The sequence below is a fragment of the Bacillus cereus group sp. BfR-BA-01430 genome (genome assembly GCF_022663115.1).
GTDB lineage: Bacteria > Bacillota > Bacilli > Bacillales > Bacillaceae_G > Bacillus_A > Bacillus_A cereus_BD.
Genome location: NZ_JAKUEW010000009.1, coordinates 1 through 57,671 on the forward strand (window position 1 = coordinate 1; position 57,671 = coordinate 57,671).

Sequence of the window (57,671 nt, forward strand, 5' to 3'; positions counted from 1 at the left end):
GCCTCCTGCGCTTTTAGGTGGTATCTAGCTCCGGCGGCAAGAATGGACGGTGGCTTCGCTTCTTCCGGCGAGGCAAAAAACGCCTCTATGTCAGAAGCTCCATCCCCCTTCCATTCTGAGCAAGCCGCCTGCGCTTTTATTTTTTATAATGCTAAAAACAGGTAGTTGCAAAATGGTGTGAGCCTTGTTATAATTTCATCATATGTGCTTCATCAATATAGTTGTGAATGCAGCTAGAGATGAAAAACTCTGTTTCGAAAATGATTCAGGGCGGAAGGAGATGAAAAGAATGAAAGCAGGAATCCATCCAGATTACAAGAAAGTTGTATTTATGGACACAAACACAGGCTTCAAATTCTTAAGCGGATCTACTAAAGGTTCTAGCGAAACAATCGAGTGGGAAGATGGAAACACTTATCCATTAATTAAAGTTGAGATCAGTTCTGATTCTCACCCATTCTACACTGGACGTCAGAAGTTTGCTACTGCAGACGGACGTGTTGACCGCTTCAATAAGAAATACGGTCTTAAGTAATAAAAACATAAAACAGGCAAGTGTATCTATTCGCTTGTCTGTTTTTTTTGCGAAAATATAACCTTTACCCTACTTTATATAGGAAAAGTAGCTGAAAGGAGAACTCAATGTACTTAATAAATCAAAACGGTTGGATTGAAGTGATTTGCGGAAGTATGTTTTCTGGAAAATCAGAAGAGCTCATCCGCCGTGTACGTCGTACGCAATTTGCGAAGCAGAATGCGATTGTTTTTAAACCTTGTATTGATAATCGTTATAGTGAAGAAGATGTTGTTTCACATAATGGCATGAAGGTGAAAGCAGTTCCTGTATCAGCTTCAAAAGATGTATTTAAATATGTGACAGAAGATATGAACGTTATTGCAATCGACGAGGTGCAATTTTTTGATGAGGACATTGTGGAAGTGGTGCAAATGTTGGCAAATCGAGGCTATCGCGTCATTGTGGCCGGTTTAGACCAGGATTTCCGTGGTCTACCATTTGGACAAGTTCCTCAGCTAATGGCGATTGCTGAACATGTAACAAAATTACAGGCGGTTTGTTCCGTATGTGGTTCTCCAGCTAGTCGTACACAACGCTTAATTAATGGTGAACCAGCTGCGTTTGATGATCCAATTATTTTAGTCGGCGCTTCAGAATCGTATGAGCCGCGTTGCCGTCATTGTCATGCAGTGCCTACAAAGCAAAGATAAATGAAACTCGCTACATAAGGCGGGTTTTTTTCGAAAGTTGGTAGCAAGACCAAGACCAGTTGGTCGTTTCACCCCTTCCGACGAGGCAAAGAGCGCCTCTATGTCAGGGGTTCCAACGTCCTCCTGTTCTAAGCGAGCCGCCTGCGCTTTTAGGAGATATCCAGCTCCGGCGGCAAGACCAGTCGGTCGTTTCACCCCTTCCGACGAGGCAAAGAGCGCCTCTATGTCAGGGGTTCCAACGTCCTCCTGTTCTAAGCGAGCCGCCTGCGCTTTTAGGAGATATCCAGCTCCGGCGGCAAGACCAGTCGGTCGTTTCACCCCTTCCGACGAGGCAAAGAGCGCCTCTATGTCAGGGGTTCCAACGTCCTCCTGTTCTAAGCGAGCCGCCTGCGCTTTTAGGAGATATCTAGCTCCGGCGGCAAGAATGGACGGTGGCTTCGCTTCTTCCGGCGAGGCAAAGAGCGCCTCTATGTCAGAAGCTCCATCCCCCTTCCATTCTGAGCGAGCCGCCTGCGCTTTTAAATATAATTTGCGTTTTTTTTATTTTGTGCCATATACTATTGATATTAGATACTAGGATGTTGAGGTGAATGATGTGTTAGATCGTTTGCAAGCTGTAGAGGATCGTTATGAGAAGTTAAATGAGTTATTAAGTGACCCAGCGGTTATTAATGATTCTAATAAGCTTCGTGAGTATTCAAAGGAACAATCTGATATTCAAGAAACGGTAGAAGTGTATCGTGAGTATAAAGATGTTCGTGAGCAATTGCAAGATGCAAAAGCGATGTTAGAAGATAAATTAGATGCTGAGATGCGTGAAATGGTAAAGGAAGAAGTTTCAGATTTAGAGGTACAGGAGAAGGAATTATCAGAGCGTTTGAAAATTTTACTTGTACCAAAAGATCCGAATGATGATAAGAACGTTATTGTCGAAATTCGCGGTGCAGCTGGTGGTGATGAGGCAGCTTTATTTGCTGGCGATTTATATCGTATGTATAGCCGTTATGCTGAGGTACAAGGATGGAAAACAGATATTATCGAAGCAAGTTATACAGAATTAGGTGGATATAAAGAGATTATCTTTATGATTAACGGTAAAGGTGCATATGCGAAGTTGAAATTCGAAAACGGTGCGCATCGTGTACAACGTGTTCCAGAAACAGAATCTGGTGGACGTATTCATACATCTACAGCAACAGTAGCTGTATTACCAGAAGCGGAAGAAGTAGAAATCGACATTCATGAAAAAGATATTCGTGTGGATACATTTGCTTCTAGTGGTCCTGGTGGACAAAGTGTTAATACAACAATGTCAGCGGTACGCTTAACTCATTTACCAACTGGGGTAGTTGTATCTTGTCAGGATGAGAAGTCACAAATTAAGAACAAAGAAAAAGCAATGAAAGTATTACGTGCGCGTATTTATGATAAATTTAGACAAGAAGCGCAAGCTGAGTATGATCAAAACCGTAAACAAGCTGTTGGTACGGGGGATCGTTCTGAGCGTATTCGTACGTATAACTTCCCGCAAAACCGTGTTACAGACCATCGAATCGGTTTAACGATTCAAAAGCTAGATCAAATTTTACAAGGTAAGTTAGATGATTTCATCAACGCGCTAGTAATGGAAGATCAGGCGAAGAAGATGGAGGCCGCTGAGTAATGCGTGTCTATGAAGCCCTGAAATGGGCTTCTTCTTTTTTACAAGAGAATGGGCGGGATGAAAATGCGGGAGAAATCGTCCTTTGTCATGTATTAAACACAAATCGTACGGGTTTAATGATGAATATGCGTGAGGAAATATGTAATGAACAGGAAAAGCGTTTTAAAGAGTTGATTCATAAACATATTGATGGAATTCCTGTTCAATATTTGATGGGATATGAGATGTTTTATGGTCGATCCTTTTTTGTAAATGAGGAAGTGTTAATACCGCGCCCAGAAACAGAAGAGCTTATCGTTGGTGTGCTGGAGAGAATTCAACGTAATTTTGGTAATCAAGAGCTTCATGTAGCGGACATTGGAACAGGAAGTGGAGCTATTTCCATTACACTTGCATTAGAGAATCAAAATCTTCATGTATATACGGTAGATATTGCGCAAGAATCCATTGAAGTTGCCAAACAAAATGCAACATCACTAGGAGCAAATGTGACATTTTATCACGGAGATTTATTATCACCATTTTATGAAACAGGGCAAAAATTAGACGTTGTTGTTTCGAATCCTCCGTATATACCGGAAGAAGATTGGAAAGGATTATCTTCTGTTGTGAAAGAACATGAGCCGAAGCGAGCGCTTGTTGGTGGAGCGGATGGTCTTGATTTTTATCGCCGTTTTATGGAAGAGTTGCCTCGTGTATTACAGAAAAAAGCCATTGTTGCTTTTGAAGTCGGTGTGGGGCAAGGGGAAGATGTAAAAGGGTTATTAGAAAAGACGTTCCCACACGCTCATGTAGAAGTGGTTTTTGATATGAATGGAAAAGATCGTATGGTCTTTGCGGAAATGGAGTAAGGCATAAGCCTTGCTCCATTTTTGTATAAAAAATTTATATAGATTTTGAATTTAATAGTTTAGAAAGATGAAAGTCTGTCCACACTGTTTCTAGAAGGGACGGTGGAGGAAATGAAAAAACAAGTGATTGCTTATTTTCTTTTACTATTAATTGGTGCACAGTTACTTGTGCAGTTTGAATATATGAAAGCCGATGCGAAAGGGCCGGCGGTGATTCCAAAAGAAGCAGTTCGCCTTCGAATTTTAGCGAATAGTGATTCAGATAAAGATCAAGCGTTAAAGCGGAAAGTACGCGATGAAGTGAAAGCGCAAATTGATGGTTGGGTAGCAGATTTAAAAACATTTGAGGAAGCGCGTCAAGTCATTCAAAGTCATATCCCAGAAATCGAAAAAACAGTTGCTCATACGTTAAAAGAAGAAGGAAGTAAGGAATCATTTCAAGTTACATTTGGAAAGAATATAAAATTTCCTACAAAGGTTTATGGTAATTTTATTTATCCAGCAGGAGAATATGAAGCGGTATTAATTACGATTGGAAAGGGAGAGGGGGCAAACTGGTGGTGCGTATTATTCCCGCCAATGTGCTTTATGGATTTTTCGAGCGGTACAGCTGTAGAGAAAGAGGAGAAAGTTGTAAAGGCTGAATCGCTGGATCAAGAAGAAGAAGTAACACCGCAGCTTGAAAAGGAAGAAGAGCCTACAAAAGAGGAACACAAAGATAAAGCGCAGCGAAAAGGGAATAATCAGCAAGAGAAAGATGTTAAAAAACAAGAGCGCGTACAAGAAGTAGTAAAACAGGAAGTGATGAAAAAAGCACAAAATAATCCGAAAGAAACAAAGGATCAAGAAAAAAGCGACAAATTAGAAACGGTGGAAATTGTGGAAAAAACAAAGGAGCCTACGGATAAAAAACAAGATCAAAAGGTGGAAGTAGTAGAGTCTGAAGAAGAACCTGAAGTGAAATTATTTATTGTTGAAGCTTTTTCATCTTTATTTTCTAAATAAGTACTATTTATAAATCCCTCTTCATATATATAAATGAGGAGGGATTTATGATGAAAAAGATTTCTTTTGCAACGAAAAACGATATTGAAAGATTGCATTCTTTTTTCGGACAAGCTAATAAAAAAGATGATAAAATAAATGAGTTGTACGAACAATTTATGATTTTAGAAGATAAAGGAACGATACAAGCTGTTATTGGATATGAACGGGAAGGGCAAAAGGCGCTCGTTCGCTCATGTTTATTCACACCAGCTGTGGATAATAAGACTTTCTTATATTTTTTTGAAATGTTTTTGCAGTATATGAAAGAAAAAAATATCGAACAACTATATTTACTCACAAATCATCCACAATCTATAACAATCTTTCAGTTTTTTCATTTTAGACCTGTGGAAAAAGAAGATGTTCCTGTAGATATTCAACAGCTAGAACACTTTTGTGAAAATGTAAAAGAGCAGAATGTAATAATACTAAATTGTCAGCTATTAACAAAGTTATCCACTGATTAATTGATTTTATCCACAATTTGTGGATAAACATGGTTTGTCTTTTGGATAACTGTCATAGTAAACTAAAAATACATATGTATTTCATGGGAGAAAAGGACGTGGAAAAAAATGCATACAAATATGTGGATTGTGGATAATTTTGTGGAAATAAAAAAAGATTATCCACAATTACAAGAAGCAGCAAAATTATTACGAGAAAATGAGGCAGTTGCGTTTCCGACAGAAACAGTATATGGACTTGGAGCAAACGCAATGAATGATGAAGCCATTGCAAAAATATTTGAAGCAAAGGGCAGACCTAGCGATAATCCTCTTATTGTTCATATTGGCTCGAAGTTGCAATTAACTGATATTGTTAGGGAGGTTCCACCTGTTGCCGAAATGTTAATGAAGCACTTTTGGCCAGGACCACTGACAATTATTTTACCGAAAAAGGACGGTATTTCAGAGAAGGTTACAGCAGGGTTAGATACAGTTGGTGTTAGGATGCCTGACCATAAAGTAGCACTGGCACTCATTGAAGCAGCAAACGTTCCAGTTGCAGCACCAAGTGCCAATCGTTCTGGACGCCCAAGTCCGACGTTAGCTTCTCACGTGTATGAAGATTTGAACGGAAAAATTGCTGGGATTGTTGATGGTGGAGCAACTGGTGTTGGAGTTGAATCGACAGTCATTGACTGCACGAGTAAGGTGCCAACCATTTTACGTCCAGGCGGGATTACGAAGGAGCAGTTAGAAGAAGTAATTGGCCCGGTTTCTTTCGATCCAGCGCTGAAAGATGAAAAGGAAAAACCGAAAGCGCCAGGGATGAAATATACGCATTATGCTCCGAAGGCACCACTTAGTATTGTGGAAGGATCGCGCGATTTTATTCAACAACTTGTGGATAAAAAGAAACGAGAGGGATATACGGTTGGTGTATTAACAACAGAAGAATATCAGCATGTATATCAGGCGGATGTTGTATTATCTTGTGGATTAAGAAGAGATTTAGCAAGTGTTGCAACAAAATTATATGATGTGCTTAGAACGTTTGATGCAAGCAAAGTAGATTGCATTTTTAGTGAATCGTTTCCAAATGAAGGAATTGGAAATGCCATTATGAATCGTTTAACAAAAGCGGCAGGGCACCATATTATTGTTGAAGAATAGGCGAGTGCATGACTCGCCTTTTTCATATGGATACAAACATAAAAGCAGGCTCTTTGTTTCATACCTACATGTTAAGGCATGAATTGATACATAGATTCTATTTTTCCTCGGATGAGCATATGGTGAAGTAGCAAGTCCGAGGAGGGACGAGAACGATGATTGAACAATTCATACCTTTAATCATTATGGCTTTTGCCTTAGGAATGGATGCATTTTCTGTAAGCCTCGGCATGGGGATGGTCACGCTTAAGGTGCGACAAATTTTTTATATTGGGGTAACAATCGGTATATTTCATATTCTGATGCCCTTTTTAGGGATGGTTCTTGGACGACTGTTATCAGAAAAATTTGGTCAAATTGCTACACTCGCTGGGGCTAGTTTGTTAATTGGATTAGGTTTTTATATTGTTTACTCTTCACTTTTAGAAAATGAAGATACAAGAGCGACTCCCACTGGGATTAGTTTGCTTATATTCGCATTTAGTGTAAGTATCGATAGCTTTTCAGTCGGATTAAGCCTCGGGATTTATGGGGCACAGATGATTTTGACGATATTGCTTTTTGGCTTCATCAGCATGATTTTAGCGTGGGCTGGCTTATTATTAGGAAGACATGCAAAGCATATGCTTGGTACATATGGAGAAGTTTTGGGAGGGCTCATTCTAGTTGGATTTGGATTGTATCTTCTTTTTCCGCTATAATCTTGTTATTATGTAAGAAAATGAGAAAGATTACGTTTAACAGTTTCTATTATTTGATGGGTAAATACCTTTCTATAAGAAATCTCATTTCTATTCATACTCTTCATAATAAGATACTTTCCATATATAGAAAGGATGATACAAATGACAAGAGTAAAACAAATTTTTGGAATCGTGATTAGTTTTTTTGTCTTTTGGTTTAGCATGCTCGGAGTACAAATGTTTGCCGAATTTCTAGATATTGATTCTTTCAAATTCATTGTAGGTAAAACAGAAACAGCTCGTGCGTTCTATTCACCGTATCCATTTTTAATTGTATTTTTGCTTACATTGCTATCTTTATATTTCTTTGTCATAAAGCTTGGGAAACCAAAGAAAGTGAACAATGTTCTTCCTGAGGAAAATAAAGAGCAAATTTGAGTTATTTTTAAAACCCCCGCGAGATATGCGGGGGTTTTTCTTTTAAATGGGGCGCACTAATTCAAATTGTTCGCCTAGTTTCGCATAGTTATGACCAGCAAGTCGGCTTACTGGTTTTAATCCTTCGGCATGGATACGCCCTTTTTCATATAAGTGTTCAGCAACATGAAAACGAACGACACGCCCAATGAGTAGATCGCACGCTGGGGACTCCTCTGTTCCGCCAAGAGGAATCGCGCGCTCTAATACGCACTCCATTCGAATATTTGCTTCTTTTACACCTGGTACAGAAATAACATCACTATCAATAGGAGTTAATTTCGCTCGTTCAATTTCGCTTTGATGGGGAGGGAGGTTTGCGGCAGTTTCATTAATAGCTTCCACATAAGATTCATCGGAAATATGTACAACAAATTCCCCTTTTTCAATTGCATTTCGCGACGTATCTTTTCGCTGCCCTTCTTTTCTTTGTACAGAAACAGAGATGAGCGGAGGATTGGCAGCAACGATATTAAAATAGCTGTAAGGAGCCCCGTTTAAAACACCATCTTGTGTCAAAGAAGTGACGAATGCGACAGGGCGCGGGATAATACTTCCTGTTAATAATTTATAATTCTCTCGTTCTGTTTGTTCATTTGGGTTAATGGAAATCATATTCGTAATCTCCCTTCTTTTTAGAAATGCTTCCTTGTTTGTTTACAAGATACAACTAGAAAACTCCTTCTTTTTTTCAATTTTTGTGGAGAGGATCGGTGAGGTGGCGAGGTGACGAAATTTGTCGACCGGTCGATATCTTGTGTCGAACCGCCGATAAATCAGGAGTTGCGCCGATATCTGATGCCGAATCGCCGATAAATCTGAAGAATCGCTAATATATGATTGCAAAAAGAAGAGCCTATCTCCAAAAGGAGATAGGCTCTTCTTCATGTCTTAAAGTAAAGTGTAAGCGCCAGGGCCGATTAAGGCAACACCTACTGCAACAGCAATTAAGATTAAGTTATATTCGAATCCATTTTCTGTTGCCCAGAAACCATTTTTGCCATGAACTGTAATAATTGCAACTAACATTGTACCAACAATAAATAGTGCACCAACCCAAGTGAAGATACCTGCTGCGAATAAGAAACCACCTAATAGTTCAGTTGCACCTGCCATAAATGCCATAAATACACCAGGTCGTAGGCCGATAGATTCCATCCAGCCGCCTGTTCCTTTTAGGCCGTAGCCACCAAACCAGCCAAATAATTTTTGAGCAGCATGCCCCATAAATGAAATTCCGATAATAAGACGAATAATAAGTAGACCAATGTTCATCATTTATAAAACCTCCTAAAAGTTATTAACTTATGTTATGTAAGTAATAATAAATGAGTTACTTACTTTAGTCAAGTAAGATTTTGAAAAAATGTGAAGAAAATTTTACAAATCATAAATAAAAAATAAATATGTTGTGAGGACCTCTAGACAAGTTTGTGAAAAAAAGAGACAATATAGATAAGAAGTTTGTTGTTATGCCAATAATTTGAATTGACTGGATTTTTTTGAAGCGATACAATGAACTTCTATTCGTAATCATGCACTTTATTTCGAAAGCGTTTTTACGGTATAGTATTTAAGTAAGAAGTTTTACGAGTATTTCAATATTTACTAGAGATTGCCCTATATATTTGCAAGCAACTTTTAAGGAGGACTATCCTATGTTTAAAAAGTTATTCGGTTTTGGTTCAAAAACAAATGAAGAAACAATCGTAGCTCCGTTAACTGGAGAAGTGAAAAATATTGAAGAAGTACCAGATCCAGTATTCTCTGGTCGGATGATGGGGGATGGTATTGCAATCGTTCCAACTGAAGGTGTTGTTGTATCTCCTGTAGATGGTGAAATTGTTCAATTATTCCATACGAAACATGCTGTTGGTATTAAGGCAAAGAATGGTACAGAAATTTTAATTCATGTTGGCTTAGAAACTGTAAAAATGGAAGGTGAAGGTTTCGAAGCTCACGTATCTGAAGGACAAGCTGTAAAGAAAGGCGATAAATTAATTTCCTTCGATTTAGAATTCATTCGCGAAAAAGCAAAAAGTACAATTACACCAGTTGTTATTACAAATACAGACGCAGCTGAATCTATTAAAACAACTGTAGGTGTATCAGCTACAAAAGGTGCAACAGAAGTAATGAAAGTTACAATGAAATAATCATTTTTAATAAGGAGTCTATTTCGTATGAAATGGATTCCTTATTTTCATGTATTTTTTATATGGTAAGAAAGTGAAGGAAATGTCGTACTGTTAAGTGGTAGTTTACATTTCTATGATGTTTTGAATAAGTATGGTATTATATTTAAGGCACTTGAAACTAGGGTTTCACATATATGTGGATAAGGCGCATTTCTCTTAGAAAAGTAAACGAGAAATGCGCCTTCTGTTATACTCACAATTCTTTTGTTCCAGTGTCATGTACGTTATGATAAGTATAGGATATTTGGCAGAAGGAGTGATTTTGGATGAAGCGAGTATTGTTTGTTTGTACTGGAAATACATGTCGTAGTCCAATGGCAGAGGCATTGCTTCGTCATTATGGAAGAGGGAATTTTGAAGTGCAATCTGCTGGTGTTTTTGCAAGTCCTGGAAGCGATGCATCTCTGCATGCTAAGGAGGCATTAGCTAAGAAAGGAATTTCAATCAATCATGCTTCTAAGCAAGTGACAGAAACATTAATTGATTGGGCTGATATCATTTTGACTATGACAGAAAACCATAAACAGCTTTTGTTAGGATACTATCCGAAAGCAAAAGAGAAACTGCATACATTATATGAATTTACAGAAGGTATAAATAAAGATATTTCAGATCCATTTGGTGGATCGCTCTCTATTTATGAAACAACACTAGTAGAGATGGAAAAACTTGTACAAAGTTTACTGGAAAAACATTCAGAGTCTTAATGTTTCGTGTATAATACGATATTGGAGATCAACTTGTTTGTAATAGACAAGTTTGAAATGAGGTAGCCATTTATGAATGGAATGATTCATAAACGTTGCAGTAAAAATCTGGAGGGGTAAAAATGAAAGTAGTAGTAGCATCTGATCACGGCGGTATCAATATCCGCACAGAAATTGTAAATCTATTAGAAGAGTTAAACATTGAGTATATTGATTTAGGATGTGAGTGTGAGGCAGGATCTGTTGATTACCCTGATTTTGCATTTCCAGCAGCAGAAATGGTTGCAAAAGGTGAAGTAGATCGTGGTATTTTAATTTGTGGTACAGGTATTGGTATGTCAATTGCGGCAAATAAAGTTCACGGCATTCGTTGCGCATTAGTTCATGATACATTTAGCGCAAGAGCAACTAGAGAGCATAATGATAGCAACATGTTAGCGATGGGTGAGCGTGTTATTGGCGCTGGCTTAGCACGTGATATCGCAAAAATTTGGCTAACAACTGATTATGAAGGTGGACGCCACGAAAATCGTGTAGGAAAAATTAAAACATACGAAGAAAAATAATATACATTCTAACTTCTATCAAAAGATAATATAATTTGTTGAACCAACCTGTGAAAGGAAGAGGCGTAATGATGGAAATAGTAAAAGTAAAAGAGCAGCTACAAACATTGCTTTCTGATTTTCAAGAACAAGCTTCTTTACAAAGTGGTCAAATTTTTGTAGTAGGCTGTAGTACAAGTGAAGTGCTCGGAGAAAGAATTGGAACTTCAGGGACGATGGAAGTAGCCGAAGCGATTTTTTCTGAACTAATACAATTTCAAAAACAGACAGGTGTCGCATTAGTGTTTCAATGTTGTGAGCATTTAAATCGCGCTTTAGTAGTAGAAAAAGAAGTAGCTTTGAAACATGGTTTTGAAATTGTGACCGTTACGCCTGTTAGATCAGCGGGTGGTGCATTGGCGACATATGCGTATCATAATTTTAAAGATCCTGTAGTGGTAGAATTTATAAAAGCAGACGCAGGTATCGATATTGGTGATACATTCATTGGTATGCATTTAAAACATGTGGCGGTTCCTGTTCGCACAAGCATAAAAGAGGTTGGAAATGCGCATGTAACGATGGCTAAAACGCGCGCGAAACTAATTGGGGGAGCGCGTGCTGTATATAAAGCGACAGAAGAAACAATGATTTGCCGTTAATATATATAGGGAAAGAAAAGACCGGACTTGGTCTTTTTTTTCTTTTATGATATAGAAAGTCATGTTAGAATGTAGTTGAAAATATGAAGGTTTAAAAGAATTACAACTTGAATTTTCGTTTTTTCTGAATAAATAGGAAAAAACCATTAGGAATTGATGTAATTCGTTCAGAAAAGGGGGATTTTGGTGGATCATTTAAAACGTCAAGATGAAAAGGTATTTGCTGCAATTGAAGCGGAATTAGGAAGACAGCGTTCAAAAATTGAGTTAATTGCTTCGGAAAACTTCGTAAGTGAAGCTGTAATGGAAGCACAAGGTTCTGTTTTAACAAATAAGTATGCGGAAGGGTATCCTGGTAAACGTTACTATGGTGGTTGTGAGCATGTAGACGTAGTAGAGGATATTGCACGCGATCGTGTGAAAGAGATCTTTGGTGCTGAACATGTAAATGTTCAACCGCATTCTGGTGCACAAGCGAACATGGCTGTATACTTCACGATTTTAGAGCATGGAGATACAGTTCTTGGTATGAATTTATCTCATGGCGGTCATTTGACACACGGAAGTCCTGTTAACTTTAGTGGAGTACAATATAATTTCGTAGAATATGGTGTGGATGCTGAAACTCATCGTATTAACTACGACGATGTGTTAGCGAAAGCAAAAGAACATAAACCGAAACTTATCGTCGCAGGTGCAAGTGCGTATCCTCGTGTGATCGATTTCAAAAGATTTCGTGAAATTGCCGATGAAGTAGGGGCATATTTAATGGTAGATATGGCTCATATTGCAGGTTTAGTTGCAGCGGGCTTACACCCAAATCCAGTGCCACATGCACATTTTGTTACGACAACAACACATAAAACATTACGCGGTCCACGCGGTGGTATGATTTTATGTGAAGAGAAATTTGCGAAGCAAATTGATAAATCAATCTTCCCTGGTATTCAAGGCGGCCCACTTATGCATGTCATCGCTGCAAAAGCTGTCGCATTTGGGGAAGCACTTCAAGATGATTTTAAAACATATGCGCAAAATATTATTAATAATGCACAGCGTTTAGCAGAAGGACTTCAAAAAGAAGGACTTACACTCGTTTCTGGTGGAACGGATAACCACCTGATTTTAATCGATGTTCGCAACTTAAATATTACAGGAAAAGTGGCAGAACATGTATTAGATGAAGTAGGTATTACAGTAAACAAAAATACAATTCCATTTGAAACAGCAAGTCCGTTTGTAACAAGTGGTGTACGTATCGGTACAGCCGCTGTAACATCTCGTGGCTTTGGCTTAGAAGAAATGGATGAAATCGCGTCAATTATTGCATATACATTAAAAAATCACGAAGACGAAGCTATATTAGACGAAGCTCGTAAACGTGTAGCTGCATTAACAAGTAAGTTTCCAATGTACACTGATTTATAATAGATGAAAGAAAACCACTGTAACATCATGTTGCAGTGGTTTTCTTTGCTTTAGATTGCATATTGCTTGAATATAGAGAAAGAACTTCATGAAAAAAGATGAGACACAACTGCCCCTTAAAGTATGTATACAAAACATGAATAAATTTTGGGAATATAATGAAGGATATGATTTCCATAATTGGTAAAGATATTAGATGAATTCATTATGAAATTAATATTTTTCCAAATTTGCCCTTGAATATTAGTAGCGTTTTCTTTACAATCGTAAATAGTGCAAACGGCGTGGAAACACGCATGAATATCATCTGAAGGAGAGATTCACATGGGAAAACTGTATGTATTTGATCACCCGTTAATTCAACATAAGATTACATATATTCGCGATAAAAATACAGGTACAAAAGAGTTTCGTGAATTAGTGGATGAAGTAGCAAGTTTAATGGCTTTTGAAATTACACGTGATCTTCCACTTGAAGAGATCGAAATCGAAACACCTGTGAGCAAAGCAAAAACAAAAGTGATCGCTGGGAAGAAGCTAGGTTTAATTCCAATTTTACGTGCAGGCTTAGGAATGGTAGACGGAATTCTGAAATTAATTCCAGCAGCAAAAGTGGGACATATTGGTTTATACCGTGACCCAAAAACATTGCAACCGGTAGAATACTATGTGAAACTTCCAACGGATGTAGAAGAACGTGACTTTATCGTACTAGATCCGATGTTAGCAACAGGTGGTTCTGCAGCTGAAGCGATTAACTCTTTGAAAAAGCGCGGTGCGAAACATATTAAATTAATGTGTATCGTAGCTGCACCAGAAGGAGTAAAAGTTGTACAAGAAGAGCATCCTGATGTTGATATTTATGTAGCAGCGTTAGATGAAAAATTAAATGACCACGGTTATGTTGTTCCAGGTTTAGGTGATGCTGGAGACCGCCTATTTGGAACGAAGTAAGACAACAGACGAGAGGGATTCCCTGCTCGTCTTTTTTTATAGATTGGGAGTAGGGGAGGGGGATAAATATACAAAGTATATGCAACATAAATTGCATATGGATAACATATAATATAGAAGTCTAACAACTAAAAGGGGCTATATTATAGAAAGAAAACGTTATATCTGAAAAATAGAATGGTGACAAACTTGTGAACATTTGCTTCTATATATAGAGAGAAATCTACTAGATTTCACATGAATTCCACCAGTATTTAGAAGGGGAACGTTTTCATTTTTGGGAGGAAATAACTAATACTCAAATTTTTTGATTTTTTACGATTTCTCGTTGACAGTGCTAATACCCTATTGTATGCTAACAACGGGGATAGATGGTAGGGCTTTCAGTGACAATTTTGCATCTATTCCGTGACGAAAAAGTAAACTTTTGGTTTTGTTTAAGATTTATGCAAAAAAATGAGTTATTATTAACACATCTTGAATGAGGCTTACATATTGGAGGGATGAATCCTTGCAAAAAAACGATCGTAGCCCTATAAAAGCATATGCTTTAATGTCAGGGATTTTAGCTCAGCTAGTCGGTTCCATTCTTGTTGGGATTTTTGGTGGGCAATGGCTTGACAGTAAGGTTGGAACGTTTCCATTGTTTCTAGTTATCGGCTTACTACTAGGGTTAGGAACAGGAATTTATGCAATGATTCGACTCATTCGACATTACTATTCGGGAGAGCAATGATGATAGATGTACATGGGCTTGTCCAAAGACAAAAGAAATATATGTACTACTTGCTTGCACTTCTAGTGCTAGGATGGGGATTTACCTCTTACAAGGATGTGTTTCTTGGGCTGATTATCGGAACGATTTTCAGTTTTCTTAGTTTGCGCATCATTGCACGTAGAACAGACAAGCTTATGGATCGCGTTACCAATGGAGGAAGCGTGAAATTTAAAGCTACAGCTGTAAGTACATATTCGAGGTTTGCGACGATTGGATTATTAATTTTATTTGCGGCAAAGTATCAGCATTTCATTGCGATGTGGAGCTTAGGTGTAGGATTGCTGACAGGGTATCTTGTCATGATCATAGATTTTCTTTATTTAGAGTATAAGAACAGGGAAGAGAGGTGAATTACTAGTGGAACACGGTAAATTGGTTGATTTTCTAGGTTTAACGTTCGATTTGTCCGCAGTTATCATGGTTACTGTAGCAGCAGTTATTGTTTTCTTAGTCGCTGTGATTGGAACTCGAAGCTTAGCTCTTCGTCCGACAGGAATGCAAAACTTCCTTGAGTGGGTGTTAGACTTTGTGAAAGGCATTATTGGCAGTACGATGGACTGGAAAACAGGTGGGCGCTTCTTAACACTCGGCGTTACACTTATGATGTTTATTTTCGTATCAAACATGCTCGGTTTACCATTCATGTTTTCAACAACTGAGGCTGGTGAACATATTGCATGGTGGAGATCGCCAACGTCTGACCCAGCAGTTACTTTAACATTAGCCGTGATGGTAGTTACCCTCACCCATTACTATGGAATTAAGATGAAGGGTACAAAGGAATATATAAAGGGTTATTTCCAACCTATGAAGTTCTTATTTCCTTTAAAGGTTATTGAGGAGTTTGCTAACACGTTAACGTTGGGCCTTCGTCTATTCGGTAACATTTATGCTGGTGAGATTTTATTAACATTGCTTGCTCAATTAGGTGCAAGTGGTGCTTTTGGAGCATTAGGCGCGGTTGTGCCAATGTTAGCATGGATGGGATTCAGTGTATTCGTTGGATCAATCCAAGCATTTATTTTCACAATGTTAACGATGGTTTACATGGCTCATAAAGTAAGTCATGACCATTAATATATCTTAAGTAAGTATAAAATTTATTTTTTTCTAATAAAAAGGAGGACATTTTAAATGAGTTTAGGTGTAATCGCAGCTGCAATTGCAATTGGTTTATCAGCATTAGGTGCAGGTATTGGTAACGGTCTTATCGTATCACGTACAATCGAAGGTGTTGCTCGTCAACCAGAATTAAAAGGCGCACTTCAAACAATTATGTTCATCGGGGTTGCATTAGTTGAGGCACTTCCAATCATTGGTGTAGTTATTGCATTCATCGTAATGAACAAATAAGGGATACTCCCCTTACATAAATGGCGAAGAGTGTTTTTTGAACTTTCTTCGCCATTGCTTTATGAACGATATGTATGTCTTTTTTTCATATAGTTAATTTAGATATCTTGAAGGGAGTGAATCCTTGTGCCAACTTTATTATTAGGAGCTGCCATTCCGTTTGGAACGATCGCTTATACGTTGGTCGTTTTCCTAATTTTATTAGTGATGCTACGCAAATTTGCTTGGGGTCCTTTAATGGGAATTATGAAGGAACGTGAAGAGCATGTTGCTAGCGAAATCGACGCTGCAGAAAAAAATCATGCAGAGGCGAAAAAGTTAGTAGAAGAACAACGTGAAATGTTAAAACAGTCACGTGTTGAAGCACAAGAGTTAATCGAAAGAGCGAAAAAGCAAGCAGAAGAGCAAAAAGATGGTATTATTACTGCTGCAAAAGAAGAAGCAGAATCAATTAAAACATCTGCTGTACAAGAAATTCAACGCGAAAAAGAGCAAGCAATTGCTACATTACAAGAACAAGTCGCTTCTTTATCTGTTCAAATTGCTTCCAAAGTAATTGAAAAAGAACTAAAAGAAGAAGATCAAGTGAAATTAATTCGCGATTATATTAAAGAAGTAGGAGAAGCGCGATGAGCAATGAGATTGTAGCAAAACGTTATGCTGTCGCTCTTTTTCAAATTGCAAAAGAAAAACACGTATTAGAAACGTTTGAAGAAGAATTAGGCCTTGTACAAAGCGTTTTTATGAAAAACGAAGAACTACATAGCTTTTTAACAAAGCCAAATATTTCAAAGGAACAGAAAAAAATGTTTCTTTCTAACGTATTCTCTTCTGTTTCTGAGTCTATTTTAAATACGTTATATATTTTAGTTGATAATAAACGAATTGAAATTTTACCTGCCATTGCAAATGAATACGTAACTCTTGCAAATGAAGAGCGTAACGTAGCGGATGCAACTGTCTATTCTACTCGTCTTCTATCTGAAGAAGAGAAACTGAACATTGCAGAAGCATTTGCAAAAAGAACTGGAAAAGATGCAATTCGCGTAAAAAATATTGTAGATGAGGATTTACTAGGCGGTATTAAAGTGCGCATTGGAAATCGCATTTACGATGGAAGTTTACAAGGAAAATTAGCACGTATTCAGCGTGAACTAATGAAGAATAGATAGGGGTGAAGCACATGAGCATCAGAGCTGAAGAAATTAGCGCACTGATAAAGCAACAAATTGAAAACTATCAGTCTGAAATCGAAGTTAGCGATGTTGGTACAGTTATCCAAGTTGGTGACGGTATCGCGCGTGCTCATGGTCTTGATAACGTTATGGCTGGTGAACTTGTAGAGTTTGCTAACGGCGTTATGGGACTAGCACAAAACTTAGAGGAAAACAACGTAGGTATTATTATTCTAGGACCTTACACAGAAATCCGTGAAGGTGACGAAGTTCGTCGTACAGGCCGTATTATGCAAGTGCCAGTAGGTGAAGGACTAATCGGTCGTGTTGTAAACCCATTAGGTCAACCGGTAGACGGTTTAGGCCCAATCCATACAACAAAAACTCGTCCAATCGAAAGCCCAGCACCAGGTGTAATGGATCGTAAATCTGTTCATGAGCCACTTCAAACTGGTATTAAGGCAATTGATGCACTTGTACCAATCGGTCGTGGTCAACGTGAGTTAATCATTGGTGACCGTCAAACTGGTAAAACGGCAGTAGCACTGGATACAATCTTAAATCAAAAAGATGAAGACATGATTTGTATCTATGTTGCAATTGGACAAAAAGAATCTACAGTACGTAACGTAGTAGAAACACTGCGTAAGCATGGTGCATTAGATTACACAATTGTTGTAACAGCATCAGCTTCTCAACCAGCTCCATTATTATACTTAGCTCCTTATGCAGGTGTAACAATGGGTGAAGAATTCATGTACAACGGAAAACACGTATTAGTCGTGTATGATGACTTATCAAAACAAGCAGCTGCTTACCGTGAGCTATCATTACTATTACGTCGTCCTCCAGGTCGTGAAGCATATCCAGGGGATGTATTCTACTTACATTCTCGCTTACTAGAGCGTGCAGCAAAATTAAGCGATGCAAAAGGCGGCGGCTCATTAACAGCTCTACCTTTCATCGAAACACAAGCAGGGGACGTATCAGCATACATCCCAACAAACGTAATCTCCATTACAGATGGACAAATCTTCTTACAATCTGATTTATTCTTCTCTGGCGTACGTCCAGCAATCGATGCAGGTACTTCAGTATCTCGTGTTGGTGGATCTGCTCAGATTAAAGCGATGAGTAAAGTATCAGGTACACTTCGTCTTGACCTTGCATCTTACCGTGAGTTAGAAGCGTTCGCTCAGTTCGGTTCTGACCTTGATAAAGCAACACAAGCGAAACTAAACCGCGGTGCTCGCACAGTTGAAGTGTTAAAACAAGGATTACACAAACCGTTGCGAGTAGAGAAACAAGTTACGATTCTTTACGCTTTAACACGTGGATTCCTAGATGATATTCCAGTAGCAGATATCACTCGCTTTGAAGAAGAATTCTATGCTTGGTTAGATTCAAATGCAGCTGATTTATTAGAAGAAATCCGCACAACGAAGAAACTTGCGGATGACGACAAATTTGCAGCAGCAATCAATGGATTTAAAAAAGTATTCGTAGCTAGATTGTAATAAAAAGCGGAGGTGGCTCGTCCAGAAGGGGAGGACGCTGGAACTCCTGACGAAGAGGCGCTTTTTGACTCGCAGGAAGGGGTGAAATGACCGCCCCTTCTAGCCGTCGCAGCTAGATTGAATAAAAAGCAGAAGCGGCTCGTTCAGAACAGGAGGACGTTGGAGCTCCTGACGAAGAGGTATTTTTTGCCTCACAGGAAGGAGCGAAACGACCGACTGTCCAAGCGGCTGAAGCTAAACTATACAAAAGGTAGTTCGTCTTAGAATTACTAACGATTTACAGAGGAAAAGAGTAGGTGCACCTATTCTTTTCCTTCAATCATGAGCAAGCATGCCTTGCAATATGGATTAGAAAGATGAACGAAAAGGAATCTTACTAATCATGCCAACTTCCCGAAAAAAAGGTGGTGAAAACCTGTGGCATCTTTACGCGATATAAAAGCGAAAATTAACTCGACAAAGAAAACGAGTCAAATCACGAAAGCGATGGAGATGGTATCTGCATCGAAATTAAACCGTGCAGAACAAAATGCTAAATCTTTCGTTCCATATATGGAAAAAATTCAAGAAGTGGTAGCGAGTATCGCGCAAGGTAGCAAAGGAATCAATCATCCGATGCTAACAGCGCGTCCTGTAAAGCGTACAGGGTACATCGTTATTACATCTGATCGCGGACTAGCAGGTGGTTATAACAGTAACGTATTACGTGAGGTAAGTAACGTAATTCGTGAGCGTCACAATATGGATCCAAATCAATATTCAATTATTGTAGTTGGACGACTAGGACGTGATTATTTAAAACGTCGTGGCTTTAACATCATTGATGAAGTAGTTGGATTATCTGATCACCCATCATTTACAGATATTAAAGATCTTGCTTCTCGAGCAATTGCGATGTTTGCAGATGGTGCTTATGATGAATTGTATATTTATTACAATCACTATGTAAGTAAAATTTCACAAGAAGTAACGGAAAATAAAGTTTTACCGCTTACAGATGTGAAATCTGATAAAAAGTTAACTCCATATGAGTTTGAACCTTCAGAAGAAGAAATCTTAAAAGTACTATTGCCACAATACGCGGAAAGCTTAGTGTACGGTGCACTGCTAGACGGAAAAGCAAGTGAGCACGCAGCGCGTATGACAGCAATGAAGAGTGCTACAGACAATGCGATGGAAGTTATCGATACACTTACACTTTCATTCAACCGTGCTCGTCAAGCTGCGATTACACAAGAAATCACAGAAATCGTTGGCGGAGCAGCAGCGTTAGAATAGTAATAAAAAGCGGAGGTGGCTCGTCCAGAAGGGGAGGGCATTGGAACTCCTGACGAAGAGGCGCTCTTTGCCTCGCAGGAAGGGGTGAAATGACCACCCCTTCTAGCCACCGCAGCTAGATTGTAAGAAAAGGCGGAAGCGGTTCGTTCAGAATGGGAGGGGGATGGAGATTCAGACGTAGAGGCGTAGTTTGCCTCGCAGGAAGAAGCGAAGCCACCGAGCATTCTAACCGCTGTAGCTAGATTCATAAAAAATTGAAAGCCGACTGATAGAAAGCTGGCTAATATAAAGAAAGCTAGGAGGGAACCCGATGAATAAAGGGCGCGTTACGCAAATCATGGGTCCGGTTGTAGACGTTAAGTTTGACGGCGGAAAGCTACCTGAAATCTACAATGCCCTTAGAATTAAAAAAGATGAAGTTAACTTAACTTTAGAAGTTGCACTTCACTTAGGTGATGACACAGTTCGTACGGTTGCAATGTCTTCCACTGATGGACTTGTTCGTGGCACAGAAGTAGAAGATACAGGTCGACCAATCTCAGTTCCAGTTGGTAATGCAACACTTGGTCGTGTATTTAACGTATTAGGTGAGTCAATTGACTTAGATGGTGAAATTCCAGCGGATGTACGCCGTGACCCAATTCACCGTCAAGCACCTGCATTTGAAGAATTATCTACAAAAGTAGAAATTCTTGAAACTGGTATTAAAGTAGTAGACTTACTTGCTCCATACATTAAAGGTGGTAAAATCGGTCTATTCGGTGGTGCCGGTGTAGGTAAAACAGTATTAATTCAGGAATTAATCAACAACATTGCACAAGAACACGGTGGTATTTCTGTATTCGCTGGTGTAGGTGAGCGTACTCGTGAAGGGAACGATTTATACCATGAAATGAGTGACTCTGGCGTAATCAAGAAAACAGCGATGGTATTCGGTCAAATGAACGAGCCACCTGGTGCACGTCAACGTGTTGCATTAACAGGGTTAACAATGGCGGAACATTTCCGTGATGAGCAAGGACAAGACGTACTATTGTTCATCGATAACATCTTCCGTTTCACGCAAGCGGGTTCTGAAGTATCTGCCCTTCTTGGTCGTATGCCATCTGCGGTAGGTTACCAACCAACACTTGCAACTGAAATGGGTCAATTACAAGAGCGTATTACATCAACAAATAAAGGGTCTATTACGTCTATCCAAGCGGTATATGTACCAGCCGATGACTACACTGACCCAGCACCTGCTACAACGTTCGCTCACTTAGATGCAACAACAAACTTAGAGCGCCGTTTAACGCAAATGGGTATTTATCCAGCGGTAGATCCATTAGCTTCTACATCTCGTGCGCTTTCTCCAGAAATCGTAGGAGAAGAGCATTATGAGATTGCTCGTCAAGTACAGCAAACTCTTCAACGTTATAAAGAGCTTCAAGATATTATCGCTATCTTAGGTATGGATGAGTTATCTGAAGAAGATAAGTTAGTTGTACATCGCGCTCGTCGCATTCAATTCTTCTTATCTCAAAACTTCCACGTAGCGGAACAATTTACAGGTCAACCAGGATCTTATGTACCTGTAAAAGAAACAGTTCGTGGTTTCAAAGAAATTCTAGAAGGTAAACATGATGATCTTCCAGAAGATGCATTCCGCTTAGTAGGTGGAATTGAAGAAGTTGTTGAAAACGCGAAGAAAATGATGGCGTAAGGCCTTAGGAGGGACGAATTATGAAGACATTTCCAGTCAGTATTGTAACTCCTGATGGACCAGTTTATGAAAAAGAAGTAGAAATGGTAAGCGTTAAGGCAGAAAGTGGGGAGATGGGGATTTTACCAGGTCACATTCCCACTGTTGCGCCGCTTAAAATTAGTGCGGTTCGTTTGAAAAATGGCGGTCATACTGATTATGTAGCAGTAAGCGGCGGCTTTATCGAAGTTCGTCCAGATAAAGTAACAGTATTAGCACCATCTGCTGAAGAAGCGAACCATATTGATATTCATCGTGCAAATGAAGCGAAGCGTCGTGCTGAGCAACGTCTGCAAGATAAACAAGCTCATGTTGACTTTAAGCGTGCAGAACTAGCGCTAAAACGTGCAATTAATCGTTTGGACGTTTCTGAGATGAAATAAAAAATCCGTAAAGGTTCTTGCCTTTACGGATTTTTTTATTTGTCTAAATAGAATGAATTCCTGATTTGTAGAAAATATTAAGAAAAATGATATAATGAGAAGGTATTTTTATATAAATATGATATACGGCGTATGAAAGGAGAGGGGAACATGATTAGTGAAATGAAACGAGAAGCTTTGCAATCACTAAAGGGGAAGTGGGGGCTTGGTGTAGGCTCAACGATTTTACAATTTGTTTTAAGTTATATTGTTTCGCTAGTTGCATCATTAATAATTTTTATTCCAGCAGTATTGTTAATCATAGCGACTGGCGACTCATTGTATGCATTTGAAGAGGGAGGAGTAGGAATTGGTGCTGTTCTTGCATTTATTTTTATATATATGCTAATGCTCATTGTGAATTATGGAGCATATGGAATTATGGTATATGGCTATACGAGTTTATATGTCAATATAAGTAAGAGAAATACTGTTACGATAGATTATTTATTTGAAGGGTTTCGTGGTGTAAATAGAATTTGGAAGTCAATAAAAGCGATGCTAGGTGTATTTATATATTCGTTATCTTGGGTTCCTATCGTATTTATAGGAATATTAATGTTTGTTAAGCCACCTGAAAGCGAAGCGTTAGTTATCGTTGTGTTTGGCCTTCTATTCATTTCAATCATAGTATCGATTATTGCTTCTTTTTCGTATGCGATGACGTTTTATATTTTAGTAGAGAATCCGGAATACAGTGTTTTACAAGCGTTAAAAGAAAGTAAATCAATCATGAAAGGGCATAAAATGGATTTATTTCTTTTATGGCTTAGCTTTATTGGCTGGGGAATTTTAGCTATGTTTACATTGGGAATTGGATTCCTTTGGTTATACCCATATTTCACTACAACAACAGCACATTTTTATCAATATATATCAGAAAAAGAATTATACTAAAAGGATATGGAGTGGAGGGTGCAAGGATCATGTGCTCTCGCCTTTTATAGACTATATAATGAGAAGATAGAAGCTTGGAGGGTTTACATGATTAGTGATTTAAAAGGAAGGGCTCTTGATGCCTTAGAAGGGAAATGGGGCTTAGCGGTAGGAATCACGCTGCTTATTATTATTTTAATAACCATCTGTAGAACAGTTATTACAGTCCCATTCTCATTTATATGGGGCTGGGAAGAGGCAAGTAGATCTCTTTCAGTAGATATGGTTGCCATGCTTATTATTGGGCCGTTAACTTTAGGAGCATACTCCCTTGTATTGCGTGCAGTTCGTGAGCAAGACGTAAAAGCAAGTCAACTATTTAGCTGGTTTACAGATGGAAGTAAGTTGATAAAGTCATTTTTAACATATTTATTAATATATGTATATTTGATTTTATGGACGTTATTATTGATTATTCCAGGGATTATTAAGTCCTTCTCCTATTCGATGACGTACTTCATTTTGAACGATCATCCTGAATATACAATGAATCAAGCGATTACAGAAAGTCGTCGCATAATGGATGGGCATAAACTAGATTATTTTCTAGTATGCTTAAGTTTTATTGGTTGGTTTTTATTAAGTATCGTTACAATTGGAATTGGATTCCTATGGTTAATTCCCTATTTCTATACAACAAGCGCAGCATTTTATGAGGAAATCACAAAAGATTAATTGAAAAAGGTAGCAATCAAAAAACACCCTTTCTAAATCGTCCTGTTTAGAAAGGGTGTTTTTGTAGAAAGTCGAGGAACTGTTTACTTGTAAGTGGTTTACTAAAGTAATACCCTTGCATGTATCGGCAATTGTTAGCTTGTAAAAAGTCAAATTGTTTTTCCGTCTCAATCCCCTCTGCAACGACGGAAAGGTTTAATGTATTTGCAAGTGAAAGTATTGTAGAAATAATAGCTCTTTCTTCATCTCGATGATCGGCCAGTTGTGTAAATTCTCGTGGCACTTTTAATGTATCAATTGGGAAAATGGATAAGTAAGCTAGAGAAGAGTAACCTGTGCCAAAGTCATCAATTGAAGTTTGAATGCCATGTTCTTTTAACTTTTTAAGCTTTAGTAATGTTTCTTTTTCATTTATCATGGCGATGCGTTCAGTTAATTCCAGTATGAGAAATCTCGGTTCTACTTGTACCTCCTTAAGTATATTTAAGATATTTTCGATTAAATGATCTTGTTGAAATTCTTTTGCTGATAAGTTAACACTTATTTTCAAATCAGTATAGCCAAGCTTATGCCAACGCTTTAATTGCTTGCATGATTCTTTTAACATCCAATGACCGAGCGGAATGATTTGAGGTGTTTCTTCGACAATCGGAATGAACTCACAAGGTGAGATATTACCTAGAATCGGATGATTCCAGCGGATTAAAGCTTCTGCGCCAACTATTTTTTTCGTTCTAATATCAACTTGTGGTTGATACGAAATAAAGAATTGGTTATTTGCTAGAGCAAGCGACAAATCTTTTTCAATTCGTGATTTACGCGCCATCTTTTTGTATAGCTCCTGTGTATAGATGGAACTTCCATTTTTTCCTTTGTTTTTCGTTTCATACATGGCCATGTCAGCATGCTGCAAAATTGACATCGGATCTTCACCGGCCTCTGGATAAATCGCAATACCAATACTCGACGAAATTTGTAAATGATGATTTTCAATTCGAAATGGTTCATTTAATGCGGTCAAAATATGATCTGCTAATGTTTGAACTTCAGCTGGGTGCTTAATATTTTCGACGAGGAGCGTAAATTCATCTCCGGCAAGCCGTGCAAGTTTTACATTCGGATTTGAAATTTGTTTCAGTCTTTTGGCTATAGCAATTAAAAGAAGGTCTCCGATTCGATGTCCAAGAGTGTCATTGATAATTTTGAAACGGTCTAAATCAAGGAATAAAACAGCAAAAGGTTGTTTTGTTATTTTAGCTCGTATGATGGCATCTTCTAGTTGCTTGTGAAAGGCACGGCGGTTGGAAAGTTCAGTTAATGTGTCATGATATGCTAGGAAGTTAATTTGCTCTTGTTGCTGTTTGCTTTCTGTAATATCTTTAATCATTAAATAGACACCTGGAATATGTTCTTTTAAGATAATGGGAACAGCTGTAACATGCAAAAAATAAATATCTCTATTTTTATGATATGCTCGTATCTCTAATGAAATCGAGTTCCCTCGTTTCACATGATGAAACGCATCTATTATTTTTTTTAAGTCTTTCTCATATACAAGTGAGTAATAAGGCTGATTTAATAGTTCATTTGTTTGATAACCAAGCAATGTAATTCCAGCATTATTTACATTTAAGAAATTGCCGTGTAAATCCAATGTGAAAATAGGATCAGGATGGTGTTCATATAGAGATTCGAACATTTTTTTACTTCGATATAACGCATCTTTTTGTTGCACTAAATCTTGTGTGCGTAACTCGATTTGTTCTTCTAAACGTTGGTTAAATCGCATCTGCGTTAGCAGTAGTCCTTTATTTTGTCTACGAACTAAAATATGGCGTATCAATACAAAGAAAAATGTAACAATAAGGCCTATTACTAATACGGGTGAAAAAGCATGCTCTATTAATACAAATATACTAAGTGCAATAACGGAGAGATAGGGTAGTGATAAATGAATTGCTTCACCGATTTGCGGTGTTAGTAATACTTGCTCAGTTTGCTCTGCTTCTTTTGTGTGCAGCACACAAGCGATAACAATTAGCATTAAAAAAGCTTGATATAAAGGCGCAATGATAAATCCAGAATGATTAGCTGTGAAATATTTCATATAAGTATAGATCGAATCAATACTTGCATAACCAATGACTGAAGTTGCTAAAAAGATGGAAACTTGTTTTGAAAGAAGTGACAGCGGTCGAAATAATAAGCTAATGCCTATTAGAAGAAATAATAAGTTTGCCATGGGATACATGAGTTGCACGATTATATTAAAGTAAGTAGTAGCGATAATATGGATAGCCTGCTCGATAAGAAGGTAATAGCTTAATGTAAATTGTGCAGTCACGACAATGCAAACATCACATATGATAAATAACTGTTCCCATATATTTCGATCATAAAGTAATTCATATAAGAAGGCAGCTACAAAAATAACGAGAAATAATAAATAAAAAAAGTCGGACGGATCAATAAATATAGCAGAGTCATGTAAAATCAAACGTTGGTAGGCAACGATGATGTCACCAATAAAATATAAAATGGAACCGAGTGTTAGTAGCATCCAAAATCGATAAGCATGACTACGTTTAATGGATGAAAAATAAAATAAGTAACTACAAATGATAATATCAATTAAAATCGTTGTTACCCATATCATGATTTGAAATATAAGAGAGTCTTTCGAGTAAATGAGTACCCCGATATAATGAATGCTAAGATAAATGAGTAAACTACTTATAAGAATCGTTACGTGTGTTTTTATCTTCATGGAATTCACCTACGGTATAGAAAATATAAATTATTTTATTATATGCTCTTTTATATAATTTGTATGGGATGAATATTGTTTTCATATTGTATCCCGTTATTTTGGGATAGTAAGACTCCTATCTCAAGATTCGGAGAGAAGCAGTCAAAGCCCACTGATTAAAGTTTCGCTTTATTGTACATATTTTATGCCAATAGTAAAAATAGTAAAGGAAAGATGCACATGTTTATAAAATGTGCATCTTATTTCATCCTCATTATTTATTGTAACGTACATGAGTTTGTAAAAATAAAAGAAAGTCCTCTGGAGTAAGGGGCTTGCTAAAATAGTATCCTTGTACGTAGTGGCAACCATTTTGCTGTAAAAACTTTAATTGTTGTTTTGTTTCTACCCCTTCTGCAATAACAGACATATGCAAAGTATGAGATAAGGAAATAATCGTTGTAATAATCTCTTTTCCTTCCTTAGATTCATCAGCCATTAAAATAAATTCACGTGGAATTTTAAGCATATCAATTGGATATAAAGGCAAATATGCTAGTGAGGAATAGCCTGTTCCAAAGTCATCGATTGATATATGTACACCGCTCTCTTTTAGCTTACGAAGTTTTTGCAATGTTTCTTTTTCATCCACCATGGCAATTCGTTCCGTTAATTCTAAATCTAGAAAATGTGGTGCTAATCCAGTTTCTTTTAGAATGGAAAGAACGGATGGGACAAAAAAATCTTGTTGAAACCCTTTAGCTGACACATTTACTCCAATTTTTAAATGAGAATATCCAAGCGTTTGCCATTCCTTTATTTGCTTACAAGCTTTTTGTAATGCCCATTTTCCAATTTCAAGAATGTGCATACTTTCTTCGGCAATTGGAATAAATTCGTAAGGAGATACAATGCCTAATTCTGGATGATCCCAGCGGATGAGCGCTTCGGCACCAATTACTTCATAAGAACTACTGTCCACTTGCGGTTGATACAATAAGAAGAATTCTTCATTTTCGATTGCTTTTGGTAAATCTTTTTCTAAACGTAAACGTCTACCCATTCGTTTTGATAACGACTCATCATAAAATGAAATGGCATGCTCCGTTTTCAGTTTTGCATCATGTATTGCTATATCTGCGTGTTGGAATAGTAAAGTAGCATCTGTTCCGGCTTCTGGATAAATTGCAATACCGATGCTAAGTGATAGATGGTAAGTATGGTTATGAACTTGCATAGTTTTTTTTACAGTATGAATTAGCTGGTTACACAAGTCTAATAATGATTCTTTGTCCGTAGCATGACGGATTAAAATGGTAAACTCATCTCCGCCAATTCTCGCCAGCGGAGTATCTTGAGGAATACAAGATTGTAAGCGAGTTGCAACTTCTCTTAGTACAATGTCTCCTGCCTTATGTCCCAGTGTATCGTTAATAAGATTAAAGCGGTCTATATCTATAAAAAGTAATGCGAATTTCCTATCATTTATTTTGGATTGTTTAATATAATTGTCTAATTTTCTTTGAAAGAAAGCACGATTTCCAAGAGTAGTTAAAGAGTCATGAAATGCTAAATAATGAATTTGTTCTTGTTGTCTTTTCATTTCCGTAATATCTTTCACGAGAATGTAAATACCAGTTACTTGCTCATTCAATATAATGGGGACGATTGTTAAGTGGAAAGAGTAAGCTTGCCCGTTATAGTTAGCGAGTATTTCAAAAGAAGTCGATTCCTTCTCTTTTGCGTTTTGAATGGCAGCGGCAAGTTTAGGTTTGTCTCTGTCGATAACAACAGAGAACCAAGACTTTCCTAATAATTCACTAACAGGTACCTTTAGCATTGTACTGCCTGCTTTATTCACATTTGAAACAATCCCATTTAAATCAATTGTAAAGATTGGATCAGGGTGATATTCATGTAACGATTGAAACTTTTGTTGTTTTCTATTTGCAATTTCGGTTTGTAACATTAAGTCGCTTGTTCTTTGCTCTACCGTACCTTCTAATTGTTTATTAAATAATTGTAAAGCTTTCGTTAATCCTCTATTTTGCATTCTTGCAAGCACATGCCGAATCAGTGAAAAGATAAAAGTAATACAATTTCCTATAATTAAAGTTGAGGAAGCTGTGTTTTCTTTTAATGTAAAGCCAATTAAAATGGTAATCGCAAGATAAGGAAAGATAATAAGTAGTTGCTTTCCTAATACGGGATTCATAATAAAGTAAGATGTTCTGCTTGTAGTATCGCGAATAGCTGCAGCGATTGCAATACATAATAATAAAACTCGGTAAAGAGCTCGAAGGCTAACAAGGATATAACTTGGTAAATCATCTGCAAAAAAAGTGTATGTATAATCAATAAGTGCATACCCAATTAGTACAGTAATAAAAAGGTATAACTTTTTGTTTGATTGAAAAATGGTTGGATAGAAAAAAAAACTGATTCCAAGTAGTAGAAAGCATACATCTGTAATTGGAAAGAAAAATTTCATCACTGCATCTGCAACTGACAAGTCATAAATACGTATAGAAGGTTGATTAAATAAATACCACTCTAAGGTGAAAACAGCTGTCACAATGATACATATGTCGCAAATGAGAAAGGCTTTTCCCCATTTATCACACTCTTTCATTAGTTTATAAAAGAATGCAGAGAGGAAGAAAATAGAAAAAAGCATAACGAATAGATCTGAAATATCAAATTCATCCATGGGAAGTTCAAAAGGATGATAAGTTCCTAATATATCTCCGATAGAAAAACAAAAAATCCCGATTAAGATTAATATCCAAAAAGGTCTAAACGTCTTTTTTTTGTATAAAATGGAATAACATAATGAAATAAGACCAATCACTTCAACAAATATGGAAGATAAGCGGATGTCAAGGTCAGTAATATAGTAACTGTCGGGAAAAACATAAATAGGTATGTAGTAGAAGCATACATAGGAGATTAATGCTCCGATAAGGATTGAAATATGCCAATCGTTCTGTTTGTCCAAAATAATCACCTTCATAAGCTTTAAATGAATGTTGCTTTACATGTATTCCAATAAAAACCTAGGTTTCTACTTTTAAGAAAAGTTTGAACGATTTATGGAATACATATACATACTATTTCATGTATCGACATAGGAATTTAAATTTTGTTATAATGAGAAAAATAGTCTAATTATTTAGAAAAATTTAAAAATAATAAAAAAAGGAGATGAAACATATTGTTTACTAAGTGAACTTGTTCTTCATTCATGGGGGAGGGTTTCAAAGTGGAAAATGTATACGAAAATAGTTACATGATTGTTGGTATTTTCTTGCTGCTAGGCATATTACTTCCGGTAGTGGCTCTGACATTAGGAAAGTTACTACGCCCACATAAACCAAGTGAGGCAAAGAAGACAACATATGAAAGTGGGATTGAACCGTATCATGATGCAAATATCCGCTTTCATGCTCGCTACTATATGTTTGCATTACTATTCGTTATTTTTGATGTAGAAACGTTATTTTTATATCCGTGGGCAGTGGCATATGACAAGCTTGGATTGTTTGCGCTAATTGAAATGTTTATTTTTGCCGCTATGTTATTGATTGGATTAGTCTATGCTTGGAAAAAGAAGGTGTTACAATGGCTATAAATTTCGAAGAATTACACCCACAGGAGCGAGCGGAATTAGAAAGGAATATCTTTTTTACAACGTTAGAGCAGATAAAAGGGTGGGCGCGTAGCAATTCTTTATGGCCGATGACATTTGGACTGGCATGCTGTGCGATTGAGATGATGGGAGTAGGTTCCTCACATTACGATTTAGATCGATTTGGCTCTTTTTTCAGGACATCTCCAAGGCAGTCAGACGTCATGATTGTTTCTGGGACGGTGACGAAGAAAATGGCGCCGATTGTGCGGCGGTTATATGATCAGATGCCAGAACCGAAATGGGTTATTGCAATGGGATCTTGTGCAACTGCTGGTGGTCCTTACGTAAATTCATATGCTGTTGTAAAAGGCGTCGATCAAATTGTACCTGTAGATGTATATATTCCAGGTTGCCCCCCTAACCCAGCTGCTTTAATTTATGGAATTAATAAATTAAAAGAGAAAATTCGTTACGAAGCAAAGACAGGAAAGCAGGTGACGAATAAATGAGTGATCCGAATAAAAAGTTAGAGGACATGAAACGGGAAGCGGCTAGGCGTGCGAAGGAAGAGGCACGAAAGCGTCTCGCTGCTAAGCATGAAGCAGAAATATCGAAAATAGAGGCGCGAGAACAAGGAAAAGAGAAAGCGTTATCAAAAGATACTGAAGTGACAGAAGAGGAGAGAGAAAAAGCGAAGAAAAAAGCAGCCGCAGCAGCGAAAGCGAAGGCTGCTGCGTTAGCGAAGCAAAAGGCGAAGGAAGAAAGCGCGGCACATGGTGATGAAAAAGCGAAAGCGATCGCTGCCGCGAAGGCAAAGGCAGCGGCTGCTGCGCGAGCAAAGAGTGCTGCTAGTAAAAAGGAAGAAGAGAAAGTGCCGGAAGAACCGTCGGCGAATCAGCCATATGTAGAGGAATATGCGAAACTTATTAAGGGAAAAATAGGGGAGCATGCATTGGTAGATTTCTATATTAATAGATTGTCTAAAGATGTTCCGACGCTTGTTGTTTGCAAGGAGCATTATTATGAAGTAATGGAGTTGTTACGGAGTCATGAGCGCCTCGCTTTTCATTATATGTCAGAGTTACATGCAACGGATTTTGTTACACATATGGAAATATATGTACACCTATATTCATATGGAAAGAAACAATCAGTGGCGGTGAAGGTGAAAGTAGAAAGGGAGGCGCCGCAAGTGGCTTCGATTACACCGCTTTGGGAAGGGGCAAATTGGCCCGAACGTGAAGCTTATGATTTACTTGGAGTGATTTTTACTGGGCATCCTAATTTAACGCGTATTTTCATGCCAGATGACTGGGTGGGACATCCGCTCCGAAAAGACTATGAACCTTTTGATGTGGAGGTGTAGCGCAGATGATCCGTACAGAGGAAATGCTTTTAAATGTGGGGCCGCAGCACCCGAGTACTCATGGAGTGTTCCGACTTATTATTAAAATTGATGGAGAAATCATTAAAGAAGCTACACCTGTCATCGGGTATTTGCACCGAGGAACAGAGAAAATCGCTGAGAGTTTACAATATACACAAATTATTCCGTATACAGATCGAATGGACTATTTATCTGCCATGACTAATAATTATGTCATTTGTCACGCGGTGGAGACAATGATGGGACTTGAGATTCCTGAGCGCGCTGAGTATTTGCGCGTTCTCGCAATGGAACTAGGCCGCGTTGCAAGCCATCTTGTTTGGTGGGGGACGAATCTTTTAGATATTGGTGCAGTGAGTCCATTTTTATATGCATTTCGGGAGCGAGAAATGGTGATTAATCTTCTAAATGAACTGTGCGGCGCAAGGCTGACGTTCAATTATATGCGCGTCGGCGGCGTGAAGTGGGATGCGCCGGACGGTTGGATTCAAAAGGTGCGAGAGTTTGTTCCTTATATGAGAGAGCAATTGAAAGGATATCATGATCTTGTTAGTGGAAATGAAATATTTTTAAATCGTGTGAAAGGCGTTGGTATATATAGCGCGGAAGAAGCGATTTCCTATTCATTGAGTGGAGCAAATTTAAGATGTACAGGTGTGAAATGGGATATTCGGAAGGATGAACCGTATTCGATTTATAATCAGTTTGATTTTGATGTCCCTGTTGGAGAAGTAGGCGATGCCTGGGATCGGTATATGTGCCGCATGACGGAAATAGAAGAGTCACTCAAAATTATTGAGCAGGCGGCCGAGCAGTTTCCGAAAGAAGGAAGCGTCATGGCGAAAGTACCGAGGATTATTAAGGCTCCTAAGGGCGAGGCCTTCGTCCGTATTGAATCGCCGCGAGGAGAAATTGGCTGTTATATTGCGAGCGAAGGAAAGAAAGAGCCGTATCGTTTAAAGTTTCGCAGGCCATCTTTTTACAATCTACAAATCTTACCGAAGCTTTTGAAGGGAGAAAATATCGCCAATTTAATTACGATTTTAGGCGGTGTTGATATTGTGCTTGGGGAGGTTGATGGCTAATGGTTGAAAGGCTGCTAGAGTCATCTGCAAGTTGGTCGAACTTTTTTATTTTCTTTGGGTTAGCTGTGCTTCTATTATTTGCAGTCCTCGGCTTTGTTACATACGGGATTTTAGCAGAACGAAAGGTAATGGGATTTATGCAAGGGCGGGTCGGTCCAAACCAAGTCGGGGGTCGCTTCGGATTATTACAAACGGTAGCGGATGTGCTCAAACTCCTCTTAAAAGAAGATAGTATTCCGAAAGCGGCCGATAAACCGTTATTTATATTGGCGCCGATCATCGCTTTTGCACCAGCCTTTATGGTACTGGCTGTTATTCCGTTTACATCTAGATTTCAGTTTGCTGATATCGGTGTTGGCCTTCTTTATTATATTGCTATTTCAGGAATTACAACGATTGGCGTTTTGACTGGCGGCTGGGCATCGAATAATAAATATTCTTTGCTCGGCGGGATGCGGGCGGCGGCGCAGATGATTTCCTATGAAATTCCTCTCGTTATGAGTGTAATCGGCATTGTCTTATTGACAGGTAGCCTGAATTTAAACGAAATTGTCGCATCGCAGGAAAAGGTTTGGTACATTTTTGCGCAGCCAATCGGCTTTATTATTTTTCTTATTGCGGCGGTTGCCGAACTCAATCGGACACCATTTGATTTACCTGAGGCAGAATCTGAACTTGTTTCTGGATATCATACGGAATACTCTGGATTCCGCTGGGCCTTCTTTATGCTTTCTGAGTATGTGTATCTCTTTGGAATGGCTTCTTTAATGACAGTACTCTTCCTAGGCGGCTGGAACCCGGTACTCTTTCTTGACTTTATCCCAGGTGCTGTATGGTTTGCACTCAAATTTAGTGCGGTTGTCTTTTTATTCATTTGGTTCCGTGTTACATTCCCTCGTATGCGAGGGGATCAGTTAATGGAGTTTGGCTGGAAGGTACTATTACCGATTGCACTGGCTAATATCTTTTTAACGGCATTGATTAAGGAGTTGTTCTTCTAATCTGTGAGGGGGCGTTAGCAAGAGATGAAAGGGTTATTGAAAGGGTTGAAATATACGCTAAGTAATTTGAGTAAGAAAAAGGTGACATATGATTATCCAAACCAACCATTGCCGCTGCCAGATCGATTTCGCGGCATTCAAAAATTCTATCCGGAAAAGTGTATTGTTTGTAATCAATGTGCCAATATTTGCCCCACTGATTGCATTCAGTTAACCGGAAAAAAACATCCAGATCCTACGAAAAAAGGGAAGATCATTGATACGTATGATATTAATTTTGAAATTTGTATTCTATGTGATTTATGCACGGAAGTGTGCCCGACAGAGGCTATTGTTATGACAAATAACTTTGAACTAGCGGAGTATACACGTGATGATTTATTTAAAAACTTGCAATGGTTAGATGAAAATGATGAAAACGTTAGAAAGGAGAATAAAGCATGACCGGTGAGCTGATTGCATTTTTTATACTATCTTTCACTGCGGTTATTGGCGGAGTGTTCATGCTGAATGTAACGAAAGTCATGCATATGATGCTTGCCCTTGTGTTCACATTTCTCAGCATTGCAGGTTTATACTTTCTTCTAGCAGCTGAATTTATAGGGGTAGCGCAAATTTTAATCTACTCCGGAGCCATTACCATTATTATGATCTTTGGCATTATGTTAACGCAGCATGATGCGGAGAATGAGTCAAGGATTAGTCTTCGCAAAATACTTGTTTTCCTCGCAGTTATATTATTTGGAACGGTGATGTACTTTGCAGTTCATAACATCGACTTTGCAAATCAAAATACACAGGAAATTTTACCTCTTCATGAACAAAATACACTTCAAATTGGTACCCTTTTGTATTCGAAATATGTAATTCCATTTGAATTAACATCAGTTATCTTACTTGTCGCGCTTGTTGGAGCGATTGTCCTTGCTAAGAAGGATGAAGAAAAGGGGGATTCTCATGAATAATGTCCCAGCTTCGGCCTATTTAACTTTAGCAATTATTTTATTTTGCATCGGTCTATTCGGTGCTTTAACAAAACGGAATACGGTTATTGTTTTAGTCTGTATGGAACTGATGTTAAATGCCGCTAATTTAAACTTAGTTGCCTTTAGTAAGCTTGGTTTTTTTCCGAACTTAACAGGGCAAATCTTTTCGTTATTTACGATGTCTGTTGCGGCGGCAGAAGCAGCGGTTGGACTCGCAATTTTAATTGCACTATATCGCAATCGTACAACTGTTCATATCGATGAGATGAATAAGTTGAAAGGTTAATTGTAACTGAAAAGGGGGAAGGAAACGATGATCGATTATGCATGGCTCATACCGCTTTTCCCGCTTGCCTCGTTTATATTACTCATTTTATTTGGGAGGAAATTAAAAGGAATTAGCAGCCTCCTTGGCAGCCTTTTCACATTTCTTTCATTAGTGGGTGCGGTAATTGTCTTATTAGAACGCTTTTCCTCAGACAATGTCAAGCATACTTGGTTATGGCTAAAGGCTGGGAGTGTTGACATTTCATTTGGATTTGAGGTTAATGCATTGAATGCGTTAATGCTCTTTATTGTGACTACTGTCAGTTTTCTTGTACATGTGTATGCAAAAGGATATATGCAAGGTGACGAACGCTTGCCGGTCTTTTATGCGTATCTCGGATTATTTACATTTGCGATGCTCGGGCTTGTCATTTCAACAAATCTATTGCAACTTTACGTGTTTTGGGAGCTTGTTGGTCTCGGTTCCTTTTTATTAATTGGATTTTACTTTTTTAAAGAAGAGGCAAAAGCAGCTGCCAAAAAAGCTTTTATTATGACCCGCATTGGCGATGCCTGCTTATTTATCGGGATGATTCTTCTTTTTTGGCAAGCGGGTAGTTTTGATTATGATGTTATTTTTAAAGCGGTACAAACGGAGGCAATCTCTCCTTCTATCATTACGCTTACAGCGCTTTTCATATTTATTGGTGCCGTGGGGAAGTCGGGACAATTTCCATTGCATACGTGGCTACCGGATGCAATGGAAGGGCCTACGCCAGTTTCAGCACTTATTCATGCGGCGACGATGGTCGCGGCCGGCGTCTATTTAGTTGCGGCGATGTTTCCGCTTTTCGTAGCCAGCTCTGTAGCTATGCAGACCGTAGCAATTGTGGGAGGATTTACGGCGATTTTTGCGGCGTCCATTGCGCTTGTACAAACCGATATAAAACGCATTCTAGCGTATTCTACAGTGAGCCAGCTCGGTTATATGATGCTTGCGCTTGGTTCGACGGGATATGCCGCTAGTATCTTTCATTTAACGACACACGCCTTTTTTAAGGCACTCCTGTTCTTGGCGGCTGGCAGTGTCATTCATGCGGTGCATACACAAAACATTCATGAGATGGGCGGCTTACAAAAGAAGATGAAAGTTACAGGAGTACTCTTTTTAGTCGGTACATTTGCAATTAGTGGCGTTCCGTTTTTTTCAGGATTTTTTAGTAAAGACGAAATTTTAATGGCAACGTGGATGCACGGCAATTATGTTTTATTTGTCCTCGCCATTTTAGCAGCGTTCTTAACGTCCGTTTATATGTTCCGTTTGTACTTTCTTGTCTTTACCGGAGAAGAGAGAGCAAAGAGGGAAGTACATGAATCTCCGCGGATTATGACATTGCCGATGACTGCTCTTGGGGTATTCGCTGTTGCGATAGGATACATTCATACACCTTGGTTCGGAACATTTCTTGGAGATTGGCTCATAAAGGATGTTTCCTTTCAAGTAGAGCAAGGACACGGACCTGCTTGGATTATGGCCCTAGCAACGCTCGTCTCTTTTGGAGGAATCCTCCTTGCCTATTTGATGTATAGCAAGCGCTCCCTTTCTAAAGACTGGGCTGGGGGAGAAGGGACAATTCTATCTCATCTACTTATAAAAAAATATTATATAGATGAAATATATCAGGTGACGGTGTTGCCGATTGTAAAAGGTATTGCTTATGCACTTCACTTTTTTGAAGTATGTATCGTGGAGGGAATTGCAAAGCTCATCCAAAGCCTCGTTAAAGGGGGAAGTTACGGAGGATCAAAACTTCAAAACGGTAATGTACAAGTGTATGGAACGGTGACTGCTATTTCTTTAGCTGCATTGGTTGTCATTTTGTTATATACAGGGGGGTATTGGCAATGAGTGCTTTCTTATTATCTTTCTTCATTTTCTCCCCACTTCTTAGTGTCTTCTTACTCTTATTTACACCAAAAACAAAAGTACGTGCATTGCGCAGGATTGGCTTATTTGGCACGATGCTTCCGCTTGGAACAGCAATTTTTTTCGCCTGCACATATGCTTCTGGGAAGAATTTAGCCGTTTTTTCAGAAAAGGTAAAATGGATTCAATTCGGCAACTTTCCTGAATTAGACAAAAACTTATTTGTCATTGACTATGAACTCGGAATGGATGGTTTTTCCCTTGTAATGATGATGTTAGCTTCACTGTTAGTCATGCTTGCGGCGCTGACAGCTTTTTCAATTCAGCATCATGTGAAGGCTTTTTACATGCTGTTATTAACGCTTGAAATCGGAGTGCTTGGTGTTTTCGCGGCGGAGAACCTATTTTTATTCTTTATTTTCTTCGAGATTACATTACCGCCGATGTTTTTGCTCATTGGAAAATGGGGGAAGTTGTCGAGCGAACAGGCATCGTATCGCTATTTAATATATAACGGAATTGGCTCAGCGATTTTACTCATTATTTTCTCCATTTTGTTTGCTAAAACAGGCACAACAAATTTTGAAGCGTTGAAAACGATTTTGGCAGGGACGGATTCATCATTTTTCAGCGGGATGTCTCATTCGCTCCAGCTCAGCATATTTATCGCACTGATGATTGCGTTTAGTATTAAGTTACCGGTATTTCCAATGCACCGATGGATGGTGAATGTACACGTGGAAGCACATCCGGCAGTTGTGATGATACATGCGGGTGTGCTGCTAAAAATTGGGGCGTACGGTATGATTCGTTTTGGAAAAGGGTTATTTCCAGAGCAATTTCAAAGCTTTGCTACTATCTTGGCTATTTTAGGCGTAGTAAATTTTTTATACGGCGCTTTCCTTGCCTTCATTCAAACCGACTTCCGAAAGGTGCTGGCCTATTCTAGTATTTCGCATATGGGAATTGTGTTAATTGGACTTGCAGCACTGAATGCAGCAGGTGTACAAGGGGCGCTCTTTCAAGTCGTGTCGCACGGTTTAATTGCCGCGCTACTCTTTTTCTTACTTGGCGTAATTGAAGAACGATTTGGTACGTCGCACATTACGAAGCTTGGGGGCCTTGCTAAACAAGTTCCGATGCTCAGCGGATGTTTATTGGCAGGAAGCATGGCTTCGCTTGGATTGCCAGGAATGTCTGGATTTGTAAGCGAATTTCTTGCTTTTCTCGGTCTATTCCAAGAGAAGCCAATTGTAGCCGCCGTTGGGGTGCTTGGCATTGTATTAACAGCCGCATATGTTTTAAGAGCAACTTTACAAGTAACGTTTGGAAAGCGAGAAGTAGAAGGACAGTCAGATATGCGTGGATGGGAGTACATTCCGGTTCTGTTGCTACTTGCGTGTATTATAACGATCGGTGTATTACCGGATGTATTAGGAGAACCACTTCAAGATACATTAAAAACATTGGGGGTGAGATAGGATGGATATGGAGGTGTTGTTTCAGTTACCGTGGCATCTTATGATTCCGGAGTTTATTCTTCTTGGCGGAGCCATTCTTCTCTCTCTTCTTGATTTGTTTTTTAAGGTGAATCAAAAGTACGTATCATTTGGAGCTGTTCTCACCGCTGGTTTCTCCCTTTTTGCACTCATTATGCTCTATGATGAACCAGCAGGAACCATTTTGGAAGGTTCCTTCGTATTAGATGGCTTTTCGAAAGGATTTAAAACATTACTCTTAGTGGGAGCAATCCTCGTTTTATGTATCGCAATAAGCGACGATAAAAAAGAGCCAATTCCATATAAAGGAGAATATTACTACTTACTTCTCATGGCGCTACTTGGTGCGATGTTTATGGCATCTAGCGTCGATTTTATTACACTCTTTATTAGTTTAGAGCTACTTTCCCTTTCGTCATATATTTTAGTGGGGATTCGAAAGAAAAGGCGTGCTTCCAATGAAGCTGCGATGAAATATGTGATTAATGGAGGGATTGCATCAGCTATTACGTTGTTTGGAATGAGTTATGTATATGGTATTACGGGATCAACAAACATAGTGGAAATGCAGCGTGTTCTTGCTGGAGGTGTGGCAGGTAGTATTCAACTCTTATTAGCGCTTGCCTTCTTATTAATGTTCGTCGGATTATCATTTAAAATTGCAACAGCACCATTTCATATGTGGGCACCGGATGTATACGAAGGCGCGCCGACACCAGTAACAGCGTTTCTCGGAACAGTTTCCAAAATTGCTGGATTCATTATGATTGTACGGCTATTCTTGACGACATTTGGAAGCGTCACGATCCAAGGGAAGGAAGAAACACTGTTTCATTATATGAGTGTCTATATTGCTGTTTTAGCAGGGATTACGATGATTATTGGTAACGTGATTGCATTAAAGCAACATAATATAAAGAGATTATTTGCTTACTCAGGAATTGCTCATGCTGGTTATTTACTCGTTCCGCTAGTGGCGCTATCCCCTTTTACAATGGACAGCATGTGGTTTTATATACTTGCCTATTTATTGATGAATGCCGGGGCGTTTGCGATTATTCACGCATTAATCTTACAAAGTGAGGATGAAAATATAAATGTTTTCTCTGGTTTATACAAACGTTCTCCATTCCTAGCGTTGATGATGACAATTTTCATTTTATCTTTAGCAGGTATTCCAGGAACAGCCGGTTTTATTGGGAAAGTAAATATTTTCTTAGGAGCATTTGTGATAGAGCCGTCCTATTACGTACTCGCATCTGTAATGATGGGAACAACGGTTATTTCCTATATATATTATTTTCGAATTTTACAGCACATATTTTTCCGGAAAGGAAATGAAGAGGACAGCGTGCACATTCCGATAAATGTAAAAGCCGTAGTTTGCTTTTGCGCACTTGCAACTGTCATGCTCGGGGTTTTACCAGCAATTGGCTACAATTTCTTTCATGACTATTTTCCGCTTATGAAGGATTTCTTCTTTACAGGGAACATGGTACAATAGTGGAAATAAAAAGTGTAGAGTGATTACTCTACGCTTTTTATTTGCGTGCAAACGCGCACGTAGAAACATGATTTCTCGTGTTTTGAAGGTTATGGCGTCTATGTATGCGAGAAAAAGTATGATGGCTTCCAGCGTTAAGATTGCGCTACACATCTTAATCATGAAAGCCGGTCAAAAAGGGGTCGATTTTTTTGGCGCAACTTTTAGGGCAACAAGCACTGATTGCAATGGTGTCGCATTTATTGTTTATTACCATTACATGGTGGGCTTTGCAAGGAATTCATATCGAACGCCTAATGAAATCTGGAAAAGTACTGCAAACAAGAATCTTACTTATTCTTATTACAATTGCAATTGGTACGTCTGTAAGTAACTTCTTTCTTGATTATTTAGGGTATTCGAAGAGTTTAACGTATTTGGTCAAGTAAGGGTATAGAACCTCATATCTCCGTTAAGAATGGGGATAGGAGGGGATGAAACTTGAAGAGTCTAAAAACAATTCTTATCGTTGTCGGAATCATGGTCGTATTCTTAGTCGGATATAAAGGGGTTAAACCGATAAACGATGAAGAGAAAATGGAAAGTATGATCGCCGCTCTTGAAAAGAATGGAGCAGAAGTGGAGCGATGGTCATGGTTAGCGCGGGAAACGAAAACAATCTCTAACATACATACGTTTCAAAAATTGTTAAACGATGTAAAGGAAAAAGCAAATGTTCAGAAGTGGGAATTAGAACAATCTCACGATGGATATAAAGCAACGGCATATAAAAAATTTTCTTCTTATGAAGAACGAATAGTAGTCACTTGGAGTAAGGAAAATAATAAAGAAAACACTTTCATTATCTTTGAAGTAAGCGGGGAAAAATGGGATCCAAAAAACATTCGAAAAATGGATACAATTTTTAGTACAAAACCTATAATTTACACTTGTGTTAAGGGTGTACTGAATGATAAGATTGAAGGTGTTTTGCAAAATAAAACCAATCAGGTTTTGAAAGATCTTTCAGCAAGAGCGATCGAAAAAATAGAAGAAAGAGCATTTGTGTCAGTCTCCGCATATAATAAAAAGTGGAATGACGCTCTTTCAACAAATAGAGAGAAAATAAATGTGCAAATAGCAATACGTTCTACAGACAACAAAGATACAATTGTGGTTGGCACACCGATCATAACTTCTGAGTATTGAATGAATAGATATTGAAAAAAGGACACGGAGGGGAATAAATTGGAAAAAATCATCGTCCGTGGCGGAAAGCGGTTGAACGGCACAGTGCGTGTTGAGGGCGCGAAAAATGCTGTATTACCTATAATCGCTGCAGCCCTATTAGCGAGTGATGGAAAGAATGTACTATCTGAAGTACCAGTTTTGTCTGACGTATACACAATCAATGAGGTATTACGTCATTTAAATGCTGAAGTCGTATTTGAAAATAACCAAGTAACAATCGATGCTTCAAAAGAGTTGAAAATTGAAGCGCCGTTTGAATATGTACGTAAAATGCGTGCATCTGTCCAAGTAATGGGGCCATTATTAGCACGTAACGGTCGCGCTCGCATTGCTCTGCCTGGCGGATGTGCAATCGGTTCACGTCCAATTGACCAACATTTAAAAGGCTTCGAAGCAATGGGAGCAAAAGTAAAAGTTGGTAATGGATTCGTTGAGGCATACGTAGAGGGAGAACTAAAAGGTGCAAAAATTTACTTAGACTTCCCAAGCGTAGGTGCAACAGAAAATATTATGTCTGCTGCTGCATTAGCAAAAGGGACAACAATCATCGAAAACGCTGCGAAAGAACCGGAAATTGTTGACTTAGCGAACTTCTTAAATGCAATGGGTGCTAAAGTACGCGGAGCTGGAACGGGAACCATTCGCATTGAAGGCGTTGATAAATTATATGGTACGCATCACTCTATTATTCCTGACCGTATTGAAGCGGGGACATTTATGGTTGCAGCAGCCATTACAGGTGGTAACATCTTAATTGAAAATGCAGTACCAGAACATCTACGCTCTGTTACGGCGAAAATGGAAGAGATGGGTGTGAAAGTGATTGAGGAAAATGAAGGGTTACGTGTTATCGGGCCAGACAAATTAAAAGCCGTTGACATTAAAACAATGCCTCACCCAGGCTTCCCAACAGATATGCAATCACAAATGATGGCATTATTATTACAAGCTGACGGAACAAGTATGATTACCGAGACGGTATTTGAGAACCGCTTCATGCATGTTGAAGAATTCCGTCGTATGAACGCGGATATTAAAATTGAAGGTCGCTCTGTTATTATGAACGGACCGAATAATTTACAAGGTGCAGAAGTATCAGCAACTGACTTGCGTGCAGCAGCTGCGTTAATTCTAGCTGGTTTAGTAGCAGAAGGTCACACTCGTGTAACCGAACTAAAACATCTAGATCGTGGGTATGTAAACTTCCATAAGAAACTGGCTGCACTAGGTGCAACGATTGAACGTATCAATGAAAACATGGAAGAAGTGAAAGAACAAGAAGTTTCTGACCTTCATGCATAATGATGAAAATAGTCCCTATGTCTCATGACTGGGGGCTATTTTTTTGTTCTATTACTGTTATAGTCAATAATTCCGTGACTTATGCCTGACCTCTTTAAAAATTTAGAAAATTTAAAGAGTAAAATGGAAAGTAAGACTTGTTCTAAAAATCTCTTATCCTCCATAAAAATAAAATGAATCTAATTTTATAGCGGGGGAAAAAGATGAAAATTTCAAAGCCACTTTTCATTACAATGGCGCTCTTAATAGCGCTCGTGATTATTGTGCCAGCCATGCTTGTCATTCCATATGCAAAAACGAAAGTAAGTCAGTCGTCTAAAAATCCTCCAGCCGTTCAAAATGTGCCAGCTCCCCAGAAGGTAAATACTGCTGTTCAAGTGTCAGTATATCGCGATGCCAAAAAAAGTATCGAACAGTTACCACTAGAAGAATATGTTACAGGCGTTGTAGCATCTGAAATGAATGCGAGCTTCGAGTTAGAGGCGTTAAAAGCACAGGCACTAGCAGCTAGAACATTTATCGTACAGCGTATGTTAAGCGGTACGAAGAAACAAAATGCAGATGTGACAGACACGGTGAATGATCAAGTGTACAAAAGTAAAGAAGAATTAAAGAAAATATGGGGTAAGGACTATGATGAAAATTTGAAAAAAATTGAAGAAGCTGTATCGAAAACGGCCGGACAAGTTTTAACGTATGAAGGTAACCCGATTACAGCGTCCTTCTTCTCCACAAGTAATGGACGCACGGAAAATGCTGCGGATTATTGGGGAAATGACTACCCGTACTTAAAGAGTGTAGACAGTCCATGGGATCAAGCTTCGCCGAAATTTACGAGTGAACAAACATTTACTGTAGCTGACTTTCAAAAGCGCCTTGGGGTAAAGGTGCTGGAAAACGGAAAAGTCGGTCATATTCAAGAGCGTACGGAAGGAAAACGTGTAAAAGGTGTCGAGTTTCAAGGGAAAGTATTAACAGGGAAAGAAGTGCGCACAAAGCTTGGCTTGCGCTCCTCTGATTTTACATGGAAACAACAGGGGAATCACATTGTCGTCACAACGAAAGGATACGGGCATGGCGTTGGCATGAGTCAATATGGTGCCAATGGAATGGCAAAAGAGGGAAAAGGGTATACAGAGATTGTTGCGCATTATTATAAAGGAATCGAAATTAAAACGTTGAATGACTATGAAGGCAAGTTAATGGCAAAAAATTAGGTGACAAGGGATTCATCATACGTGAGTGTCGCTCGTTTAAAAATAAATCGGTGATTCGAAACAAAAAGGAGTTCATTTACATGAGCTCCTTTTTGTGATGGGAAAAATATCATAATTTTCCATGGGGTGTTTGATATAATAAGATAAAATAATTCATCTGGGGGAGAAAAGATGGCGTTACTCAAATTAAAACAACTAGGGAAGACAAATCAGTTACCGGTTATAGATATGAGCGTTGAAAAAGGACAATGCGTTGTACTGCAATGTAATAATCATACCGCTAAAGTATTGCACCGCATTATCATTGGAGAAGAAGAGGCCTCTTCCGGAATGGTATTATTTGAAGAAGAATCAATTCGTAAAAGTGCATATTCCCGCATTGGATTTTGCTTTTTAAAAGATGAAGCATATAACCGTTTGAGAGTAAAAGAATATCTTTCCTTTTTGTCCGGGTTGTATGACTCAAATATGAGCATAGGAGAAGTTGTACAATGCGTTGGGCTAGTCGATAAGTTGGATACAAAGATAGAGAAGCTATCATTTTCTGAAAAGCGTCGTCTTCATATTGGTAGAGTGATGATTCATAATCCAGATTTAATTATTTTAGAAGAACCAGAGCAAAATGTAGATATTGAAAGTACAATTATCATTCGCAAGGCAATTATGAAGATGAAAGAGAACGGAAAAGCCATTTTTATTACATCATCCTTTTTATCTGATGCACTATCCTTAACGGAGGATGTCTACATATTAAATCAAGAAGGTGTAAAAAAGATTGAATTTGAACAGGAAGAAGCAGAAGAGAAAGAGGAAGAAAAAGGCATTCAAATGATTCCGCAAATGAAATTAGAAAGAATTCCAGCAAAAGTGAATGACAAAATTATTTTGCTAGATCCAATGGAGATTCATTTTATTGAAACGCAAAGTGGCACAACTCATATTCATGTTCATGAAGGAGATTTTATATGTACATTAACATTAAGTGAGTTAGAAAATAGATTAAAAGGATTCGGTTTCTTTCGATGTCACCGATCGTACCTTGTGAATTTACAACGTGTAAGAGAAGTCATCACTTGGACGCGAAATAGTTTCAGTTTAATTTTAGATGATGAGCGCAAAAGTTCCATTCCGCTTTCAAAAGGAAGAATGGATGAATTGAAAGATGTCATTGGACTATAAATGATGCTCTAGTAGAGCCGAAATGAGATGCATTCATCGGTAAAAATACTCCTTTTACCGGTATTTTACTGCGTAACCCCTTTGTTTTTCATATGATGAGGTCAGAAGCAGCGAACACAGCAAGCTGAGGCGAAATGATTATAAAAGAAAAACAAAGGGGATGACGAAATGGCATTGGCAATTGAAATGAAAGATGTAATGAAAACCTTTGACAAAAAAACAGCACTTCGAAATGTCAATATTGAAGTAAAACAAGGAGAAATTTTCGGTTTCCTTGGACCAAGTGGATCAGGGAAAACAACGACAGTGAAAATTTTAACGTCTCAGTTACTCCATAGTGTTGGAACAGTGAGAGTATTAGGGGCGGATATTACAGGGCCAAGCAGCATCGACTATAAGCGAATGGGTATTTTAACAGATAATAGCGGCTTATATGAAAGACTTAGCATTTATGATAATTTACTATTATTTTGTGACTTATACGATTGTAAAAGAGAACGAATTGATGAAGTACTCACGCAAGTGAACTTAATAGAAGATAAAAAAACACAAGTTAAGAAGTTATCAAAAGGGATGAAGCAGCGCGTCACATTAGCGAGAGCCATTCTTCATAAACCAGACATCCTCTTCTTAGATGAACCAACATCAGCACTTGATCCAGGAAACGTCCAAAACATTCATCATATCTTAAAAGACTTAAATAAAGAGGGGACAACAATTTTCTTAACAACGCACAACATGCATGAAGCAGAAACGCTTTGTGACCGCATTGCCTTCTTATGTGGCGGGGAAATTGTAGCGCTTGATACGCCCGAAAACCTTCGCTTACAATATGCGAAAGACAAAATTGAAGTTGTATTAAAAGATAAGAAAAAAGAAATGGTACAAAAAGATGAACTAGGTGCAAAACGTATTTCGGAATGGATGAAAAAAGGGGAATTGCTATCCATTCATTCCTATGAACCAACTTTAGGAGAGATTTTTATTGAAGTAACTGGGAGGGATTTAGCATGACATTTTCAAGTAAACGATTTTCAGCTATTTTACGTAAAGAGGTGCAGGATTTAAAAAATAATGCACAAATTTTACTGATGGCCATTATGCCACTAGGATTAGCGCTTTTCTATAAACAACTGGGAGGCGGTAAGGAATTTATGAGCGGAATTGTTGTTGTTATGGTTATGAGCATGGTCACAACAGTTTCACAAGCTACTTTAATTGCTGAAGAAAAAGAAAAGCATACATTGCGCGTACTCATGCTCTCGCCTGCATCTCCCCTTGAAATCATTGCTGGTAAATCATTGCCTATCGTCATTTTTAGTATCTTGTTAAATATGATAAGCTTAGTGTTATTAAATGCTTTGCAAGGAAGTATCTTCTTGCTGTTAATGATTTTTATAATCGGAACGTTATTATTCATGGTTTTTGGGTCTCTCATTGGTTTACTATCGAAAAATTTAGTACAAGTTTCTGTAATGGCAACACCTATTTCGATGATTTTATTTGTGGCGCCGTTTTTAAATGAAATGATTAAGAACGAAATCTTAAAAAAGATAACAGGGTATTTACCGACGACGCATATTTTTGAAGCCATTGTAAGTGTAATAGAGGGAAAAGGTTTCTCAGCTATTCAATTAAACGTATTCAATATTGCGATCTGGCTCATGATAACTGTCATCGCTTTTCTCGTTATTTATAAAAAGAAACAATTAGACTAAAAACTGAGCCAAACTGCTCAGTTTTTTCTTTTTTCATCATTTCCTCGGAAATTTTGCAAATGCTATACATATTTTTACAGATTTTGTCGAAAAATAATTTGTTATAGGTTGTATAGGATGAAGGAATCTTGTTCAAAATGATTGCTGAGGTGATGATAGAATGCGAGGAAGGAATAATAAAAAGTCGCGAAAAGTAGTTCATTTATTTCAAAAACGTTGGGTATTCCCGGCAATATACATTGCTTGTGCGGCAGTCATTTTGTCAGTTGCTCTATGGTTTCAGGCAGCAAATCCAAAGAAGGCGCCAAATCATGAGGGAGCAACGCCGTATAATCAAGCAGAAGATCCAGGAATTCCAGTAACGAAGTCTTCTGAAGTTGTGAAAATGCCAGCTGCAGCAAATGCAGAAGTAGTAGTACAGAAGAAGTTTTATGAGGATGGAGCATCGGAGAAAGAGCAAGAACAAGCACTAGTCTTTTATAACAACACATATTCTCCAAACAAAGGAATTGATATCGCTGCCAAGAATGGGAAAGAGTTCGATGTTACCGCAGCTTTAAGTGGCACAGTAACGAAGGCGGAAAAAGACTCATTACTTGGTTATGTTGTAACAGTGGATAATGGAAATGGTGTTACAACATATTATCAAAGCTTAGGTAGTGTAAAAGTAGAAAAAGGTGCAAAGGTTGCACAAGGTGAAGTATTAGGAAAATCCGGCCTAAGTGCGATGAATAAAGAAGCAGGTTCTCATGTTCACTTTGAAGTACGTAAAAATAGTGTGGCTGTTAACCCAGAGAGCTACTTAAATAAATCTGTAGCGGATATTAAAGCAGAAACAGGCGAAGCGAAAGCAACAAGCGGTGCTGCAAATAAAACTGAGGATAAACAGCAAAGCGAAGATAAATCTACAAGTGGTACGTCTGAAGAAAAAGGTAAAACAGAAAATAAGTCCACAAATAGCCAGCCTGAAGAGAAAGGGCAAAAAGAGGATAAATCTACAAATAGCAACCTGGAAGACAAGCAGCAAAAAGAAGAAAAATCAACAAATGATTCTACACAATCATCTAGCAATTCTTCTACACAAGAATAATGCAATAAAAAATCAATCCGACTTTTGAGGATTGATTTTTTTATTTTTATATACAAGTAACTAATTGTAAGGAAAGAATGGAAAGAACAAGGAAAAATAACGGTATTCTCGAATATATATGTCTAAAAGGAGGAGATTACTCTGTCATTTGCATTTGTTCTGACGAGTGTCATGATTTTATTGTTCGTTTTATTCACTTTATATTATTACATTACGAGCAAGAAGGAAGTTCCCCACCATCAATTATTAGAAGAAGAATATGATCATGAAGAATGACGCTCTTTTTTTAGGAGTGTCATTTTTTTGAACGAGAAAATTGTCATTGTTAACGTATTTCTCACACAAATTTGTAATTTTTCTTCACTTAGTCCGCAAAAATAGCGAACATGTAGCATATATCAGTAATGCGGGCAATACAATGGTATAAACCAAAGCAAAGAGAGTGTTTGAGGTGAGAAATCGTGAAGCATTTCATTATAAATCCTAGAATATTTAACGCTTACAAACAGCACTCGAATTTACTTCTTAGTCGTATGCAGCGAGTCTCATTTCACGCTTCTCACATCCAATTTAGGGAGGCGAGTGGTGTGCACGATTACATCAAAGAGAGAACTATCAAGATTGGTAAGTATATCGTGGAGACAAGAAAGACAGTGCGTGTAATCGCAAAGGAGTTTGGGGTATCAAAAAGCACAGTCCATAAAGATTTAACAGAGCGTCTGCCAGAAATTAATCCAGAGCTCGCAAATGAAGTAAAGGAAATTCTTGATTATCATAAGTCAATTCGTCATTTACGTGGAGGAGAAGCAACAAAACAGAAATATAGAAAAGAAGATACAGAAAAAACCGTGCAACAATAAAAGACTAGAAAGCAAACATTCCTTATGCATTTCTTCATAATTTTAAGAAGAATTCTTTTTGCGAATATTACGTTTCTGTTAAATTTATGATAAAATCAGAAATTAGGTGTAAAAGAATTCGGGTGCAACCTGACTTTGAATATTGAGGAGGAAAACATAGGAATGTTTGCGAGAGATATCGGAATTGACCTAGGAACGGCTAACGTATTAATTCATGTAAAAGGTAAGGGTATCGTATTAAATGAACCATCAGTTGTGGCAATTGATCGTAATACAGGAAAAGTATTAGCGGTGGGTGAAGAAGCAAGAAGTATGGTAGGACGTACACCTGGTAATATTGTAGCGATTCGTCCGCTGAAAGATGGTGTAATTGCAGATTTTGACATTACAGAAGCAATGTTAAAACATTTTATTAACAAATTGGACGTAAAGAGCTTCTTTTCAAAACCTCGCATTTTAATTTGTTGTCCAACAAATATCACATCTGTAGAACAAAAAGCAATTCGTGAAGCTGCTGAACGTTCAGGTGGAAAAACAGTCTTTTTAGAAGAAGAACCGAAAGTAGCTGCTGTCGGTGCTGGTATGGAAATCTTCCAGCCAAGCGGAAACATGGTTGTTGATATTGGTGGAGGTACAACAGATATTGCCGTACTTTCAATGGGTGATATTGTTACCTCTTCCTCTATCAAAATGGCTGGTGACAAGTTTGATATGGAGATTCTAAACTATATTAAACGTAAGTATAAACTATTAATTGGGGAACGTACATCAGAAGACATTAAGATCAAAGTCGGTACAGTATTCCCAGGTGCACGTAGCGAAGAACTTGAAATTCGTGGACGTGATATGGTAACAGGCTTACCACGTACAATTACAGTATGTTCAGAAGAAATTACAGAAGCATTAAAAGAAAACGCAGCAATCATTGTGCAAGCAGCAAAAGGTGTATTAGAGCGTACTCCACCAGAATTATCTGCAGACATCATTGACCGCGGTGTAATCTTAACAGGTGGCGGAGCTTTATTACACGGCATTGACATGCTTCTTGCTGAAGAATTAAAAGTACCAGTATTAATCGCTGAAAACCCAATGCATTGCGTTGCTGTTGGTACAGGTATTATGTTAGAAAATATTGACAAATTACCGAAGCGTGCGTTGAAATAGTTATAGGAAAGTATTTGAAGAGGTTTATCCAAAAATCATACATTTTGGAGACCTCTTTATTTTTTATTAGAAATATGAATTTTCTCTACATCAATTGCTAAATTGTAACTAAACTTATATAAAAAATTTAAAATCAAGATTTGTCTAATATAATATCGACAAATCTTGATTTTTAACTATTTATTATAATATAAAGTATTATGGAAATAAAGGTTTTAAGTTAAAAAATGCTAGATTTATTATATGTAACAGTTCAATTTTGTCATATTTAATGATAATCTAGTATTTGTAAAATCAAAATGAAGTTTGTAAATTTTTTATTAAGACAGAGATTATATCGAAAAACATTTTTTGGATATAATTCAAATAATAGGTAACTGAAGGTTAGGAGATGTATTTAGTATGTGGAAAAGAGGGATATAATAAAATGAAAAAAGTGTTAGTAGTAGCACAAAATTTCTATCCGGAAATCGGAAGTGCTGCGAATCGTATTAAGAATATTTATTCAGAACTAACTCAAGAAGGATATGATGTTACAGTTCTTACAACAGATCCTCGATATCCAAATCAGAATTTGTATAAGAATCAGGAGTTTTGGGATGAGGAGTTTCTGGATAATGGAAAAATAATTCGTGTTAAGCCAAAAACACGAAAGTATACGAATAATATGATTAGAAGGTTGTTTTTATACTTAGAAATTACTTTCAGATTTATTATGGCTATCTTTGGAATGAAAGAAAAATATGATTATGTGTTTGTTTCAACGCCTCCAATTTTTATTGGTTTAGCCGGTTTATTTGCAAAAAAAAGATTTAAGACGAAGCTGATTTTGGATGTGCGAGACTTATGGCCAGAGTCTTTGCTAGGTGTAGGCGTTTTTGTAAATCATTTTGTGTTATTTATAGCTTATAGTTTAGAGAAATTTTTATACCGTTCGGCAGATCACATTATTGTAAATAGTGAAGGATTTATTCCTTATCTTGAGCTTAAAAAGATTAATAGAGAAATTATATCGTTCATGCCCAACTCACTTACTGAGAAGGAATTACAGATGGCAGCACATCAATTAAAGGAGGAGAAAAGGAAGGGCGTTACAGTAATTTACACAGGTAATATTGGCTTAGCGCAAGATATCCGGAAATTGATCAATGTTGCAGAGTATCTGAAGAAATATGAGTATATTAACTTTAAAATAATTGGGTATGGCTTCAAAAGCTACGAGGTAGCAGAAGTTATTAAGCAAAAAAATCTTTCTAACATAGAAATTGTTAAGGCAAAAAACCGTAATGCTACTTTAAAAGAAGTTGCAAAAGCACAAATTGCATATGTGAGTTTAGCAGATAAAAAAGTATTTCAAACGGTATTACCAGGGAAGATTATTGATTACATGTGCATGCAGAAGCCCATTGTAGGAGACGTATCTGGTTATGCACAGAAGGTTATTACCGAAGCTGAATGTGGGAATATTTTGCATGATCGTACAGTTGAAGAGTTGGGAAAACATATTTTAACTCTAGCGGAAAACGAAGTCCTGAGAAGAAGGAAAGGAAAGAATGGCTACGATTATGCTTTTCAACATTTAAGATGGAAAGATAATATCAAAGTATTAATTAGTTTAATGGAGGAGCAGGATGTCACAGCAAAAAGTTTGTATGTTCGTATGGAACCACTTCACAAATGATGCTCGTGTATTAAGAGAGTGTACAGCATTAGCTGAAGCTGGGTATGAAATAGATTTAATATGTATTCATGATTGGAAACAGAGTAACTTATCAAAGTGGGAAATGCGTAAAGAAGGATTTACAGTAACGCGTGTCAACAATCGCCTTTGGCTTTTACAGAAAGTATTTGGAGCAATAAATTGTGTGAAAAAGTTTGTTATGAAAAATGTAATTACAAAGTTACTAGTTGCTGTAATCGCTGCTTTTGCATTATGGAAGTTTCCCATTGCCACATCAATTTTATTACTATTTGCTATTTTATTTTCAATAAGAAAAATAAGAACTTTAATTATTCGATCATATATCTTAATTCAAATGGTTAAAAATGGATTGAAAAAGAAGTATGATTTCTATCATTCCAATGACCTGAATACGTTACCACAAGGATGGCTATGTGCTAAAGTATTTAGAAAGAAAAAGTTAATTTATGATTCACATGAAGTGCAGACAAGTCGTACAGGATATAACAGTAAAATTTATGGGATTATGGAAAGATTCTTTTTGAAATATACTGATGTAATGATTATGGAAAATCATACACGTGCAAAATATGCAGAAGATTTATATGGTTTGTACCCTAAGGTAATCCATAATTATCCTTTTGTTACGCAACCTGAGAAAAGCAACTCAGTTGATTTACACAAAAGGTTAAATCTTCCAATGGATGAGCCGATACTTTTATATCAAGGTGGTATTCAAATAGGAAGAGGTTTAGATAAATTAATACAAGCAGTCCCAATGTTTAATAGAGGAACGGTTGTATTTATTGGTGATGGACGAATTAAACCTGATTTACAAAAAATGGTCGTGGAATTGGGGCTAGAAAACAAGGTAAAATTTATTCCGAAGGTACCGGTGAATGAATTGCTGCATTATACTAAAAATGCTTATCTAGGCTTTCAAGTATTAAATAATGTTTGCTTCAATCATTATTCAGCCTCATCTAATAAATTATTTGAGTATATGATGAGTGGAGTGCCTGTTATTGCTTGTAGTTTTCCGGAAATTCAACGTGTGGTAGAAAAAGAATATATAGGAATTTGTGTAGACTCACATGATCCGACTTCTATTGCAGAAGGGGTAAACTATTTGCTTGATCATCCCGAAGAACGTGAAAAAATGAGACAAAATTGTTTTATTGCACGTGAAAATTATAATTGGGAAAAAGAAAAAGAAATTTTTGTAGATATATATAGATCTGCAATAACATGAAGAATAAAAGATAAATTTCGATTCTTCATGTTATTCAATGGGGTAGAAAAAGAGGTTGATGATTGTTGACAAAAGTAAAATTAAGTGTTGTTATTACAAATTATAATAAAGGACAGTATTTAGAACAGTGTCTTCAATCTGTTATCGATCAAACATTGAACAATATTGAGATTATTGTTGTAGATGATGGATCAACGGACAATAGTATGAAAATTTTACAACAATATGAAAAAAAGTATGAGCATTTAACTGTTTATGAGCAGGAGAATGCAGGGGTAAGTGTTGCACGCAATGTTGGACTTCAACATGCGAAGGGAAAATACGCTACATTTTTAGATGCGGATGATTATGTAAATCAAATGGCATATGAACAGTTGTATAAGCTTGCGAGTCAGAAAGATGCAGATATCGCTATTGCAAATATTACTTGTTTTAATGAATATAGACGTTGGCCACTTTCATATATGAAAAAAATATTTGATAAGAAATTGCCTATTGTGAGACATATTACAAAGCATCCAGAATTGCACTTTACCCCATCTGCTAGTAACAAAATCTTTAAAAGAGAGTTATGTAGACGACATAACATCAGGTTTGATGAAGATTTATGGGTAGGAGAAGATTTATTATTTACTCAAAGGTGCTTACTTATGGCAGAACGTATTGCGGTGCAAGATATTCCACTTCTGAATTATAGGGTACTAGATAAGGGAGGGAATCTATCTAAAAAAGCAAATATTTCATTTTTTCATCAGTTAGTCAATTTACAAAGGAAGTTAGCAGATTTGTATATAAATCTTCAAAAAAGTTCATTCATTCATTTTATTGAAGAGAGACAATGGAAGTTTTTTATTGATTCTATTGTTTTGAAAGCTTCTAGTTTTTCAAGGGAACAAATTTTGCGAGTTATTCAGCTTGGAAATGAATTTTTGTTAAACGTACATCATTCGAGTGTTGCAGAAAATTTAAATGTACGTGATCAATTAATCACTAAAATAATTAGAGAGGGTGACTATATAGCTTTAGAACAACTACTAGTTATCTTTCAAGACGAATCTATTTCAAAAGAACATATTCATGAGAATGAAAAATATTATTATTACCTTTATCGATTTTTTCCTCAATATAAGACTTTGTTACAAGTAAATAAATTAATATTGAATCATCGAATCGAGGGTATACAACTTCGCCAAGATGTTCTAACAATTAGTGGGTATGCCTTTATTGAAAACATTTCGACAGAGAAAGTCAAAAAAGAATTAGTATTTCGTAAAAAAGGGACTATAAAAAAAATTCAACTAAAAAGCTCCTTACGTACCGATATAACATATCTATTTTCTAACAATACCATTGACTATAATGATGCGGGGTTTGAAACAATAGACGTCAATGTGAAAAATTTGTTAGATGAGGGAGAATGGAAAATATCAATACGCCTCAGCATAGGGAATACTGTTGTTGAAGAACCGATGAAGGTTCTATTAGCACAGTTACGCAATAATACAAAGCATCAAAATATAAATCCATTAGAAATTAGAATGCTATATAAAAATAGTGAAGCTACAATTTGTATTCGTAAGTGTAATCATACACAGCGAATAATGAATAAGTATCGGGAATTAAAGCGAGGAATTCGCTATGATATAGGTTTATTTAAGCGAAAGGACTATACAACATTCTTTGCAATCATAGCCTATAAATTATTCGGTTCATATTTTCGTAAAAAGAAAATATGGTTAATTGGTGAAAGACCAGATACGGCGCAAGACAACTCGTATCACTTGTTTACTTATATTCGAAAAGAACATCCTGAGATTCCAATCTTTTATATTATTGATAAGCAATGTAATGATTATCAAAACATTAAAGAACTGAGTAATATTATTCAGTTTGGGGGGTTCAAACATACATTCTATTTGTTGGTTTGTAATAAGACAATTAACAGTTATTCAGAAACAGCAAATATGTATACAGATGCTTATAAACATATTTTAAAGTATTATCCAGAATGGCAACAAAATAAGAAAATTTTTATTCAACATGGAGTAATAGGCGTAAGTCGAGTAAATCATGTATTAAATAAAAATCGTATGGGATATTCTTTATTTGTTGTATCTTCCCAATTTGAAAAGGAGCATATTGTAAAAGAATTTGGCTATAAGGAAGACGAAGTCATTGTAACCGGACTCGCACGTTGGGATGCATTGCAGGATGAGAGTAAAGGAAATGAAATTTTACTCATGCCAACTTGGAGAAGCTGGATTAAAACGAAAGAACAATTAATGGAATCTAAGTATTGGCAAACATATATGTCATTTTTACAAAGTAAACAACTTCATCAAATATTAGAAGAACAAGATTTGACATTGACATTTTTTCCGCATTATCAAACGCAAAAATTTGGTGCAGAAATGCCTGTGTCTCATGAACGAATCAAAATTGTTAAACAAGGTGAAGAAACAGTGCAAAGTCTATTAAAACGACATCGTTTACTGATTACAGATTATTCTACAGTTTCATTTGATTTTGCTTATATGAATAAACCTGTTATTTTCTATCAGTTTGATTATGATGAGTTTTATTCTAGGCATTATAATGAAGGTCCGATTGATCATAAAGAAGATTTATTTGGGGAAAGAGTAGAAAAAGAAGAAGATATTCACTCTTTATTAAGTAACTTTGAAGTTTTATTAAACAATTCTAATTTAGGAAAAGTAGATAAATATATTATCAAATTAAAAAATTCACATTGCCAAACGCTATTTGAGAAGATAGAAGGGGTGTAACGATTTGAAAAAACCACTAATCTCGGTAATCTTGCCGATATACAATGTAGAAAAGTATATAGTAGAGTGTTTAGAATCTCTTGTTAATCAAACTATCGGGGTAGAAAATTTAGAAGTTATTATGGTAAATGATTGTTCTACAGATGGTACTGGAGCAATTTTGGATCAATATGCTTTGAAGTATGATAATTTTAAAGTCATACACTTAGAAAAAAATTGTGGTGCACCTGGGAAACCAAGAAATATTGGTATTGATCTTGCAAAGGGGAAATATTTAATATTTATGGATCCAGATGACTATATACCAGCCGATGCGTATGAAACCTTGTTTAATGTAGCGGAAGAATACAAATCTGATTTTGTTATGGGGAAAATGCGAAGTTTTAATGACAGTGATGGTGTTCAAGGAGAGCATACTACTTTTAGACATTATTTATTACAAAAATACTATTATAATGTTGATATAAAAAGAGTTCCATTCTTTATGCAAGTTAAAACAGCAATAATTTTAAAGTTAGTTAGAACCTCTTTTGTGAGAAAAAATAAGATTTATTTTATTGAAGGTATGAGAAATGGTGAAGATAAATATTATGATGCACAGTTGTTTACAAAAGCAAAGCAGTTTAGCTATATCCCTCAAGTAGTTTATATGTATAGATCCCGTAACGATGAGGGGAATTTATCATTAACACAACAAAATATAATGAGTACAGTTGTAAATGATGTGAAATCTTTTCAAATGATTAAAACAACATTAGATAAAGAGCAGTACAATTATTTTCAAGTAAATGTTTTGAGGTCTATTCTTTGGAAGGTATGTGATCCAGATTTTAATAGACTGAGAATGAATGAGAAGAAAGAGTTAATGAATTTAATTAGAGAAGTAATAAAAGATTATGATAAAAATATTGTGAAGAAATATCTTTTGTGGGAAGAGCCTTTACTCAGTCTAATTGCAAAAGGATGTATAGAAGAAGCGATTGATTATAATGGTATGCTCATTTCCAGAAGATGGTGGTATAAGAAAGGTACTGAGTTACAAAAAAAATATAAAAAACAAATGGCTATTCGAGATAGCTTTTCTTGGAAAATTACAAAACCTCTTAGAAATAGAAACTTTAAGATTGTAAATGTAATAAAAGGGAGATTTCTAAATGAAGATAAGCGTAGTGGTACCGCTATACACTAATGAGACGTCCAAAGTAGGGCAGTTAATTAAACTTTTTAGACAGCAAACTATTGGTTATAAAAATATTGAATTGGTATTTTTATGTAATGAAAGTAGTGGAGAATTAAAAGAACAATTACAAATACCAACAGGAGAATTGAATACAAATATTATTTTCACCAAGGATAAGTTAGATATAGGTGCCTTGAAAGGTGAGTATGTTAGTTTTTGTAAATTGAGTTATAAATTTAGGCTAAATGTATACGAAGAAATGTATAATTTAATTCGAAAAAAGGAATACGATTTTGTATCGATACCCTTAGATATAAAAGGAAGAGCTTCAATAGACGATAAAAATATATTAGGCAGTGATTTTGATACCTTAACGTCATTAAAACTTATTAAAAAAGAAACTTTAATGAGAAAAGAATTTTCATTTCTTTCAAAAGGTAATATAGAAGATATTTCATATGTCAATGTTAAGTTATATTTAATGGGTGTTAAATACGCATTTTCCCCAAAAATCAATTATAAAGATAAAGCTGCTTTTGATGATCAATATATCATTCATGCTATAGACGAGATGGAGAGCATATGCAATCTTTTAATAAAAGATTACGGTAGTGATTTTGATGGACGTCTGAATAAATTGCTCATGAAACGAATGTTGTATCTCGCAGATAAGAATATTTTCTTGGATCAAGTAGAAGTAGGATATCAGCAAAGGCTTTTCAATACTTTAAGGGAATTGCATAGTATTTCAAATAATGATGTTTTAAATGATAGCAAAGTGTATCATGGATTCATTAATTTATTGAGTCAAGGATTAGATGAAGAAGCTATTCAATATATGAAATTACTGAGGAGCAAAAGGTATTGGTATGGTCAATCCCAAAAATATGAAAAATATTTTGAGAAAAATCCACATAATTTAACAGATTCTTTATCATGGAAGGTTACTAAGCCAATTAGATATGCAGAAACTGCTTTTAGGAATATTAAAGAGATTATGTATAAAGCCTTTATTATTTTCTTAAGTCTTTTTGTAA

59 protein-coding genes (1 of these 59 running past the window's edge) are annotated in these 57,671 nt (G+C 37.1%); 55 read left to right on the forward strand and 4 right to left on the reverse strand.

Going from position 1 to position 57,671, the window contains the following annotated elements; translation table 11 throughout:
* Nucleotides 1–289: 289 nt before the first annotated feature.
* The 9 genes from MR058_RS15155 to MR058_RS15195 all read left to right on the forward strand — a co-directional run bounded on the left by MR058_RS15155 (nucleotide 290) and on the right by MR058_RS15195 (nucleotide 7,528).
* A complete protein-coding gene (locus MR058_RS15155; RefSeq protein ID WP_012096298.1) occupies nucleotides 290–535 on the forward strand; it encodes a type B 50S ribosomal protein L31 in 246 nt (81 codons plus the stop codon).
* A gap of 107 nt (nucleotides 536–642) precedes the next feature.
* Nucleotides 643–1,227 (forward strand): thymidine kinase, encoded by a 585-nt coding sequence (locus MR058_RS15160; protein ID WP_242144788.1) that lies wholly within the window; start codon nucleotides 643–645, stop codon nucleotides 1,225–1,227.
* A gap of 595 nt (nucleotides 1,228–1,822) precedes the next feature.
* Nucleotides 1,823–2,890: a peptide chain release factor 1 gene (gene prfA, locus MR058_RS15165; protein WP_242144958.1), complete on the forward strand. Its 1,068-nt coding sequence runs from the start codon at nucleotides 1,823–1,825 to the stop codon at nucleotides 2,888–2,890.
* Nucleotides 2,890–3,741, forward strand: a complete 852-nt coding sequence (prmC, locus tag MR058_RS15170) for a peptide chain release factor N(5)-glutamine methyltransferase (protein WP_242144789.1) — start codon at nucleotides 2,890–2,892, stop codon at nucleotides 3,739–3,741. The genes prfA and prmC overlap by 1 nt, the downstream gene beginning before the upstream one ends.
* A 102-nt stretch (nucleotides 3,742–3,843) precedes the next feature.
* The gene (gene spoIIR / locus MR058_RS15175; protein ID WP_242144790.1) at nucleotides 3,844–4,746 is read left to right on the forward strand and encodes a stage II sporulation protein R; all 903 of its coding nucleotides are present in this window, start codon (nucleotides 3,844–3,846) and stop codon (nucleotides 4,744–4,746) included.
* 50 nt (nucleotides 4,747–4,796) lie between these two features.
* Nucleotides 4,797–5,255, forward strand: coding sequence for a GNAT family N-acetyltransferase (locus MR058_RS15180; RefSeq protein WP_242144791.1), 459 nt, complete (start codon nucleotides 4,797–4,799; stop codon nucleotides 5,253–5,255).
* Nucleotides 5,256–5,363: 108 nt separating this feature from the next.
* Nucleotides 5,364–6,407 (forward strand): L-threonylcarbamoyladenylate synthase, encoded by a 1,044-nt coding sequence (locus tag MR058_RS15185; protein ID WP_242144792.1) that lies wholly within the window; start codon nucleotides 5,364–5,366, stop codon nucleotides 6,405–6,407.
* Between the two features lie 155 nt (nucleotides 6,408–6,562).
* Entirely contained in the window at nucleotides 6,563–7,108 is a 546-nt protein-coding gene (locus MR058_RS15190; RefSeq protein WP_242144793.1) for a manganese efflux pump MntP, read from the forward strand.
* Nucleotides 7,109–7,252: 144 nt separating this feature from the next.
* On the forward strand, nucleotides 7,253–7,528 hold the full coding sequence (locus MR058_RS15195; RefSeq protein ID WP_242144794.1) for a DUF3935 domain-containing protein: 276 nt from the start codon (nucleotides 7,253–7,255) through the stop codon (nucleotides 7,526–7,528).
* Nucleotides 7,529–7,570: 42 nt separating this feature from the next.
* Here MR058_RS15195 and MR058_RS15200 read toward each other — a convergent pair whose 3' ends face one another.
* Together MR058_RS15200 and MR058_RS15205 are read right to left on the reverse strand one after the other, a co-directional pair.
* Nucleotides 7,571–8,182, reverse strand: coding sequence for a flavin reductase family protein (locus MR058_RS15200; protein WP_242144795.1), 612 nt, complete (start codon nucleotides 8,180–8,182; stop codon nucleotides 7,571–7,573).
* A 276-nt stretch (nucleotides 8,183–8,458) separates the two neighbouring features.
* Complete coding sequence (locus MR058_RS15205) at nucleotides 8,459–8,845, reverse strand: DoxX family protein (protein ID WP_242144796.1); 387 nt, start codon at nucleotides 8,843–8,845, stop codon at nucleotides 8,459–8,461.
* A gap of 380 nt (nucleotides 8,846–9,225) precedes the next feature.
* Between MR058_RS15205 and MR058_RS15210 the strand changes: the two genes are divergently transcribed.
* The 19 genes from MR058_RS15210 (at nucleotide 9,226) to MR058_RS15300 (ending at nucleotide 23,939) form a co-directional block, all read left to right on the forward strand.
* Nucleotides 9,226–9,723, forward strand: coding sequence for a PTS sugar transporter subunit IIA (locus MR058_RS15210; RefSeq protein ID WP_242144797.1), 498 nt, complete (start codon nucleotides 9,226–9,228; stop codon nucleotides 9,721–9,723).
* Between the two features lie 308 nt (nucleotides 9,724–10,031).
* Nucleotides 10,032–10,472, forward strand: a complete 441-nt coding sequence (locus MR058_RS15215; RefSeq protein ID WP_242144798.1) for a low molecular weight protein arginine phosphatase — start codon at nucleotides 10,032–10,034, stop codon at nucleotides 10,470–10,472.
* A 122-nt stretch (nucleotides 10,473–10,594) separates the two neighbouring features.
* Nucleotides 10,595–11,038: a ribose 5-phosphate isomerase B gene (gene rpiB / locus MR058_RS15220; RefSeq protein ID WP_242144799.1), complete on the forward strand. Its 444-nt coding sequence runs from the start codon at nucleotides 10,595–10,597 to the stop codon at nucleotides 11,036–11,038.
* A 68-nt stretch (nucleotides 11,039–11,106) separates the two neighbouring features.
* Nucleotides 11,107–11,679, forward strand: coding sequence for a TIGR01440 family protein (locus MR058_RS15225; RefSeq protein ID WP_242144800.1), 573 nt, complete (start codon nucleotides 11,107–11,109; stop codon nucleotides 11,677–11,679).
* Between the two features lie 186 nt (nucleotides 11,680–11,865).
* Nucleotides 11,866–13,107: a serine hydroxymethyltransferase gene (gene glyA / locus MR058_RS15230; RefSeq protein ID WP_242144801.1), complete on the forward strand. Its 1,242-nt coding sequence runs from the start codon at nucleotides 11,866–11,868 to the stop codon at nucleotides 13,105–13,107.
* A 324-nt stretch (nucleotides 13,108–13,431) separates the two neighbouring features.
* Nucleotides 13,432–14,061, forward strand: coding sequence for a uracil phosphoribosyltransferase (upp, locus tag MR058_RS15235; protein ID WP_012096281.1), 630 nt, complete (start codon nucleotides 13,432–13,434; stop codon nucleotides 14,059–14,061).
* Nucleotides 14,062–14,432: 371 nt separating this feature from the next.
* Complete coding sequence (locus MR058_RS15240) at nucleotides 14,433–14,546, forward strand: DUF4024 domain-containing protein (protein WP_242144802.1); 114 nt, start codon at nucleotides 14,433–14,435, stop codon at nucleotides 14,544–14,546.
* Nucleotides 14,547–14,572: 26 nt separating this feature from the next.
* Nucleotides 14,573–14,797, forward strand: coding sequence for an AtpZ/AtpI family protein (locus tag MR058_RS15245; RefSeq protein ID WP_140388452.1), 225 nt, complete (start codon nucleotides 14,573–14,575; stop codon nucleotides 14,795–14,797).
* Nucleotides 14,797–15,189: an ATP synthase subunit I gene (locus MR058_RS15250; protein WP_242144803.1), complete on the forward strand. Its 393-nt coding sequence runs from the start codon at nucleotides 14,797–14,799 to the stop codon at nucleotides 15,187–15,189. The genes MR058_RS15245 and MR058_RS15250 overlap by 1 nt, the downstream gene beginning before the upstream one ends.
* A 7-nt stretch (nucleotides 15,190–15,196) precedes the next feature.
* Nucleotides 15,197–15,916: a F0F1 ATP synthase subunit A gene (gene atpB, locus MR058_RS15255; protein WP_242144804.1), complete on the forward strand. Its 720-nt coding sequence runs from the start codon at nucleotides 15,197–15,199 to the stop codon at nucleotides 15,914–15,916.
* Between the two features lie 57 nt (nucleotides 15,917–15,973).
* A complete protein-coding gene (atpE, locus tag MR058_RS15260) occupies nucleotides 15,974–16,192 on the forward strand; it encodes a F0F1 ATP synthase subunit C (RefSeq protein ID WP_000052064.1) in 219 nt (72 codons plus the stop codon).
* 126 nt (nucleotides 16,193–16,318) lie between these two features.
* Nucleotides 16,319–16,825, forward strand: coding sequence for a F0F1 ATP synthase subunit B (gene atpF, locus MR058_RS15265; protein ID WP_242144805.1), 507 nt, complete (start codon nucleotides 16,319–16,321; stop codon nucleotides 16,823–16,825).
* The gene (locus MR058_RS15270) at nucleotides 16,822–17,364 is read left to right on the forward strand and encodes a F0F1 ATP synthase subunit delta (protein WP_242144806.1); all 543 of its coding nucleotides are present in this window, start codon (nucleotides 16,822–16,824) and stop codon (nucleotides 17,362–17,364) included. The genes atpF and MR058_RS15270 overlap by 4 nt, the downstream gene beginning before the upstream one ends.
* Nucleotides 17,365–17,375: 11 nt before the next feature.
* The gene (atpA, locus tag MR058_RS15275) at nucleotides 17,376–18,884 is read left to right on the forward strand and encodes a F0F1 ATP synthase subunit alpha (protein ID WP_242144807.1); all 1,509 of its coding nucleotides are present in this window, start codon (nucleotides 17,376–17,378) and stop codon (nucleotides 18,882–18,884) included.
* Between the two features lie 417 nt (nucleotides 18,885–19,301).
* Nucleotides 19,302–20,162 carry a F0F1 ATP synthase subunit gamma gene (atpG, locus tag MR058_RS15280; RefSeq protein ID WP_242144808.1) on the forward strand — a complete coding sequence of 287 codons (861 nt, stop codon included), beginning with the start codon at nucleotides 19,302–19,304 and terminating at the stop codon, nucleotides 20,160–20,162.
* Nucleotides 20,163–20,472: 310 nt separating this feature from the next.
* Nucleotides 20,473–21,867, forward strand: a complete 1,395-nt coding sequence (atpD, locus tag MR058_RS15285; RefSeq protein WP_242144809.1) for a F0F1 ATP synthase subunit beta — start codon at nucleotides 20,473–20,475, stop codon at nucleotides 21,865–21,867.
* Between the two features lie 20 nt (nucleotides 21,868–21,887).
* Nucleotides 21,888–22,289, forward strand: coding sequence for a F0F1 ATP synthase subunit epsilon (locus MR058_RS15290; protein WP_242144810.1), 402 nt, complete (start codon nucleotides 21,888–21,890; stop codon nucleotides 22,287–22,289).
* Between the two features lie 150 nt (nucleotides 22,290–22,439).
* Complete coding sequence (locus MR058_RS15295; protein WP_242144811.1) at nucleotides 22,440–23,225, forward strand: DUF975 family protein; 786 nt, start codon at nucleotides 22,440–22,442, stop codon at nucleotides 23,223–23,225.
* 87 nt (nucleotides 23,226–23,312) lie between these two features.
* A complete protein-coding gene (locus tag MR058_RS15300) occupies nucleotides 23,313–23,939 on the forward strand; it encodes a DUF975 family protein (protein WP_242144812.1) in 627 nt (208 codons plus the stop codon).
* Between the two features lie 46 nt (nucleotides 23,940–23,985).
* Here the strand turns inward: MR058_RS15300 and MR058_RS15305 are convergent, their stop codons facing one another.
* Together MR058_RS15305 and MR058_RS15310 are read right to left on the reverse strand one after the other, a co-directional pair.
* Complete coding sequence (locus MR058_RS15305) at nucleotides 23,986–26,706, reverse strand: putative bifunctional diguanylate cyclase/phosphodiesterase (protein WP_242144813.1); 2,721 nt, start codon at nucleotides 26,704–26,706, stop codon at nucleotides 23,986–23,988.
* A 256-nt stretch (nucleotides 26,707–26,962) separates the two neighbouring features.
* The gene (locus MR058_RS15310; protein WP_242144814.1) at nucleotides 26,963–29,701 is read right to left on the reverse strand and encodes a putative bifunctional diguanylate cyclase/phosphodiesterase; all 2,739 of its coding nucleotides are present in this window, start codon (nucleotides 29,699–29,701) and stop codon (nucleotides 26,963–26,965) included.
* A gap of 249 nt (nucleotides 29,702–29,950) precedes the next feature.
* On the opposite strand from MR058_RS15310, the gene MR058_RS15315 reads away from it, so the two are divergent.
* From MR058_RS15315 to MR058_RS15445, 27 genes are all read left to right on the forward strand, one after another.
* Complete coding sequence (locus tag MR058_RS15315) at nucleotides 29,951–30,319, forward strand: NADH-quinone oxidoreductase subunit A (RefSeq protein ID WP_242144815.1); 369 nt, start codon at nucleotides 29,951–29,953, stop codon at nucleotides 30,317–30,319.
* Entirely contained in the window at nucleotides 30,310–30,828 is a 519-nt protein-coding gene (nuoB, locus tag MR058_RS15320; RefSeq protein ID WP_087095607.1) for an NADH-quinone oxidoreductase subunit NuoB, read from the forward strand. Before MR058_RS15315 ends, nuoB begins: the two co-directional genes overlap by 10 nt.
* Nucleotides 30,825–31,685, forward strand: coding sequence for an NADH-quinone oxidoreductase subunit C (locus tag MR058_RS15325; RefSeq protein WP_242144816.1), 861 nt, complete (start codon nucleotides 30,825–30,827; stop codon nucleotides 31,683–31,685). The genes nuoB and MR058_RS15325 overlap by 4 nt, the downstream gene beginning before the upstream one ends.
* A gap of 5 nt (nucleotides 31,686–31,690) precedes the next feature.
* Nucleotides 31,691–32,791 carry an NADH-quinone oxidoreductase subunit NuoD gene (nuoD, locus tag MR058_RS15330; protein WP_242144817.1) on the forward strand — a complete coding sequence of 367 codons (1,101 nt, stop codon included), beginning with the start codon at nucleotides 31,691–31,693 and terminating at the stop codon, nucleotides 32,789–32,791.
* Nucleotides 32,791–33,792 (forward strand): NADH-quinone oxidoreductase subunit NuoH, encoded by a 1,002-nt coding sequence (gene nuoH / locus MR058_RS15335; RefSeq protein ID WP_242144818.1) that lies wholly within the window; start codon nucleotides 32,791–32,793, stop codon nucleotides 33,790–33,792. Before nuoD ends, nuoH begins: the two co-directional genes overlap by 1 nt.
* Before the next feature lie 24 nt (nucleotides 33,793–33,816).
* A complete protein-coding gene (gene nuoI, locus MR058_RS15340) occupies nucleotides 33,817–34,236 on the forward strand; it encodes an NADH-quinone oxidoreductase subunit NuoI (RefSeq protein WP_242144819.1) in 420 nt (139 codons plus the stop codon).
* A complete protein-coding gene (locus tag MR058_RS15345; RefSeq protein ID WP_242144820.1) occupies nucleotides 34,233–34,757 on the forward strand; it encodes an NADH-quinone oxidoreductase subunit J in 525 nt (174 codons plus the stop codon). The genes nuoI and MR058_RS15345 overlap by 4 nt, the downstream gene beginning before the upstream one ends.
* The gene (nuoK, locus tag MR058_RS15350) at nucleotides 34,750–35,064 is read left to right on the forward strand and encodes an NADH-quinone oxidoreductase subunit NuoK (RefSeq protein WP_242144821.1); all 315 of its coding nucleotides are present in this window, start codon (nucleotides 34,750–34,752) and stop codon (nucleotides 35,062–35,064) included. Before MR058_RS15345 ends, nuoK begins: the two co-directional genes overlap by 8 nt.
* 27 nt (nucleotides 35,065–35,091) lie before the next feature.
* Nucleotides 35,092–36,954: an NADH-quinone oxidoreductase subunit L gene (gene nuoL, locus MR058_RS15355; protein WP_242144822.1), complete on the forward strand. Its 1,863-nt coding sequence runs from the start codon at nucleotides 35,092–35,094 to the stop codon at nucleotides 36,952–36,954.
* The gene (locus MR058_RS15360; protein WP_242144823.1) at nucleotides 36,951–38,453 is read left to right on the forward strand and encodes an NADH-quinone oxidoreductase subunit M; all 1,503 of its coding nucleotides are present in this window, start codon (nucleotides 36,951–36,953) and stop codon (nucleotides 38,451–38,453) included. The genes nuoL and MR058_RS15360 overlap by 4 nt, the downstream gene beginning before the upstream one ends.
* Before the next feature lie 7 nt (nucleotides 38,454–38,460).
* On the forward strand, nucleotides 38,461–39,975 hold the full coding sequence (gene nuoN / locus MR058_RS15365; protein WP_396021454.1) for an NADH-quinone oxidoreductase subunit NuoN: 1,515 nt from the start codon (nucleotides 38,461–38,463) through the stop codon (nucleotides 39,973–39,975).
* A 191-nt stretch (nucleotides 39,976–40,166) separates the two neighbouring features.
* Nucleotides 40,167–40,403 (forward strand): DUF1146 family protein, encoded by a 237-nt coding sequence (locus tag MR058_RS15370; RefSeq protein ID WP_242144825.1) that lies wholly within the window; start codon nucleotides 40,167–40,169, stop codon nucleotides 40,401–40,403.
* A gap of 91 nt (nucleotides 40,404–40,494) precedes the next feature.
* Complete coding sequence (locus MR058_RS15375) at nucleotides 40,495–41,163, forward strand: YwmB family TATA-box binding protein (RefSeq protein WP_242144961.1); 669 nt, start codon at nucleotides 40,495–40,497, stop codon at nucleotides 41,161–41,163.
* A gap of 39 nt (nucleotides 41,164–41,202) precedes the next feature.
* On the forward strand, nucleotides 41,203–42,507 hold the full coding sequence (gene murA, locus MR058_RS15380; protein WP_242144826.1) for a UDP-N-acetylglucosamine 1-carboxyvinyltransferase: 1,305 nt from the start codon (nucleotides 41,203–41,205) through the stop codon (nucleotides 42,505–42,507).
* Between the two features lie 203 nt (nucleotides 42,508–42,710).
* Nucleotides 42,711–43,724 (forward strand): stage II sporulation protein D, encoded by a 1,014-nt coding sequence (spoIID, locus tag MR058_RS15385; RefSeq protein WP_242144827.1) that lies wholly within the window; start codon nucleotides 42,711–42,713, stop codon nucleotides 43,722–43,724.
* 171 nt (nucleotides 43,725–43,895) lie between these two features.
* Complete coding sequence (locus tag MR058_RS15390; protein ID WP_242144828.1) at nucleotides 43,896–44,903, forward strand: LytTR family transcriptional regulator DNA-binding domain-containing protein; 1,008 nt, start codon at nucleotides 43,896–43,898, stop codon at nucleotides 44,901–44,903.
* Nucleotides 44,904–45,071: 168 nt separating this feature from the next.
* Nucleotides 45,072–45,917 (forward strand): ABC transporter ATP-binding protein, encoded by an 846-nt coding sequence (locus MR058_RS15395; RefSeq protein WP_242144829.1) that lies wholly within the window; start codon nucleotides 45,072–45,074, stop codon nucleotides 45,915–45,917.
* Nucleotides 45,914–46,621 carry an ABC transporter permease gene (locus MR058_RS15400; protein WP_242144830.1) on the forward strand — a complete coding sequence of 236 codons (708 nt, stop codon included), beginning with the start codon at nucleotides 45,914–45,916 and terminating at the stop codon, nucleotides 46,619–46,621. Before MR058_RS15395 ends, MR058_RS15400 begins: the two co-directional genes overlap by 4 nt.
* Nucleotides 46,622–46,781: 160 nt before the next feature.
* Entirely contained in the window at nucleotides 46,782–47,711 is a 930-nt protein-coding gene (locus MR058_RS15405; RefSeq protein ID WP_242144831.1) for a stage II sporulation protein SpoIIQ, read from the forward strand.
* Between the two features lie 141 nt (nucleotides 47,712–47,852).
* Nucleotides 47,853–47,987, forward strand: coding sequence for an ABC transporter ATP-binding protein (locus MR058_RS15410; protein WP_242144962.1), 135 nt, complete (start codon nucleotides 47,853–47,855; stop codon nucleotides 47,985–47,987).
* 311 nt (nucleotides 47,988–48,298) lie between these two features.
* The gene (gene spoIIID, locus MR058_RS15415; RefSeq protein WP_140388451.1) at nucleotides 48,299–48,571 is read left to right on the forward strand and encodes a sporulation transcriptional regulator SpoIIID; all 273 of its coding nucleotides are present in this window, start codon (nucleotides 48,299–48,301) and stop codon (nucleotides 48,569–48,571) included.
* 162 nt (nucleotides 48,572–48,733) lie between these two features.
* A complete protein-coding gene (mreB, locus tag MR058_RS15420) occupies nucleotides 48,734–49,735 on the forward strand; it encodes a rod shape-determining protein (RefSeq protein ID WP_012096246.1) in 1,002 nt (333 codons plus the stop codon).
* A 427-nt stretch (nucleotides 49,736–50,162) separates the two neighbouring features.
* Nucleotides 50,163–51,416: a glycosyltransferase family 4 protein gene (locus MR058_RS15425; protein ID WP_242144832.1), complete on the forward strand. Its 1,254-nt coding sequence runs from the start codon at nucleotides 50,163–50,165 to the stop codon at nucleotides 51,414–51,416.
* Entirely contained in the window at nucleotides 51,367–52,668 is a 1,302-nt protein-coding gene (locus MR058_RS15430; protein WP_242144833.1) for a glycosyltransferase, read from the forward strand. Before MR058_RS15425 ends, MR058_RS15430 begins: the two co-directional genes overlap by 50 nt.
* Nucleotides 52,669–52,730: 62 nt before the next feature.
* A complete protein-coding gene (locus tag MR058_RS15435; RefSeq protein WP_242144834.1) occupies nucleotides 52,731–55,454 on the forward strand; it encodes a glycosyltransferase in 2,724 nt (907 codons plus the stop codon).
* Between the two features lie 4 nt (nucleotides 55,455–55,458).
* A complete protein-coding gene (locus MR058_RS15440) occupies nucleotides 55,459–56,643 on the forward strand; it encodes a glycosyltransferase family 2 protein (protein WP_242144835.1) in 1,185 nt (394 codons plus the stop codon).
* Nucleotides 56,609–57,671, forward strand: the 5' portion of a protein-coding gene (locus tag MR058_RS15445; RefSeq protein ID WP_242144836.1) for a bifunctional glycosyltransferase/CDP-glycerol:glycerophosphate glycerophosphotransferase. The gene runs 1,088 nt beyond the window's last position; only the first 1,063 of its 2,151 coding nucleotides appear in the window; the start codon lies at nucleotides 56,609–56,611; its stop codon lies beyond the right edge, outside the window. Before MR058_RS15440 ends, MR058_RS15445 begins: the two co-directional genes overlap by 35 nt.

Coding starts and splice junctions, on each gene's coding strand:
- MR058_RS15390 (WP_242144828.1), top strand. CDS start 43,896: ATGGCGTTACTCAAATTAAAACAACTAGGGAAGACAAATCAGTTACCG.
- MR058_RS15200 (WP_242144795.1), bottom strand. CDS start 8,182: ATGATTTCCATTAACCCAAATGAACAAACAGAACGAGAGAATTATAAA.
- rpiB (WP_242144799.1), top strand. CDS start 10,595: ATGAAAGTAGTAGTAGCATCTGATCACGGCGGTATCAATATCCGCACA.
- MR058_RS15360 (WP_242144823.1), top strand. CDS start 36,951: ATGAGTGCTTTCTTATTATCTTTCTTCATTTTCTCCCCACTTCTTAGT.
- MR058_RS15305 (WP_242144813.1), bottom strand. CDS start 26,706: ATGAAGATAAAAACACACGTAACGATTCTTATAAGTAGTTTACTCATT.
- MR058_RS15290 (WP_242144810.1), top strand. CDS start 21,888: ATGAAGACATTTCCAGTCAGTATTGTAACTCCTGATGGACCAGTTTAT.
- MR058_RS15205 (WP_242144796.1), bottom strand. CDS start 8,845: ATGATGAACATTGGTCTACTTATTATTCGTCTTATTATCGGAATTTCA.
- MR058_RS15215 (WP_242144798.1), top strand. CDS start 10,032: ATGAAGCGAGTATTGTTTGTTTGTACTGGAAATACATGTCGTAGTCCA.
- nuoL (WP_242144822.1), top strand. CDS start 35,092: ATGATCGATTATGCATGGCTCATACCGCTTTTCCCGCTTGCCTCGTTT.
- nuoI (WP_242144819.1), top strand. CDS start 33,817: ATGAAAGGGTTATTGAAAGGGTTGAAATATACGCTAAGTAATTTGAGT.
- MR058_RS15270 (WP_242144806.1), top strand. CDS start 16,822: ATGAGCAATGAGATTGTAGCAAAACGTTATGCTGTCGCTCTTTTTCAA.
- MR058_RS15190 (WP_242144793.1), top strand. CDS start 6,563: ATGATTGAACAATTCATACCTTTAATCATTATGGCTTTTGCCTTAGGA.
- MR058_RS15195 (WP_242144794.1), top strand. CDS start 7,253: ATGACAAGAGTAAAACAAATTTTTGGAATCGTGATTAGTTTTTTTGTC.
- nuoD (WP_242144817.1), top strand. CDS start 31,691: ATGATCCGTACAGAGGAAATGCTTTTAAATGTGGGGCCGCAGCACCCG.
- MR058_RS15345 (WP_242144820.1), top strand. CDS start 34,233: ATGACCGGTGAGCTGATTGCATTTTTTATACTATCTTTCACTGCGGTT.
- MR058_RS15300 (WP_242144812.1), top strand. CDS start 23,313: ATGATTAGTGATTTAAAAGGAAGGGCTCTTGATGCCTTAGAAGGGAAA.
- MR058_RS15405 (WP_242144831.1), top strand. CDS start 46,782: ATGCGAGGAAGGAATAATAAAAAGTCGCGAAAAGTAGTTCATTTATTT.
- MR058_RS15185 (WP_242144792.1), top strand. CDS start 5,364: ATGCATACAAATATGTGGATTGTGGATAATTTTGTGGAAATAAAAAAA.
- MR058_RS15250 (WP_242144803.1), top strand. CDS start 14,797: ATGATAGATGTACATGGGCTTGTCCAAAGACAAAAGAAATATATGTAC.
- MR058_RS15425 (WP_242144832.1), top strand. CDS start 50,163: ATGAAAAAAGTGTTAGTAGTAGCACAAAATTTCTATCCGGAAATCGGA.
- atpE (WP_000052064.1), top strand. CDS start 15,974: ATGAGTTTAGGTGTAATCGCAGCTGCAATTGCAATTGGTTTATCAGCA.
- MR058_RS15310 (WP_242144814.1), bottom strand. CDS start 29,701: ATGAAGGTGATTATTTTGGACAAACAGAACGATTGGCATATTTCAATC.
- MR058_RS15295 (WP_242144811.1), top strand. CDS start 22,440: ATGATTAGTGAAATGAAACGAGAAGCTTTGCAATCACTAAAGGGGAAG.
- nuoB (WP_087095607.1), top strand. CDS start 30,310: ATGGCTATAAATTTCGAAGAATTACACCCACAGGAGCGAGCGGAATTA.
- MR058_RS15160 (WP_242144788.1), top strand. CDS start 643: ATGTACTTAATAAATCAAAACGGTTGGATTGAAGTGATTTGCGGAAGT.
- MR058_RS15225 (WP_242144800.1), top strand. CDS start 11,107: ATGATGGAAATAGTAAAAGTAAAAGAGCAGCTACAAACATTGCTTTCT.
- MR058_RS15155 (WP_012096298.1), top strand. CDS start 290: ATGAAAGCAGGAATCCATCCAGATTACAAGAAAGTTGTATTTATGGAC.
- nuoN (WP_396021454.1), top strand. CDS start 38,461: ATGGAGGTGTTGTTTCAGTTACCGTGGCATCTTATGATTCCGGAGTTT.
- MR058_RS15395 (WP_242144829.1), top strand. CDS start 45,072: ATGGCATTGGCAATTGAAATGAAAGATGTAATGAAAACCTTTGACAAA.
- MR058_RS15400 (WP_242144830.1), top strand. CDS start 45,914: ATGACATTTTCAAGTAAACGATTTTCAGCTATTTTACGTAAAGAGGTG.
- MR058_RS15430 (WP_242144833.1), top strand. CDS start 51,367: ATGTCACAGCAAAAAGTTTGTATGTTCGTATGGAACCACTTCACAAAT.
- MR058_RS15375 (WP_242144961.1), top strand. CDS start 40,495: ATGGTCGTATTCTTAGTCGGATATAAAGGGGTTAAACCGATAAACGAT.
- atpD (WP_242144809.1), top strand. CDS start 20,473: ATGAATAAAGGGCGCGTTACGCAAATCATGGGTCCGGTTGTAGACGTT.
- prmC (WP_242144789.1), top strand. CDS start 2,890: ATGCGTGTCTATGAAGCCCTGAAATGGGCTTCTTCTTTTTTACAAGAG.
- mreB (WP_012096246.1), top strand. CDS start 48,734: ATGTTTGCGAGAGATATCGGAATTGACCTAGGAACGGCTAACGTATTA.
- MR058_RS15240 (WP_242144802.1), top strand. CDS start 14,433: ATGGTAGGGCTTTCAGTGACAATTTTGCATCTATTCCGTGACGAAAAA.
- nuoH (WP_242144818.1), top strand. CDS start 32,791: ATGGTTGAAAGGCTGCTAGAGTCATCTGCAAGTTGGTCGAACTTTTTT.
- upp (WP_012096281.1), top strand. CDS start 13,432: ATGGGAAAACTGTATGTATTTGATCACCCGTTAATTCAACATAAGATT.
- atpA (WP_242144807.1), top strand. CDS start 17,376: ATGAGCATCAGAGCTGAAGAAATTAGCGCACTGATAAAGCAACAAATT.
- MR058_RS15180 (WP_242144791.1), top strand. CDS start 4,797: ATGAAAAAGATTTCTTTTGCAACGAAAAACGATATTGAAAGATTGCAT.
- MR058_RS15210 (WP_242144797.1), top strand. CDS start 9,226: ATGTTTAAAAAGTTATTCGGTTTTGGTTCAAAAACAAATGAAGAAACA.
- spoIID (WP_242144827.1), top strand. CDS start 42,711: ATGAAAATTTCAAAGCCACTTTTCATTACAATGGCGCTCTTAATAGCG.
- MR058_RS15325 (WP_242144816.1), top strand. CDS start 30,825: ATGAGTGATCCGAATAAAAAGTTAGAGGACATGAAACGGGAAGCGGCT.
- nuoK (WP_242144821.1), top strand. CDS start 34,750: ATGAATAATGTCCCAGCTTCGGCCTATTTAACTTTAGCAATTATTTTA.